The organism is Neisseria musculi, from assembly GCF_014297595.2.
Lineage (GTDB): Bacteria > Pseudomonadota > Gammaproteobacteria > Burkholderiales > Neisseriaceae > Neisseria > Neisseria musculi.
The window spans coordinates 115,344-172,018 of sequence record NZ_CP060414.2; the positions used below are offsets into that span (position 1 = coordinate 115,344).

Below are 56,675 nucleotides of genomic sequence, written 5' to 3' on the forward strand. Positions count from 1 at the left end.
ACGGCCGTGGACAGTATCGCCGGTTCGTTTAAACGATTGATGATGTTCTGTACCGCCGCCGTGGGCATACCGTACGCCAATGCCGATTCGGCTGCCGTCACGCCGGCTTCCCGTATTCGGCAATCAGTGCCGATAGTTCCGCCATGGCCCCGTCTGCGGATTTCTGTTTCATCAGGCGTTTTTGCAGCTCTTTGACGGCAGGAGGCAATATCCGTTGTTCGAACGGTTCCCCGTTTCTCAATGCGCCGGGTTTGCGTTTGAGCCGCGGCAAGTCATGCTGGGGCTGATAAGCAGTCTGTCCTTTACCGTGTAAGCTGAAGTGCAGGCACTTCCTGTCCGCCCGCTATCTGTATCCTGTCCAAGTAAACATGAAGGCGGCCTGCCGTCTGACTAAATGACAAGGGGTGCGCTAACGGCTGCCTTCAAAGTTCACCGGGCACTGACTGTTCACGGCAAGGCTTGAAACGCGCGGGAAAATGAAGCTGTGCACCGGGGCATCCCCAATGCGGAGCGGCGGTTGCACAACTTGCGGTGCGGGCATCAAGGCGGAAATATCGGCAGCCGGGAAAGGGCGGGCCTTCAAACACAGCGGAACCGTTCGGGCCGTCTGAAAGCCGGGCACAAGGCCGGCGGCAATCTTTCAGACGGCCTTATTCTTGCGGGAAAACTTCTGCAACCGTCTGCTGTTTGAAATGGGGATGTTTGCGTTTGGCCGAGTCACTGTTGCACCTTTCGGGCAGATAGCGGTTAAACCCTTCCATAGCAAAGAAAGCCAACATCTGCGGGATAGTGTTGTTTACTACGTTGGTATTTGGCCGGGGCAGGGTTTCGGTGCAGATGTATTGATTAACGGTTCAGCGGTTGATGTCGGACTGTTTGGCGATTTGTCGGACGGATACGCCCTGATGAAACAGACGGCGTGCTTTGGTAATGGTTTCCATGTTAATCATTGCCGGGAAACTCCATAAAAGTGGAGAGTTTATCAATCATCGGGGGTACTTTTAGATGCCTATTGACATGCTCGGCATTCCGCAGCTTCCAAAAACAGTCGTATGCGGATAGATTTGATCGGCGGTTGGGATGGAGACATACCGTTTTGAATCAGGATTGTAAAAATAAGGGGCTTAGGAAGCAAAATTAGCCCAAGGGTCGATTTCTCAGTATTTTAAGCAAGACTAATACAGATCATCATGCCTGTGATTGAAGCGAAATTAGGTTTCCTTTAAGTGTAAATAAAAAGTCTGTTTCGGTACACCGTTAAATTTAACCAAGCGGTTTTTGGCATAACCCCAAAACAATTCGATGCCGTTAATGTGTTGCGCACCCCGGGCGAACTCGTCTACACCATGATGTACCCTGAAGTGCTTTTCACAGCCCATATCAACCAAGCCGTGATAGCCGCTTCGGTATAGACTTTGTCGTCCCGTTTTAAGATGCCGAAAATAATGGTTTTGCCTCCCTCTCCCCCGCCCGCCCTCGGATGCGTTTGGAGCCGAAGTAGGATTCGTCCAGTTCGACCACACCGGCAGAGGGAGTTTGCCGTTCACATTCAGCAGCCATACGGCAACGCAGTTTGAGAAACAGATATTGGCACTTTGGGTACTGATGCCGGTGAGTCTGGCGGTATCGGAAGCGGTCAAATCAAGTGTGAAAAGGCGCAGGATTTGACGGAATTTTGATTCGGTAATTTTACTGAACTTTTGGTATTTGTTTTTAATAGGTATATCAGAAGCTTAACATCATTTTTGCTGATTTTGCTTCGTAAGCCCCTAAATAAATTACCGATACATCCCGAGGATCACGCCTAAAGATAAGCTTCCATGACTTGCCGTGCTCGGTCAAACCGATATAAGGGGAAAGCGTAAAATCGAAGTAATACAGGCCGTCCCATCTCACCCTTGTGTTTTGTATGGTTCGCTCCGCGTAAGGCATGAAATCCAGCATTAAAGTTTGTGAGTCTGCCGGAATAGCGGGTAGGCCTCGTCCGATATTTGCCGCCATACCGAAAATACCTTCTTTCCACTTTGTTTCCGGTGACATTTGTAAGGCGGAGTGAATTTTTTTGTGATAGACATTAATGATTTGCTGCAACAGCTAAGTTTCAAATTCACCGAAAGTCAGGCTGGCATTTTTTCGGAGTCGTAATTGTCTTTGTATTTGACATTGGAGAAGGTGGTACCGGCAATGGATGAGCTTCCTGCATGAATGTACCGATAAGCCGCTTAATGTGTCTGCCGTAATGCGTAGTTCTGACGGGACGAAATTCCAAGTTGATACCATATTCAGCACAGGCCTTTTTGAATGTATCCGAATGGAAGCCGGAACCGTTATCCACATGGATTTTGTTAGGCAGCCCTCATGCTTCTATTTGCCGCTGTTTGCCTCCAGCCAAGCTTCTTTCTGTAATATCGCATGGGAAACATACAAAACTACCGAAATTTCGGGAGGTGCATCGAGCGAGAGGTAGTAGCCACAAATCATGCAGCTGTAAATATCAATGGCTAATGTCAGCCACGGTCTGCCGATAGGTTAGCGGGTTACATCTTCCCTGTTGCCGCGTTTATGCAAAACTTCCTTCTCTGAAAGGTCGTTTATCCTTTTGCGAATAGAGTTATTGGTCGGAGCTTCAATTCCGTTTTGTAAGCAAATGATACAGACTTGCTTTATTATTTATTTTTGAAATAAGCGTTGCTTTGAAAGATGGTATTTGTTGATGGCTTCTCGAATGATATTATCCACTTGAAGATTAAGCATCAAAGAGCCTTTCCTCCAGCCTCGCTGTTTGGGAATCAAAACACTTAAAGTGTTACAGGCGGAAAATGCTTTACACTATCTATATAACGAGACATACCCGATACCTTTCTCTTTTGCATAGGCTTCAATTGAAGCTCTTCCCTGCACTTTCCCATTTATCAGGGGTTCTAATAATTCACGGCGGCGCATAGCTTTAGCCTAAAGCTCATCTGGCTAAATCTGAACAGTAAGGCGTAGTCTCAGGAGCGAGTACAGTCAAATCGGTAATGAGTAAAATTTGCTCATGCCTACCTTCTTCATCTTCACCTAAAATTTGGGTAAAGTCGATTTGTTTGGTGATACGGTATTTCTTCCCGCTGGGCATATGAAGAACATATTTGTTGACCGCTAAATCTAACGATCTTGATCTTTCAAGGCTTATAATTTTTGGATCAGATTGATTATTTTTCATTTTCAGCAGCCCATATAAAGGAATCAGACGTAATCAGCTGATTGATGTCTGTAATCAAAATACCGCTTGCCAACATTTTATAAATCAGCCTGTATCGTTCGTTTTCTTCAGCATGAGAAAATAAGGCCAAGCAATCTGAAATTTTGTTTATTTTTTGGCAAGAAATTGCTGAACAGTTTCAACATGATGTGAGTCAAAAGCTGTGTGCCTTAAATAAACAAACAATTGAATATTATGAAAAACTTGTCCACAAATACGGTTTTCATCGTAAATATGAAAAAGGAAATTATGATTTTGCGCCCAACGATAGGCAGCTTTCTATTTTGTCAGCCATTTGCGCTAATGCTGTCGACATCACGCTTCCGGCTTCGCCTCAACTAACATTCCTTCATAGTTACTATTTCGAAATAAGACTAAAAAATCAGGAGTATATTTGTACTTTCTGCATGATAAAATCACATTTTAATGAGGATTCATAAGGAATCGATTCATTTCCTCGAAAAGAATAGTGGCCCAATACGCTACGATGGGTGGGCTGATTTTCCGCATTTGTTGAAATATTTCGTAATCCTTTCAGTTTCCTATCTCAACCATAGTTGAAATACAGGACTGTTTGAATAATTTGTGATTCAATTTACCGTTTTTCACTTATTGCTGGTATTTTTGTTTCATCTATTTCTGAGTTAAGGAGAAAGAATTAGGGTTCTTGGGTTGGAATGTTTCAATTTATTCTGAATCTCACACCAGCCCATCAGCTATGGCAAGCAATACTTGGAGTGTGAACCCGACCGGCTGCGGGAGGAGGTAGTCGGTCGGTGAATTAAAGAGTAAGGAGACAAAAAAACATCAAAAACGTATCGGCTGTTTGCTCTGCCCACCTCAATTCCGAGGAGTTTTGCTGCATGATATGAACCACGACTTCGTTGGATGCGTCAATTATTCCGACAGAACTAAAAACCGCTATCTTGCATTGATTCGTTCCATCTTGAACATAGCTGCGCATGAGTGGCAATGGTTGGGAAACGTACCGAAAATCACGTTATACAGGAAAGCCAGACGGCACGTCCACAGGCTGATGCAGAACGAAGCACAGAAACTCATCGCAGCTTTACTCGGATACCTAGCCGATATGGCGATTTTCAAGTTTGGCTGCAGGATTCAGGAAACGAAATGTGCTGGATTTGAAGTGGGAGCAAATAAACCTGCAACAAAAGACAGCTTGGATTTATCCTGACAAAACCAAAGCGGGGCGGATCATAGGTATTACGCTGAATCAGACGATGGTCGGTGTATTGGAAAAACAGATGGGTAAGCACCCATCATTTGTTTTACCTATCCGAACGGCAATCAAGTTGTGTTGGCTGAAGTAGGGATTAATGATTTTAGATAGAATAACTTGCATCACACATGGGCAAGTTGGCCGGTTCAATCCGGTGTTTCCTGACTGCTTTGCCGGAAATGTCTGTTAGGAAAGCATCAGTATGCCCATCTCGTGCGTGCCGAAACACTTGTACGAACATGCTGCATTATTGGATGGTGCCGGTCTTTTTCAGCAAAAATTTAGCACTCCACCCAATAGGTTGGGCGGAGAAAAAAACCTAAATGATTGCTTAGGCTTTTAAAAAATTGGCTCCCCGACCTGGGCTCGAACCAGGGACCTGCGGATTAACAGTCCGTCGCTCTACCGACTGAGCTATCGGGGAAAATAGGCTTAATTATATCGAGGATTTGGAAAATGTCAATATTTTTTACGTTATTTTTTCGCCTTAAATACCAGTAAATTGAATCGAGAGTCTAAGAATCAAAATTCATTTTAAAGGATTCCTCTCAGCATCTTCAACAGCACTTATACAAATCATAATGCCTTATGCTTGAAACAAAATCCAGCTTCTTTCAAATACAGGTAAAACTTATGTCGGTACACGTTAAATCACGACAAGCAATGCTCGGTATAGCCCCAAAAACAGGCTTAATGAACCTTTAGGTTTGCTTTCTTCTTTTTTATCTCTTAATCACAAAATAATTTAGAAGCTTAAAAAGAAAAAACACTCAATATAGTGATACATTTCTGAAATTAAATTAAAAAACAAGGCTCTAGACTAGCAGCTTTATATAAATTTACTTTAAAAAGCCCCCAAAGTTGGTGACTCAGTTCATCAGAGTTTCGGTTCCATCGCCATTCGCATTCCCTCAGGTGCAAATCAAAGTTTTTGGTTACGCCATTGAATTTGGCGGGCCTTCGTTTGGTAAAACTCCGGAAGCTTTCAATACCATTGATGTGCCCGGTACCATCTGCAAACTCATTTTGTCCGTGATTAACGCGCAAATGTTTAGAGTAGCCCGCATCGACCAGGCCGCTGTAACCGCGCCGGCTATCAGAATAAACAACACTCCCCAGAGAGACCTTTCCCAATATAACAGCTTGAAGTGTTTGCTTTTTACAATCAGGAACGATTTCGGTATAAACCCTGCCGTCTCTTTCGAAAATACCAAAGACGGTTGTTTAAGCGTTCCTCTGCCACGCTTTGACTTGCCATGGAAACCGCGCTACAAATAGCTTTCATCAACCTCCATGCTGCCGTATAACAGGTCTTTTTGCTCGCTTTGGCAGCGGTATATTTCGTGTCTGAAAATGCGATACCGGTGGTTGATGGTATTGCGGTTGAAGCCTGTCGGCAAAGCGGTTTTGAGGCTTCTATACCGACACAAAAATGCTTGATAATTTTTTGAGCTGATGGTCACTTAACTTGGTGTTATATTTCATTTTTCTAGGCTAACAGAGCTATTCTGCTAGTCTAGAGCCTATGATTTTCAAATTTTAAAGCGGCTTTAACACATGATATTTATGCAAAAGCTACTGTTTCCTTTTGTTGCCAATTCGTGCAAAAGCTAACAATTTACCGTGCAAAAGCTGTCGCTGCTTTATAATGAAACCGGCAGGGCTGTATCGGTATGTTGGGAAACATCCGTATCAAACCTGTCTGTCATCACAGGTAATGCTTTGTATTGTTATGCCTTTTCTTCTTATTTTTTGAACTGCTGTAAGATATAGTGCATTGGTTTCATATTCGACTTCATCGACCGATAAGGCCTGATTGCTGGTGCCGTCATACGGAACCATGATGCCGAAGCTTCTACCCAAATAGGCGGTATCGATGAGACTGACCGGCATTCGGGACGGCAAACTGGTTTTTTGCGGCCGCTTTTTTTGCAGATGGCGACTGATGGCTTTGCAGTGATCGGCAAGTTGTTGCGCTGTCTGTTTGCCGTTGGTGCAGGGCTGCTATAATTGGCCGGAATCAAGGCGTCTGCCGCTATCTAAAGCGCTTTAGACAAATTGTGTATTGATAACGCTGCTTGCTGTTTCCGGTACCGTTACGTTTGATGCTTTTTGGGGAAGCAAAAGGGCATTTTTGTGTTCAAAACTTTTGGATCCTTGAAAGCCTTTCAGGATAAGGGTTTCAAGGATTTTTAGCACCCATTTTCCCTCACGCCACAATTTCAATGCACCAGAGAATTCTCCGGCACCGTATTATCCACACTCCACCTTGCGGGATATGCTCTGTGTTAATCTGCTATCTCGCAATTTCTGCCGATAAAAGCCGTGTATTCTGCCATAAAAAAACTGCACTTCCCGGGTTGGTTTGTGTGTTCGGTTTGGGAGGTGCAGTTTAGGCATGGGCGTTTTTGTTGAAGCGGGCTGCGGATACTGTTATTGGGCGAAATATTTGCTTTGGATTTTATCGTATTCGCCGTTTTCTCGAACCTTGGCCAATGCATCGTTCAGCATATTCAGCGTAGCGGTGTCGCCTTTGCGTACGGCCATACCGTAGTTTTCGGTTTCGAAATCGGGTACGGCAACCATGCTGAAGCCTTTGTCGCCGTTATTTTTTATGTAGTTGCCCACAACTGCGCTGTCGGAAATCACCGCATCGAGCCCGCCGTTTTCCAGTTCTTTAATCACCAGCGGCAGGCTTTCGAAACGGGCGATTTTCGGGCTGTTGTTACCTAGGATTTTAGAAGCGGCAAAGTCGCCGGTTTGGCCGGTTACCACCCCCACTTTCTGTGCTTTTTTCAGATCTTCTACCGATTGGATGTTTTTGCCCTTCTGCACCAAAATCACTTGCTTGATTTCAAAGTAGGGGTTGGTGAAGTCCATCGTTTGTTTGCGTTCATCGGTAATGGTGATGGCGGAGACCAGGATATCGACATCGCCGTTGGTTAAGGCGGGGAAAATGCTGTCCCACGGTTGGTGTCTGTATTCCACTTTGAAATTGCCCGCTTGGGACATGGCGTTGAGCAGATCGATGTCGAACCCCGAGATTTGATTGCTGGCGTTCATAAATTCAAACGGAGCAAATTCGGCATTGGTGGCAACGTGGTACACTTTTGCGGCATCCGCGCCGGTTTGGGCGGAACCGCTGCTTTGGCCGCCGCAGGCGCTTAAAGCCAAAGCAGAGCAGGCGATGGCGGAGGCAATCCATTTTTTCATGTTCATGTGGGTATTCCTGATAAAGTTTTTAAAGTGGCTATTCTAACACAAGTTCGCAAAAATACGCATTTCCAACATATTTTAAATGTTGGTTTTTGTTGGTGAAATCATATGCTTGAATATTTCTAGCGTTCTTTTTCTCGGAAGAAGGCGTAGGTAACATCGTGAAATAAATCCGTGTGCGGGCTGTCTTCATAATTAAGCTCGTCCAAGGCATCTTCAAAGGCAAGCTGCACCGATTCGATCGCGTCTTGTGCAATATTGGCGGGCAGGGCGCGTACCATGCCTTTGAAAGCTGTGGCCAGCACATGGTTCTGCATACGCAAAACATCGCAGGTTTCTTCGAGATATTCCAAGCGCTGCTCTATGCTGTTCATGATTTTTCTTTCGGGAATCTGTTAGAATGCAACATTATAGCGCAAACTCGGATTTAACTTTGTATAGCAGCACCGGGCAGGAAGCAGGCATTTTTCGGCATTGTAAAGCAGGATAAATGATTGGGAAACCTATATTTTCGAATGTCGGAGAGGGTTGCAGCCGTCTGAAACGCACGGCAGCACTGTCATAACGGCAAAACGGGCGGGTTTGCAGTAAAACGGCAGAAAGGCGCAGGCAATAAGGATAAACAAGATGACTAACCCCAACACGCCGGAGTCGTCCGGCAACAATAACGGCCAAGAAGAATTCGATTGGGAAAAAGGTTTGGAAAAGTTGCGTGAGCAGCGGCATTCGGGCCGCAGTGCGGCGGTCAGGCCGCAGGTGCAACGCCCGGCTCCGATTCCCCAAGCTGCCGCACGGCAGGTTAAACCTGTGCAGGAAGAGGTGCAATTGAATGCCAAAGCAGCCGAACGGATGCTGCGCGAGTATTTACAGCAATGGCAGCAGGAACACAACGATCCGCTTGCTGATACGATTACCGCCGAAACCGATACCACCGTGCTGTTGCAGGAAGACTGGCTGGCCGCGCAAACCGCGTTGCAGTCAGCGCGGATAGACGACAGTCAATTAGAAGGCAAACGCACGGTTTGGCTGAACCCTAAGCGGCAGAGTATTTCATTTGCCGAGCCTGCCGCCGGGCATGAGCGCGAAACAGGGCAGGCAGAAGACGGCAACGTGTTTGCAGAAACCGAAGAAACCTTAGAGGCCGGGGAATGGCTGCCGGTTACGGTGAAAGTTATTAATCCACATGTTGATCCGCGCAAGCCGGTGATGTGTTTGTCGGAGCAGGAGTTGTTGGAACGCTTAACCCGCCGGCTGCGTCCGCACCTCACCGATGCAGTGGCGGGCATGGTGCGGGTGGCGGTGCAGAAGCAAACTGCAGCTCTCACGTATCAGCTTCAGCAGATTTTGAGCGAGCAGGCGCCCGCCTTGGTGGAAGAAATTCTCGATTACAATCTTAAAGCCGCTATGTCGGAAATCAAATACAGCCTGAAATATAAACGCTGATACCTGCCGTATCATGAAGGCAGGCCGTCTGAAACCGGGTTTCGGTAAGCGGCTCGGGCGAAAAATATGTTTTGCGTAAGCGGTTTTGCAGAGGCTTTGGGATTTCAGACGGCCTTAACGGTTCGAGGGCTTTTGAAAAGGTTTGCAGCGTATATTGGATATTGAGCCGTTTGAAAAATCCGGCAAGTTTTGTGCCGGCAGGTTTTCAGACGGCCTGTAAAGGATTGAGCAGATTCTGAAAGGTTTCTGCACATATTGGGCCGTCTGAAAAATTCAAATAAACAGCGTTGCATGAACAGAAAAATGAAGAAAAACCTGATTTGGGCGGCGGTGGCTGCTGCCGTATGGTTCGGTTATCAGCATTGGCAGAATCAGCCGCAGCAACCGACACCGCAGGGGGTGCAGACAGAGGGACGGCAGAGGGTCGGGCAAATCCTTCAGACGGCCTATGAACAAAAGCAGAGCAATATCCAAGTGGAGGGTAGCGGCGTGGTGGTGAAAACCCTGCCGGACGACAACAAAGGATCGCGCCACCAGCGTTTTATTCTCAAGCTGGCCGGCGGGCAAACGCTGCTGGTGGCACACAACATCGATTTGGCTCAGAAAATCAAAGGGCTGAAAAAAGGCGATACGGTGGATTTTTACGGCGAATACGAATGGTCGCAACAAGGCGGCGTGATTCATTGGACGCACCACGACCCGAAAGGCCGCCATGCCGATGGCTGGTTGAAGCATAACGGGATCATGTATCAATAAACCGAAGCCGCTGATTCATTTACTTAAAAAACAACACCTTAAAAACTTAAAAAACAACCTAACGAAGCAAACTGCACCCCACAACTCGGACTCACTGCCCGATTGATGGGGTGCAGTTTTTTTATGGCGGCATCCATCATGGCGGCACCCATCGGCGGGGGAAAATGGGGTAATACCGCCTGCAAACGCCCGCTCCGGCCGAGTGTGCCGACGGGTGCCGTGTCGGCAATATGCAGAGAAAGGTCTGAAACCTAAATCCAAAAAATCCGATGAAGCAACAGTTTGAGCCGGTGCAAGCCGGCCGTCTGAAAATCAGCCGGGGCTGCTGAAAGGCGGGCTTGGCTTAAAGCAGGAGCGGCTGTGATAAAAAGCCGGCAGTTTGATCGGATTCGGATTGTCGGAAAAAGCAGGGTTGTTTACACTTTTTATGCCTAAGGGCTTTTATTATTGCTGCTGAAATAATGGTGTGGAGCAGGCCGGCGGTGCGCTGTGGTAAGCCTCCCTGCTTGCAAAGGGGGAGGGGCGCGGGTTTGTTGGAGGGCTGTCTGAATAGGATTAAGTTAGAATGAAAAGGGCTGAATCCTGTTTGATATAGGATTCAGCTCTTTGAAGTTAAAGCCGCTTGATTGATGGTTAAACTGTTTAAGTTGGGGCAGGCTGAAATCGGGCGGGTTGTTTTTATTTGGCGGAGGCGGTGAGATTCGAACTCACGGAGGGCGCAAACCCTCGACGGTTTTCAAGACCGCTGCATTAAACCGCTCTGCCACACCTCCGGTTTTGTGCTGGATTTCAAGATTGGCGGAAGCGGTGAGATTCGAACTCACGGAGGGCGCAAACCCTCGACGGTTTTCAAGACCGCTGCATTAAACCGCTCTGCCACGCTTCCGTTTCTTGAAGGCGGAAATGTTATCGCAAAATAGTGCGCCTGCCAAGCATTTTGCGCCGCCAGGGCATTAGTTTTTTGTTTTTATTTGTATTGTTCCTTCCTTAAAAATATCCATTCGTTTTCGCCGGACGCGGCAGCGTTAAACGCATAGCCTTCATAGTCGAAATTTTTCAATGCTTCCGGTTCGGTGATGCGGTGTTTGGCGGCATAGCGCACCATCAGGCCGCGGGCGCGCTTGGCATAAAAGCTGATGATTTTGTATTGCCCGTTTTTTTCGTCTTTAAACACGGGGGTAATCAGGCGGGCATTGAGTTTGGCAGTATCGACTGCTTTGAAGTATTCCTGCGAGGCCAGATTAACCAGTGTGTTGCCGCCGCTTTCCTCCAGCGTTTGGTTGAGCAGTCCGGTGATGCGCCCGCCCCAGAATTCGTAAAGGTTTTTGCCGCGTGAGTTGGCAAACGGCGTACCCATTTCCAAACGGTAGGGCTGCATCAGATCAAGCGGGCGCAGCAGGCCGTAGAGACCGGAGAGCAGGCGTACACGGCTTTGAAGATAGGCAACGGATTGGTTGTCAAGCGAGGATGCGTCCAGGCCTTCATACACATCGCCGTTAAACATATACACGGCCTGCTTGGCGTTTTGGGGGGTAAAGGGTGTGTGCCAAGCGGCGTTGCGCTCGGCGTTGAGCAGGGCGATTTTGTCGGAAACATGCATCAGTTCGGTGATTTGCTGCGGCGCAAGCAGGCACACTTCGGCCATCAGTTTCCCGGCTTCGGCAAGCAGTGCGGGCTGTGTGTATTCGGTAACCGGGGCGGGGTCTTTTTCGTTGAGGTTTTTGGCGGGTGAGAGAACGAAAAGCATATCGGTGGGCTTTGGTGGTGGTTCAGACGGCCTTAACTTTAGTGGCGGCGCGGCGGTTTGGCAAGTTTTGCGGTGTTGCGATATTTTATGGCTGTGATTGTTTGAATGGAGGGCAGGCCGTCTGAAAACGGTTTTCGGACGGCCTGTTTGGGTGATGGGGGTTACGGTGCCAATAGCGCAGGGGGTATACCGCATACGGGAATCGGATTGATTTTGTGCTGCATGGCCTGATGCAGGCGGGTGTAGGTTTCCAGCACTTCGCGTTGGCGGCCGGTAAAGTCTTCGGGGGTGTTCCAGCCATATACGCCCATTGCCCATTCCAGCTCGGGATAGGTGGCGCCGATCTGCTGTTCGTCAGTACGGTCGGTGTCCCACAAACCATCGGTGGGCGGGGCGGATTGGATGGATTGCGACACATCGAGTGCGGCGGCCAGTTGGTAAACCTGGCTTTTGAGCAGGCCGGCTATCGGACTGATGTCCACGCCGCCGTCACCGTATTTGGTGAAAAAGCCTACGCCGAAATCTTCTATTTTGTTGCCGGTGCCGGTAACCAGCAGGCCGTTGATTTGGCCATAGTAATAAAGCGTTACCATGCGCAGGCGCGATCGGGCATTGGCCAAGGCGAGCTGCTTGGCGGGGTAGTCGGCTTCATCGACATCAACGGTGGCGGCGAAAGTGTCGAAAGCGGGGGTGAGGTTGATGCTCATGCCCTGCACGTTGTCGGGAAAGCGTTTTTTCAAATCTTCGATATGGGCTTGGGCGCGTCCGGACTGGTCGGCTTTCTGGCGGATGGGCATTTCGAGCAGCAGGGTGGGCAGGCCGGTGCGGGCGGTTAAAACGGATACCACGGCGGAATCCACTCCGCCCGACACGCCGACAACAAAGCCTTTGGCTCGGGCGGTGGCGGCGTAATCTTTGAGCCAGCCGACAATATGGTCGATTACGGCTTGGGTTTGCATAGGGTATCCTTTCAGCAAGAAACAGGTTTAACGGCAATAAATGTAATGTATCGTTATTTTAATCTTTGTTAAAGTAAAAATTATAATGAGTTTATGGTGTGCGGCCGGTATGGAAATAAAGCCACAGTCTGCCAGTATATTGAGACAGACGGATATTGTATAAGTTTCAGACGGCATGGTTAATGTTTATTTTTGTTAAGGTAAAAATAGGCCGGAGGCCGTCTGAAAAAAGCATAGGGGCAACTTGTTTTTACGCCTTGTAAAAACCATGCCAGCCCCCCATGTTGGGCTGCATCCGAATCATTATTCAGAAGAGTTTGGAATCATGAATTTAGCAGACCATTTTTTGGTGGCCATGCCTTCGTTGGACGACCCGTTTTTCGAGGGCAGCGTGGTTTATTTGTGCCAACACGGAGAAGAGGGCGCGTTGGGCATTGTGATCAACAAACCTTCCCCCGTTACCATGGATTTGATTTTTGCCGCTGCCGACAGCGCCATTCCCGAGCGTTTTCAAAACGAGTGGGTGATGATGGGCGGCCCCGTCCAAATCGACCGCGGTTATGTGGTACACACGCCGGTGGGCAACTGGCAGAGCAGCTTGACGGTTAACGGCAAGGTGGCACTGACCACTTCGCGCGACATCATCGAAAACCTGTCACGGCCGGGTGCAGTTGAAAAAGCCGTGGTCAGCATCGGTTATTCGAGCTGGGAGGCAGGCCAGCTTGAGCGGGAACTTTCAGAAAACGCGTGGCTTACCGTGCCGGCCGATACGCATATTTTGTTTGATCTGCCCTATGAAGAGCGTTATGGGGCGGCATTTGCCAAAATCGGCGTAAACCCCGGCATGATGATGAGCGGAGCCGGCCATGCTTGAAGCACCGCACGGCACCACATTGGCGTTCGATTTCGGCGAGGTGCGCATAGGCGTGGCCGAGGGTGATGCAGAGGTGGGCACGACGCATCCGATTGCAACGGTAACGGGCATCGGCAACGAAGCCAAGTTTGCCGCTATCGATAAACTGGTGCGCGAATGGCAGCCGAAGCAGTTTGTGGTGGGGCTGCCGGTTCACGCCGATGGCAGCGGACACCGTTTGACCTGCTTGAGCCGCAAGTTTGGCCGCCGTCTGCACGGGCGTTTCAAACTGCCTGTATATTGGGTGGACGAGCGGATGTCGTCGCTGTATGCCGAAAGCCTGCTGGCCGAAGCCCGGGTGTTCGGCAGAAAGCAGAAAGCCCTGCTTGACCAAGTGGCGGCACAGGCGATTTTGCAGGGCTTTTTCGAGGGCGGCGCGGCGGAATTTTTCAACGGCAGGGAAGGTGGGCAGACGGGGCAAACCATACATCAGGCCGTCTGAAACGGTTTCAGACGGCCTGATGTATGGTTTGTTCTGCCGTGTGATAAGCAGCCGTTGTGGTGCTAGTGAACCCACTTATTTTGATATAAGGCAGACAGTGCAGAGTGCGGCAAGATGTGGCAGAGCTGCTATAACGAAAAATAAAGTGGGTTGGCTGTATATTTAAAGGGGCTGACGTAGATTAGCGGTCATGACAGGCTGCTAAAATGAAGATAACAAACTGTAAATTAAGCAAAAAAGCACAGAAGACTACTCAGATATTTTGTGCCGGAAGTTACCGCCGTTCGGCTGCCGATGTCTTGGGTATCCGGCCCAACACCGCCATACTCTTTTACCGCAAAATCCGCCTCGTCATCAGCCGTCATTCGGCCTTGGAGGCCGATCAGGTTTTTGAAGGTTCCGTAAAGTCAGATGAGCGCTGCTCCGGCGGTAAGCGCAAAGGAAAACGCGGCACAGGAGCCGCAGGCAAAGTGGTGGTTTTCGGTATCCTCAAACATGGCGGCAAGGTTTATACCGTGGTCGTGGATAACGCCAAAAAAGAGAGTTTGTTGCCTGTTATTGCGAAGAAAATCATGCCGGACAGTGTGGTGTATACCGACAGTTTAAGCAGCGATGATGTCCCGGATGTCGGCGGTTTTCACCACCATAGGATTAACCACGGCAAGACATTTGCTCAGAGGCAAAACCACATCAACGGCATCGGGAATTTTTGGAATCAGGCCAAGCGTGTGCTGCGCAAATACAACGGAATCGACCGAAAGTCTTTTCCCCTATTCTTGAAAGAATGCGGGTTTCGTTTTAACTTTGGCACACCAAGTGAGCAGTTGAAAATCTTGCGGGATTGGTGTGGTATTTAGGGCTAAGCTACTTCAACCCCTATTTAAAAGATATTTAAAAGGCCGTCTGAAATTTTTTCAGACGGCCTTTGGCTGCACGCGTATCTTCAATCAAGATCCGTAAACAGGATTTTTTTCGCACAAAGCAGTCGCCGCTTTGGCCACGCGGTTTAATGTGGCTTCGTCTTCCGGGTTTTCCAGCACATCGGCCACCAGATTGGCCAGCTCGCGGGCATCGGCTTCGGTAAAGCCGCGGGTGGTGATGGCGGCGGTGCCGACTCGGATGCCCGAGGTAACAAACGGTTTTTCAGGGTCGTTGGGAATGGCGTTTTTGTTGATGGTGATATGTGCTTTGCCCAAGGCTTCTTCGGCGGCTTTGCCGGTGATGTTTTTCGGCCGCAGATCCACCAGGAAAACGTGGCTTTCGGTGCGGCCGGAAATAATGCGCAGGCCGCGTTTTACCAGCTCTTCGGCCATTGCCGCCGCATTGGTTTTCACCTGTTTGGCGTAGTTTTTGAACCCGGGCTCCAGCGCTTCTTTGAATGCCACGGCTTTGGCAGCAATCACGTGCATCAGCGGACCGCCTTGCAGACTGGGGAAAATTGCCGAGTTGAGGGCTTTTTCGTGGGTGTTGTCGCGACAAAGAATCACGCCGCCGCGCGGGCCGCGCAGGGTTTTGTGGGTGGTGGTGGTTACGAAGTCGGCAAAAGGCACAGGGTTGGGGTATTCGCCGCCCGCCACCAAGCCGGCGTAGTGCGCCATATCGACAAACAGATATGCCCCTGCTTTATCGGCGATTTCGCGGAACTTCGCCCAATCGATTTTCAGCGCGTAGGCCGATGCGCCGGCCACAATCATTTTCGGTTTGTGTTCCATCGCCAAGCGTTCCACTTCGGCATAATCGAGCACTTCGTTTTCGTCCAAACCGTAAGTAACCGCGTGATACAGTTTGCCGGAAATATTGACGCTTGCGCCGTGGGTGAGGTGCCCGCCGTGCGCCAGGCTCATGCCCAAAATGGTGTCGCCGGGTTTTAAAACCGCTGCGTAAACCGCTTGGTTTGCCTGCGATCCGGAATGCGGCTGTACATTGGCGTATTCGGCACCAAACAGTTTTTTTACACGGTCGATAGCCAGCTGTTCGGCGATATCGACATATTCGCAGCCGCCGTAATAGCGCTTGGCTGGATAGCCTTCGGCGTATTTGTTGGTGAGCTGGCTGCCTTGCGCTTCCATTACAGCGCAGCTCACATAGTTTTCAGAGGCGATCAGTTCGATGTGGTCTTGCTGGCGCCGCACTTCTTGCGCGATGGCCGCAGCCAGCTCGGGATCGTATTTTTCAACGGTTATGCTTTTGGAAAACATGATGCAGAATCCTCGGGACAAGGTTGTGGAAGAGAGGAAAATTTCTAGTTATTGTAACCGAATTCATTTGGACAACGCATGAAAAATCCAACTTTATGGGGAAACCTTGTTTATGAAGCGATTATTAGTATTTTATTTAACCTTCTAAGCCCTTGTGTATTAATTGGTAACTATTTTCGCAACTTGTTGCTCTGTAGTTCTGCTTAAAGTAAGAAGTATAATAAAGATTGCTCTTTGAACTGCACACCAAAGTTAGACACTATCCTAACTTATTAGGTGTAGTTTTCTATGGCAAAATATTCAAACGAATTTAAATTAAAAGGGCTCTAGACTGGCAGCTTTATATAAATTTACTTTAAAAGCCCCCAAAGTTCGTGACTCAGTTCATCAGAGTTTCGGTTCCATCGCCATCCGCATTCCTTCAGGTGCAAATCAAAGTTTTTGGTTACGCCGTTGAATTTGGCGGGCCTTCGTTTGGTAAAACTCCGGAAGCTTTCAATACCATTGATGCGCCCGGTACCATCCGCAAACTCATTTTGTCCGTGATTAACGCGCAAATGTTTAGAGTAGCCCGCATCGACCAGGCCGCTGTAACCGCGCCGGCTATCAGAATAAACAACACCCTCCAGAGAGACCTTTCCCAATATAACAGCTTGAAGTGTTTGCTTTTTACAATCAGAAACGATTTCGGTATAAACCCTGCCGTCTCTTTCGAAAATACCAAAGACGGGTTGTTTAAGCGTTCCTCTGCCACGCTTTGACTTGCCATGGAAACCGCGCTACAAATAGCTTTCATCAACCTCCATGCTGCCGTAACAGGTCTTTTTGCCTGCTTTGGCAGCGGTATATTTCGTGCCTGAACATGCGATACCGGTGGTTGATGGTATTGCGGTTGAAGCCTGTCGGCAAAGCGGTTTTTGAGGCTTCTATACCGACACAAAAATGCTTGATAATTTTTTGAGCTGATGGTCACTTAACTTGGTGTTATATTTCATTTTTCCAGGCTAACAGAGCTATTCTGCTAGTCTAGAGCCTTAAAAGTAGTGAAATACTATTTGCAGGGACACGGCGAAAAACATACGGCCAAAGTCTTTTGTTTAGGCCATGCTGCCGGGCAGACACAGGCCGTCTGAAGGCGGTGTCGGGCCGGGGCGGCGGTACGGCGGTGCCAATGCCGTCCATCGTCCGTTCGAAAGAGGCCGGCAACGTTGCGCCGCTATCCTGCAACGCCGTTTCAAGGCGGAAAAGCCAAATGGGAAACGGGTAAGGGCTGCCACGGAGCTCAATAATGCGGGAGAAAAGTTGTATCTTTCTCCGCTGATGGATTGGTTCAACAAGGCAATCATCGGTTGCCGGATTCGATGCCGGTGGGGAAAAGCGCAACTGTTGCCGCTGACGGACTGGTTTAACGGAGAAATCATCGGTTGCTGAATCCTACAACCCGGCGTTGTCGATTCGGTCGGGAAAATATTGAAAGAAGCATTTAAGCAATCAAGATAGTGTGTGAAAGTGTCAATGCCGTTGATGTATTCTTTCGGCAACAACCAAGCCGTGCCCTGCTTTTGCGGGGCATTTTTCTGTTTGGTATTGTTAATTTATGCTGTTAATCCGTAACGGGTTTTGTCGTATTCCGTTTGGTTTTTCAAAATGTGGAAAGCGATAGTCAAGAGCTTTCTCATAATTGCAACAATGATGAGTTTCGGCGGTTTTTTCCCGGCTTTCAGACGGCCGATAAAGGCGGGAAAGGCGTTCATGCGGTAGGCGGCCAATGCGGGCATGTATAGGGCTGCCCTTAAGTCGGACTTGCCTACCTTTGAAATCCGTTCTTTGCCGTTTACGCTTGTTCCCGGCTGATGCCGTTTTGGACCCAAACCGAAATAGGCGGCCAGTTGGGCAGCGGTATCAAAGCGTGATGTTATGGTCGAGAGCAAAACGGCGGCGGTGTTTTCGCCTATGCCTGTGATGGTTTTCAGGCGTTGGCGGTTTTTGTCGTAATCGGGATTGGCTTTGTAAAAGCTCTGCAAGTCTTTTTTAAGCGTCTGCAAATAGCGGCTCAAGTAGTCTATCGTTGCCTTTATGTGCCGTTTCAAGTAATCGGGGGCTGTTTGATACTTGGTCAGTTCTGCCGCCCGTTGTTTTTTGATGCGAGCTATATAGCGGGTCAGTTCCTGAAGCTGTTTTTGTTCGGACGGCTGCGGCTGCCATGTTTCGGGGTTCATGGCCTTGCAGTAGCGGGCGATGAGTTTTGCGTCTTGTTTGTCGGTTTTGCTTCTTTGCAATACGGCGTTTGCGAAGCCTTTTATTTTTCTTGGGTTGTCCACGCTCATTTTGTAATGGCTGTTGAGATATTCGGCCGGCGGTCTATAGCAGGTTCCCGTTGCTTCGCAGCAGCAGTGCAGGCTTGGGTTGGCGTTATGGCCGTTTAGCATGCTTTCAGCTCGGCTTAACCTGTGGGGCTGTTTCCGAATCGGTGTTCGTAAAAAAAGCCGTCTGAAATCAGACGGCAGTCTATGGTTACTTTGCTCACGTCTATTCCCAAGTACATGGTGTTTTACCTTATCAATGCGGGCTTTGCGCCTTAGATAGTGTTCAAGCTTGATGATTGGGGTAAGCCCCCGCTTCAATCTTTGGGACATGTTTTGAACATCGGCCGTACTTGCGAAGTCGGGGGCTTTATGCCTTTATGGGGCGCTGCCCCAAACCCCGCAATTCCCGCAGTTTCTGCCGCTGATTGGGCGGCGGCTGAGGCAGATTTTCTCAATTCCACACCCAAATCGGATAAACTCAAACCGCTGCCGTTTTCAGACGGCAACGTACCGAGACCGCGCCCGATACCCTTGGCAACAGAAGAAATCGCACCACCCCCGGCAAATTATCCAATGTGGCTCCTGCCGTCATAACGGCATGATGCGCGGCACCCAAGTCATTACCTTGTTTAATCGAACTTCCCAATTGTTCAGAATAAATATCAACGGCCTTTGAAGCTGCACTGCCGACTGCACCCGCAATAATTGCGGCACAGGCCGTCTGAGTAATTTTTGACGGCACTTTTACCTGATTGCCGTATTTTGTCGGCACAACTTGGGTCATCACGGCGTTTGTTGCTTCTTCATGCGTTTGATGGCAGATTCGGCCTACCTGATAACCCATGACTGCACCTTAGCCTACAGAGTCTGCACCGCGTTTGCCGATGCGCACGAGCGCAAAGGCAATAGAGATGCCCACTACCACCGCGCCAATCGCCAAAACGCCTGCTTTCAAACCGCTGATTTCGGTTTTGATGGTTTCCAGCAGATTGGCATCATCGGCCAATGCAACGGCAGGCATGGCGGCCATTGTGGCAACGGCCAAGCCTTTGTACATTTTGTCTTTCAGGTTTTTCATGATTTTTTCCTTTCAAAGTTTAGTAAGTAAAAACAGGTTGGCAGTGTTTAAAGGGTCAATTCAAGGCACACCGCCCAGGCCCTGAATCTTTGTTCAGCTTTCGTCAGAGTAGTAAACGTGGTCTTTAAAAGCACACGGGAATACGCGCACGGTCAAGAGTTGGTTTTGCTGTAACTGCCGTCATCGTTTTTGCGCTCTCTCACCATCATGCGGTGGTCAAAGGCGGCGGTCATGTAAATGCCTTGAACGGGCGGCTGCGGGGTTGGGGTTTTGTTGCTCATGGCTTTTCCTTTCTTAAGGCCGCTTTCCGATAATTCCGCGGTTCAAAAATGCCCATTTGGGGCTGATGGTTTCACTTAAAACGATGTTGTAATTCTCTTCGGTTATATCGGGTATCACCAATCCCCTGACTTCAACGGCATATCTTTTGAGATACGGCCCAACGGCCACACCCCGGTTTTGCAGCTTGCGCCGCCATCGGGCCGAACCGGCAGAGCGGAACGAAAAGTTTGATGTGGCAATCTTCCAAAGGCTTTTTTTGTCAATGGTGGTGCGGATAAGCCTATAGCCCTTGTCTTCGGGAAAACGACTGTCAATATGCTTGGCAATGTACTTGGCGACATAATGCGACAAACCCTTGCTGTTGGTTTTGACCGGCAGCAGTTCGGCGCGGCCGAAACCGTATCTGCCCACGTTTTCGCGTATCCGCTTCCAAAGCCGGCGCAATGCGGGGTTGGCACTTTGGTAGCCACGGGCGGCGGCAAAGTTCAGCCCTCGCCGTATATCTTCACGGGTGTTTACGATTAGGTGGAAGTGAATACGGCCTTTCTTGGTGCGCCCATACACGCAGATGCAGTGTTTGAAATGTTTACTCAGAAAGTTTGTGCGCAGACTGTGAAAGCGGCGGCCGGCTTCTTTTACGTCCTGCACGTCATCGGCAAAGGTTAGAGTTAAAAAGCCGACATGGTTTAGGCCAAATGTTTGTATGAATTGGTGTACGTTTAATTCCAACGCGGTTGCAGATTTCTTGTGCGAAGTCGAAAACACATTCAGTTTTGCGCTCTCTTTTGCCGCTTCGCTTTCAAACCTTTCATGAAATTTTGGCAATTGCTTGTTTTTACTGCCTTTCATGCCTGCAGCATGATTCCCGATGCAGTTGTTACTATTAAGACAAGAAAGCGCGCCGCGCTTCGCGCTTTGCGCCGCTACGGCGCATACATCACAGACGCAGCCCAAAACGCCCGAAAAAGCGGACGTTTGGCGGTACTGGCGGCATTCGGGGCAGCAGCGGGTACTCATGGACACACCCCCCGCTTCAATCCAAGATTGGCCGCCTAATTTGCAGGCCGGCAAAGCCAAATCGTGATGGATTTGGCCGGCAAACCCAAAACCATGCGGGCATGGGTTTGCAGGTTCGTTTTTTGTGAGCATGATTTTTCCGGCTTCGATTAGCTGCAGATTCCAACCGCCGCCGAAACGGGCGGGGTCGGGTTTGGTTCCGTACGTTCTGCACGCCATCTCAAAACCCCTATACGGCCTATGTGTTTTAAGCTGAAACATCATCGTATAAATACGCTGCTCCTGCTTAACAGCATCTTTCAGGCTTTTGGCCGTTCTGGTCGGAAGTTCGCTATAAATTCCATCTTTTCCGGTTTTCCGAACCGCCAGCCTGCCTTTGTCATAGGTAGCAACTTCGCACAAAGTCGGACGGTCGGAGTTACCAATACGCACATAAATATTTCTCATCTCACGAATCCTTAAATAATCAATAAATTAATAAAATTATTATAATTAAAACCCCGCTTTTGCCATCATAACAGTCAATCAGTTTCTTAACGGCCATACGCCCGAATGTGTCGGCTCCGGACAGGGTTTTATTAGGCGGGACAGGGTTTCGTATAGGAAAATTGACGGTTTGCAGGCAAAGCAATCATGGTTCGACTCACGGAATACGCGGACGGTGCAGGATTTGGGAAAACGTTCGGGTTCGGGCGTGATGGTACGGCAGGCTGATGACATTTGAGACCCCTTTCAAAAGTCGGTTGTTCCGATTTGTAAAGGAGTAGAATGTAAAAATACACCCCTTTTGTTGGGGTGCAATATATAAGGCCGTCTGAAAAACCGATACTGCATTCTGACCAAGGTTGGCAGTATCAGATGGATTTTTATCAAAAGCAGTTAAAAGACAAAGGATTAGTGCAGAGCATGTCCCGTAAGGAAAACTGTCTGGACAATGCGGCCGTGGAAAGCTTCTCCGGCATGTTAAAGTCGGAATGTTTCCATACGCGCAAATACGCTTCCGCTGCCGAACCGGAAGCGGCTTTGCGCGAATCTATCCGTTACTGCAATCATAATGGGGTTAATTGGAATGAAAAGGATTGAGTTCTGTGCCATACAGGATTCAGGCTTTGGGAGTCGATTGATTAAGCTGTTCGGTTTTTTAGGGGGTGGTTCAGATTTTTTTATTTTAGTCTACTTAATAAATTACTTCGGTAATCGGGATTTTATTTGAGAGAGTAGTGTAAGTTTTGCAAAGGCTACAGGCCGTCTGAAATCCTAAAAGTTTTCAGACGGTTTTTTTACGTTTGCCAAACAGTAAGATTCGGCTAAATTTGCCTTTTATCAAAAGACGCTTATTAAATTTATTTACAATGTTGTTTAATAACATAACCGACTACCAACAAAAAAGGCAGGCAATATGGACATCATTCAAACCGATGTGGCAATTGTGGGTGCAGGTGGTGCGGGCTTGAGAGCGGCAATTGAAATCGCACGCGCCGCGCCCGATAAAACCGTACACTTGATTTCCAAGGTTTATCCTATGCGCAGCCACACCGTAGCAGCAGAAGGCGGTTCGGCCGGCGTGGTGCGTGACGATGATTCGCTCGAAAACCATTTCAACGACACCGTTTCGGGCGGCGACTGGTTGTGCGAGCAGGATGTGGTGCAGTATTTTGTGGAACACGCCACTGAAGAGATGGTTCAGATGGAACACTGGGGTTGCCCGTGGTCGCGCCTGCCTGACGGACGTGCCAATGTCCGCCGTTTTGGCGGCATGAAGATTCCGCGAACTTGGTTTGCCGCCGACAAAACCGGTTTCCATATGCTGCACACCTTGTTTCAAACCTCGATGCAGTATCCCAATATCAAACGTTTGGACGAACATTTTGCGCTTGATTTGCTCATTGATAACGGCGGGTTAGCCGGTGTGTTGTGTTACGGCCTGCAAGAAGGCGTGGTACGCGCGGTGCAGGCCAAAAGCGTGATTATTGCCACCGGCGGTGCCGGGCGCGTGTTTGCCTTCAACACCAACGGCGGTATTGTAACCGGTGACGGCATGGCGATGGCCTACCGCCACGGTGTGCCGCTGCGCGATATGGAATTTGTGCAATACCACCCTACAGGCCTGCCCGGCTCAGGCATTCTGATGACCGAAGGCTGCCGTGGCGAAGGCGGTATTTTGGTTAATAAAGACGGCTACCGCTATTTGCAGGATTATGGTTTGGGGCCGGAAACGCCCATCGGCGAGCCGAAAAACAAATATATGGAGCTGGGGCCGCGCGACCGTTTGTCGCAGGCGTTTTACCATGAATGGAAGGCCGGCCGCACCATCAGCACGCCGCGCGGTGATGCGGTGCATTTGGATTTGCGCCATTTGGGTGAAGACTTTATCAATGAACGGCTGCCGTTTATCCGCTCGCTGGCGCAGAAATTCGTTGGTGTCGATCCTGTGTACGAGCCGATTCCGGTGCGTCCGACCGCGCACTACACTATGGGCGGCATCGAAACCGACCAGCGTTGCGAAACCCGTATCAAAGGGTTGTTTGCGGTGGGTGAATGCTCTTCGGTCGGCCTGCACGGTGCCAACCGTTTGGGTTCCAACTCGTTGGCCGAGTTATGCGTATTTGGCAAAGTGGCGGGTGAAGAGGCGCTGAAACATGCTCAAGCCGCCGGCAGCGGCTTGGACTGTGAAGCGTTTGCCGCGTTGGCCGAGCAGGCTTACCGGCCGTTTGCCGAATTGAAAAATCGTACGGACGGTACCGAGAAACCAGCCGACATCCGCCGCGAATTGGGTGCGATGATGGAGGCGGAAGTGGGCATCTACCGCAGTGCGGAAAATGGTGCGCGTGCCAAAGAAGCAATAGGCCGTCTGAAAGCGCGCTATCGGAATGTGCGTGTAACCGACCATTCGGATACCTACAACACTGATTGGCTCACTACCATTGAATTGGGTTATCTGTTGGATGTGGCCGAAGCGATGATTTATTCTGCCGATGCGCGCACCGAGTCGCGCGGCGCGCATCAGCGGTTGGACTTTCCCGAGCGTGATGATGAAAATTTCCTCAAACACACCCTGAGTTTCTATCGGGGGGAGCAAGAACCGCCGCAGATTGAATACAGCAGCGTGTTGATTACCAAATCGCAGCCCGCCAAACGGGTTTACGGTGCAGAAGGGGAGAAAAAATCATGAGCCAAATCATTAAACTGGAAGTGATGCGCTACCGCCCCGGTATTGACGAGAAACCGTGGCCGCAAGTGTTTGAAATCGAATGGACGCAGGATATGTCGATTTTGGACGCGCTCGCCCTGATTAAAGACGATTTCGAGCCGGAACTGGCCTACCGCTGGTCGTGCCGCATGGAGGTGTGCGGCTCGTGTGGCATGGTGGTCAATGGCGAACCCAAACTTGCCTGCTCGACTTTTGTGCGCGAATATGCTTCGGCGGGCAAAATCACTGTTGGCGCGCTTGATCAGTTTCCCATCGAAAAAGACCTGATTGTGGATGCTGATCCGTTTATCGAAAAGCTCGAATCGGTCAAACCCTATATCATCAATAAAAACCCGCGCGCGCTGGCCGATAAGGAATACCGCCAAACACCTGCCGAGCTGGCCAAGTTCAAACAATACACTATGTGTATCAACTGTATGCTGTGTTATCAGGCCTGCCCGCAGGTGGGGTTGAACGCCGATTTTCTCGGCCCGGCCGCTACCGCGTTGGCACACCGCTACAATCTCGACAACCGAGATACCGGCAAAACCGCCCGTTTTAAAGTAATGAACGGTGAAAACGGCATTTGGCCGTGTACCTTTGTTGGCTACTGCTCGGAAGTGTGTCCAAAACACGTTGATCCGGCCGGTGCCATCCAGCAGGCCAAAGCCGCCGCCGTGCCGTTTTGGGCGTTATCCAACCTGAAGAAAGAGGAGGCATAACATGAGCCGCAAACCTTATACCGCCAAACAGCCGGCTAACTGGTATATGCACAACCGCTTTTTCAAACTCTATATGTTGCGTGAGCTGACCAGCGTGCCGGTGGCTTTGGCTGCATTAAACCTGTTCTGCGGCTTGGCTTCCCTAGCAGGCAGCTTTGATGCTTGGGCAGGCTGGGTGGAGATGCAGAAAAACCCGCTGATGGTGCTGTTGAACCTGTTTGCCGTGGCTGCGGCCTGCTTCAACAGCAAAACTTGGTTTGAAGCCGTGCCAAAAGCAATGCCGATACAGAAAGGCGAAAAATTTGTTCCGGCTGCCGTATTGATTAAAGCCAGTTGGAGCGCATTCGCCGCAGTTTTTGTGGTGTTGGTGTTACTGGTTGCCGTATTGGCCTGACAAGAGGGATAAAATAATGAGTAACAAACACATGAAGCCTTTGTATTGGGGCATCTTTTCAGCAGGCGGTACCGTTGCAGCTCTGATTCTAGCCCCTGTTCTAGTAGTGATGTGCCTGCTGCTGCCGTCCGGCATATTGGGCAGCCCGGCTGATTTTTACGACAGCGTACACGGCTTTGTCGGCAATAAATTGGTATATTTGGTGTTGTGTGCCGTAGTATTTACCATTCTTTGGCACGGTGTGCACCGTTTCTACTACATTCTGCACGATATGCACGTTCATGTAGGTAACCGCACACGCCTGGGTTTTTATGCCTTTGCTGTACTGGTGTTTGTGTTTGCCTTATTGAAGGGTTGGTTTTGAGGCGTTTTGTATCTTTGTACGAGCAACGTATATAGTGAAAAACACAAAACAAGTGGCCAAACACTAGCAGTACGGTGGTACGAAGCCGATACTATTACTACTACGGTCACTCACAAAACCATTTTTTAAGTAAGGCTGGATTTCTTATCTTTTGAGACTTTGCTGGATTAGTAGTTATCCCAAACTGTAGAAATGCAGATAACCCATTGTAACTAAAAAGAGCAGTTAAAGATAACCCCTTCGGTTTTTTGTATGTGAAGTTACAGACCATTCTGCTGCAGATTTATTAGGAATCTATCCTCATTTCGCAACGCTGTTTTACTGCAAAATCCGCCTCATTATCAGTCATCGTTTGACTCTTAAGGCAGGTCCAGATTTTTGATGCTTCGTAGAGTTGGATGAGGGCTGCTTCGGTAGTAAACACAAAGGCAGACGTGCTCAGGCGGAGGCAACAACAAACGTGACAGTATCCGGATTCTCAACGCGGTACAAAGGTTTATACAGTAGTTGTCGAGGATGCTAAAAGAGAAACACTACTGCTTGTTATTACAAGAAAAATCATGCCTGACAGTATTGTCCGTACTGACTGTTTGGGTAGCAGTGATATGTTGGATATAAGTGGTTTTACCCATCACCGTATCCATCACGGCAGGTTGTTTTCAGACAAATAAAACCATATCAATAGTATCGAGAATTTCTAGAGTCCGGCAAAAGCGTGTTCTGAGAAAATACAATGGAATCAACCGTCAACCTTTTTCGTTATTCTTACAAAGAATACGGGTTTCGGTTTAACTTTGGTGTGCCATCCAAGCAGCTTAAAGTGTAGCACAGGTGACGTGAAATTTAGGGCTTAGTTAGTATAGTTCCTATCTTTTTTATTTGACGGTATGTTTCGACCAATTGCTCTCCCCAATGCAGCTTTTGGCGAAGGGTTTTGTAATATTGGTAATCTGTGGGGTGTAATACGCGCAAGGGGTGGCGGTAGCGGTGGATTTTGATGCGGTCAAAAGTATGGATGTCTATAAACGACTGCCCATCGAAATGGGTGCGCGCATCACCGCCTTTGGTTACTAGAATTTCAATTTCGCAAGTGTCGGCAACGGCAATCGGGCGGTTGGTCATGGATTGGGGGCAAATGGGCACTAAAGTAAATGCACGCAGACTGGCCTGCATAATCGGACCGCCGGCGGCAAGAGCATAGGCAGTGGAACCTGTGGGGGTGGAAACAATCAGGCCGTCTGAACGTTGTGTGTAAACAAATTCTTTATTGATAAACACTTCGAATTCAATCATTTGTCCGGCACCGCCGCGCGATAAAACTACGTCGTTTAGAGCCAGTGAAGCGGTAACGGTGCCACCTTCGCGTATCAGGGTGGTTTCGAGCAGAATGCGCTCTTCGGGTAGATATTTTCCCGAGAGCATACCGTTGAGTATCAGGGTCATATTTTCGCGCGGTACTTGTGTGAGAAACCCCAAATGCCCTTGATTGACGCCGATAACCGGTACCCGGAAAGGGGCAATAATGCGACCTACCGACAGAAATGTGCCATCGCCGCCCAGTACAATGACCAAATCACATTTTTTGCCGAAGTTGCCTTTGTCAAGAATATGGCAGCGTTTTGCATCTACGGCACAGACAGAACCATCGTGCAGAGCGGCCTCATCGAGATAAATGTCAAGTTTTTTTTCGTGTAGAAACTCCACCAGTGTATGCAGGGTTTCTTGAATTCGCGGCGTTTGAGGACGGGCAACAATGCCTATTTGTTTAAATTGGCTGATCATGGCACGATGTGGGATGAGTAAGAGTTTCAGAATTATAGCGGTTTTTATAGAGGTGCTGAAAGTGAGTGTAATTTCAGATGACCTTTTCTGAGTAAAGATTGTTATGATCTATATAACCGGTTCAAAGCGAATGATACCGTATCCTAACAGCCAAGCCTGCAAAGCAAACGAAGCAAATGAAAAGCCTATAAGATAAGCTCCATTCTCGGCCGATTCAATACATCAACATCTTTATCCGCCATCAACATGGCGCCCAAGCAGTTGCACAAACATCATCAAATCAAGCCTCGCCACAGCACTGTCTGGCACTACTAGTACCAACAGCAGCACACCATGGTAACGTCTCGGCAGCAGCCGGAAGCCTTATTGAGCAGTATGGAAGCACATGAGCCAGAGGAACACTCGAGCTTCTCGCGATTGTTGCACAAAACTCCGCAACGGTGGTTGGTGATCCGACACCATTGTCGGCAATGAGCGATGTAGAAAATCCTAATGTTGTTTACACTTTTTGTTTTTTTGCCTAAAGGCCCGTTTTGGGATTGTTGAGAGTTGTCAAAATACCCAAAAGCACAAGCTATATCGCTCTCTAAGAATGCACAGAAATCACGAAACTATCGTTTTAGCAAAAAACAAAAGCTGTTTCATATAAAAAGTGTGAACAACCCGGCTTTTTTCAACAGATAGGAAAGGAGCATTACCGACCTCGGCCGAACGGGTTGCTAGCAATACCGTTAGCGGCAAACTGAAGAGCTTCAAAGCTAAAGAGTCGCCCGCGCCTCATCATCGGAGACAGATAAAACCAGTGTGCCGTAGCTATGTATAACAGCAAAGAATTTTACTGTGCACCCAAACCGCCGAAGCATTGGTGGCGGAAGCCTATTTTACCGCCTCGGCTATTTGGGGGAGAAAAGGATCAATGAAGATGCCGGCGGATTTATCTGTCAATATTTCCCCAGACAAACGGTTTCGCACAATATCAACTACTGGGAGATACGCGGGGGTTCGGATGTGCTGGTTCACAGGAAAAGAAAAACAATTGGCTGTGAAACACCAAATGTTTTATTCTTAAACCGGCTCTAATCTATACTATCTGAGTATTAAAATTGAAATGAAAATCAGATATCCTTCAGATGCTTTGCAAAGCAGTTTTGTAATGATTTTGAATTTTGCCAAAGCTGCTGCTCTGTTTTACTTCGCGCAGCGGAATCCTAGGTTGTTGAGTACAAATTTAGCCTGCAGGCTGGTGCGTATGCCGTAGCGCATAAAGGCGGCGTAGTCGCTGGGGTCGGCGGAGCCTGCTGATGCGCCGCTGCAAAACATATTGCTGCCGGCAGCAGAAGCTGAGGTGAGCAGGCTGCTGTTGAAGTCTTCAGTCCACTCCCAAATCAGGCCGTGCATATCGTGAATGCCCCAGTAATTGGGTTTGTTTTGCCCGACATTGCGCAGGCCTTTGCGGTTGCCTTCGGCATACCAGTCGAGAATAGTGCGGTTGTAGCCCGGTTCGGCGGTGCCGTTGATGCGGGTTTGGGAGGCTTGGCCGGCAAACTCCCATTCATCGATGGTGGGCAGGCGTTTGCCTTGTGCGGCGCAGTAGGCGTGGGCAGCAAACCATGAAACATTGGTAACGGGTTTGTTTAAATCGTTTTCGGGCGGAGCGTGGCCGTTATTGTTTTTTACCCAGTGGCGCAGATAACCGGACTCGGCCTGTTTGCTGCTGGTTTTGTCGCGCTGCCATTGCGGGTGTTTTTGTATGAATGCGGCGAATTGGGCATTGGTAACGGGCAGGGTGTCGATTTGAAATGCTTTTACGCTGATCATGGGCGTTTCTTTTTTCAGATAGAGCGGTCGGTATCGGCCGCCGCTCACTTTGGCCATTTCGGCGGCGGCAGTGCCTGCGCTCAGCAGCAGAACAGCGGCAAACAGTGGTGCGGTATTCATGGCGGTTTGCTCCGTGATGTTTTTTCAGACGGCCTGGGGATAACAAGGCCGTCTGAAAGTATGGGATGAAACGTTATGGTTTCTTGCGGCAAAGGCCGTCTGAAGTTTTTCAGACGGCCTTTGATTTATTTGCCGCGCTCTTTGGCTACATCGGCTGCGTGAATCTGGCCGCCGCCGTTGTTGAAGCTGTTGAGTATGTAGGTCAGTACATTGGCGGTGTCTTCATCGTTTAGCGCAACAGCGGGCATTACGCTGTTGTATTCTTTGCCGTTAACGGTGATTTTTCCACTCAGGCCTTTGAGTATGGCGTGAATGCCGCGTTTGGGATCGGCTTTCAGATAGTCGGAGTTGGCAAGCGGGGGGAACGCGCCCTCCACGCCTTTGCCTTCTGCGCCGTGGCAGGCCATGCAGTTGGCGTTATACACGGCTTTGCCGAGCTTGATCTGATCTTCTTTGTTTGATGCCTTGCTGGGGCCTGCCTTCACTTTGGCTTCTTCTTCGGCAGTGAGCGGCACGGTTTGAATAGCACCGCCCTCTGACTGATAGATGGCGTCACTGAGTTTTCCTGAATAAATTTCTTTGTTTTCAGGTCCTTCTGCTTTCAATTGGCCGAGCGCGCCTTTGTTGAAGGCACGGAAGATGGAGTGGTCCACCAGTGTGTAGCTGCCGGGTACATCGAGTTTGAAATCGACAATTGCTGCCCCGCCCGCAGGTACGATTGTGGTTTGGATATTTTCGTTAATCAGCTTGCCGCCTTCCACATATACTTTATCGAAAATTTCACCGATAACGTGGAATGAGGATACCAAGTTGGGGCCGCCGTTGCCCACATAAATGCGCACACTTTCGCCTACTTTTGCTTTTAAGGCGTTGTCGCCGGCAATCGCGCCGACGTGGCCGTTGAATACTACATAATCCGGTTGCTCTTTAATGGCTTTTTCCATATCGAAAGGCTGCAGGCCGGCTTCGCCGTATTTGCCTTTGGTGTAGAAATCGCCCTGTACCACATAAAACTCTTTATCCACTTTGGGCAGGCCTTCTTTGGGTTCGACCAAAATCAAACCGTACATACCGTTGGCAATATGCATACCTACCGGCGCCGTGGCGCAGTGATAGATATACAGGCCGGGTTGCAGGGCTTTGAAACTAAAGGTAGAAGTATGCCCGGGAGCGGTAAAGGTGGCTTCTGCACCGCCGCCGGGGCCGGTTGCCGCGTGGAAATCAACATTGTGGGGTACTGTGGATGTGGGGTGGTTGGAAAACTGTACTTCAACCGTGTCCCCCTCGCGAACACGGATGAATTGTCCGGGCACATCACCGCCGAATGTCCAATATTTATAATCGACACCATCGGCCATCTGCATCACTTTTTCAATCACTTCCATTTTGACGACTACCTTGGCAGGATAATCCCGATCAACCGGCGGCGGCACGTTGGGTGCGGAAGTCAATACTGCCTCAATTACCGGCAGCTCGCCCTGAGAAGCTTGGGTTTCAGCTTTGGGCGAAGAAGCAGCTGAAGTTTCGGCAGGCTTTTCAGCCGGCGGCTGTCCGCAGGAGGCGAGAGCGAATAAAGGCGCTATCAGAGCAGCTAAGGTGTGGCGTTTCATGGTTAAGTTCCTTTTTGGAAAATGTCCGCTTTATGAAGCGGTTTTATGGATAAAAAATCATATGTGAAGCTTGCGGGATGGGTATTGATTTACATCAATTGATTCATTATTTAAGAATATTAAAAGCATGGTTATAGTGTGTGACTGGTGTGACTGGTGTTTTTAAAATAGTTTTCATCGTGCCAATAGCTGTTGTTGTGTCGGATGGCGAGTACAGATTTTGATATATATCTATATTTATCTTTTATTTAGTAAAAATTTCTGTTTTTTATCGGCGATAGAACGTTATTTTTATCAATTTGTGCTACAATTTCAACATTCATATTTTATGAATATTTAGAAACCACTTCCAACTAGAAGAAGGAGCACAAAATGGGACAGTATAAAAAGCTCTGGTATTCGCTGATTGCGGTACTGGCGGTTACTTTCTCTATCCTCGGTTACTTGGGTGTCGAGGTTTACAGGCAGGTGCCCCCGATTCCTCAGGCTTATGTGAGCGAATCCGGGCAAACCGTTCTCACTAAAGAAGATGTGTTGGCAGGCCAGTCGGCTTGGCAGAGCACGGGCGGCATGGAGTTGGGTTCGATACTCGGCCACGGCGCCTACCAGGCACCCGATTGGACGGCCGATTGGCTGCACCGCGAAGCGGAAGCCTGGCTCGACATCACTGCAGAAAAAGAAACCGGTAAAAAATATGCCGATTTAGATAAAGCGGTCCAAGCCAATATTCAGGCGCGTTTGGCCGAAGAATACCGCAACGGCGGGCGCGTCAATGAAAACGGACAGGTGGTGCTTTCTGCCACCCGCATCGAAGCGGTTAAACGTGTTGCGCCTTACTACATCATGCTCTACGGTGATGACCCCTCCATGATTAAAACCCGTGAAGCGTTTGCCATGAAAAACGGCACGCTGCCGAGTGAAGAGGCGCGCCAAAAATTAACCGACTTCTTCTTTTGGACGGCTTGGGCATCTTCCACCAACCGCCCCGGGCATGATGCCACCTATACCAACAACTGGCCGCACGAGCCTTTGGTCAATAACGTGCCGACCACCGAAAACTATATGTGGTCGTTTGCCAGTATCGTGTTTTTGCTGCTGGGCATCGGCCTGCTGGTTTGGGGTTTCTCGTTTTTAAAGAAACACGATGACGAACCTGCCGCGCCGTCTGAAGACCCGCTCTCTAAAGTGGTGCTGACCCCATCGCAAAAAGCCCTGGGCAAATATGTGTTTTTAACCGTGGCCTTGTTTGTGGCCCAGGTGTTGCTGGGCGGCCTGACCGCGCACTACACTGTGGAAGGCCAGCAGTTTTACGGCATCGACATCTCGCAATGGTTTCCCTATGCACTGGTGCGCACCTGGCATATTCAGTCGGCGATTTTCTGGATTGCCACCGGCTTTCTCACCGCCGGTCTGTTTTTGGCACCGATTATCAACGGCGGCAAAGATCCCAAATTCCAACGCGCGGGCGTGAATTTTCTGTATATCGCGCTGTTTATTGTGGTGCTGGGATCATACGGCGGCAACTTTTTAGCGTTGAGCCATGCCATTCCGCTGCATTTGAATTTCTGGTTCGGCCATCAGGGTTATGAATATTTGGATTTGGGGCGTTTTTGGCAGATTCTGCTGATGGTCGGCCTGCTGTTGTGGTTGTGGCTGATGCTGCGCTGCACCGTCAACGCCTTCCGGCAGAAAACCGATAAAAACATGCTGGCAGTTTTTGTTGCCTCTATGGCAGGGGTGGGGTTGTTTTACGCGCCCGGGCTGTTTTACGGCGAACACACCAGCCTCACCATTATGGAATACTGGCGTTGGTGGGTTGTCCACCTTTGGGTGGAAGGGTTTTTCGAAGTATTTGCCACCGCCGCGCTGGCTTTCATTTTCTACAACATGGGCTTGGTATCGCAACGCACCGCAACCATCACCTCATTGATTGCCGCCAGCCTGTTTCTGGTGGGCGGCGTGCCGGGCACGTTCCACCATCTGTATTTTTCCGGCACCACCACGCCGGTGATGGCCGTGGGCGCATCATTTTCCGCCTTAGAGGTTGTACCCTTGATTCTGCTTGGTCGTGAAGCTTACGAACATTGGTCCTACCAGCACGCAGCCCCGTGGGCGAAACGGCTGCGCTGGCCGCTTATGTGTTTCGTTGCCGTAGCGTTTTGGAACATGGTGGGCGCAGGTGTGTTCGGCTTTTTAATCAACCCGCCGATTTCACTCTATTACCTGCAAGGCTTGAACACCACCGCCGTGCACGCGCACGCCGCCCTGTTCGGCGTATACGGCTTTTTGGCGTTGGGCTTTGTGTTGCTGGTGGCTTCCTATATCAAACCGGATGCAGAATTTAATGAAAGCCTGATGACTTGGGGCTTCTGGCTGCTCAACAGCGGGTTGGTGCTGATGATTGTTATCAGCCTCCTGCCGGTCGGCGTGATTCAGGCCTATGCCAGCATCACACAAGGTTTGTGGTATGCCCGCAGCGAAGGCTTCATGCAGCAGGAGCTGCTCGATACCTTGCGCTGGGTGCGCACCGTTGCCGACCTAATCTTTATCGGCGGCGCATGCTGCGTATCATGGCAGGCAGCGAAAATGGTTTTTGCACGCAGTAAATAACAAATGAAACGATCAACGGTTTAAAGCCGTAGCGGCCGTCTGAAACATTCAGGCGGCTTTTTTCAGACGGCCTTAAGTTTGATTCTCAGAGCGCCTTAGCTTTATAAGTTGATTTTCAGAGGGCACGGTTTACAGCGTTGCCTAAATGCCCGAGCCGTCTGAAAAATTCAGACGGCCTTTTTTAAACGGCCTTTATTACCAACGCGGCGGTATTTATTTAAAGATACAGGCGGACTGGACGGCAAGGCCGTCTGAAAAAAGGCAGCAGCCTTTCTTGCCTGCCGGGCCGGCTGCGGCAAAGGGCTTGTGCGCTGCGTCAAACCCAAGCCCGGCAAAATTCAGGCCGTCTGAAACCATATCTCGGTTTTCAGACGGCCTTAAGTTTGATTTTCAGAGCGCCTTAGCTTTATAAGTTGATTTTCAGGGGAGCACGGTTTACAGCGTTACATAAATGCCCGGGCCGTCTGAAAACCGGCCTGGGGCTATGTTGCGGGTGTTCGGGCGGCCTTTTTACAAAGTATCCGGCAGTTGTTGTCGATGCGGGGCGGGCTGAGGCGGAAACCGGTTTGTAGTCCGTCTGAAAATTTATCCGCCGATGAGGGCTTTCAGACGGCCTTTGCAATTGCCTCTGCTTGTTTGCAATTGACGCTTCATTCTGTTGCAAGGGTTGCGTTTTGGCTCAAAGATAACGGTGCTCTCGGCCGCCGATGCGGTAACGGAATCGGTTCTGTTCCGTTCCGTTCCGTTCGGTGTTGTCTGTAATGCATGCGGCTTGCCCGGTATCGAAAATAAAATGGCTTCGCTATTGCTGATACGCAAAAACGAATGGTGAGGCGGCGAGCCGCAGAGAATATAATCCGTGCAGCAAAGGGCGGCGCAGCCATGGTTGGCAATGGGTTACAGTAAAGCAAAAAATGACGGAACAACCCAACACGGTTTATTGGAGTTTTTCAGGCATCGTTGTTTTCATCCCGACAGCTTTGCAAAGGCTCGACCGGGGCGGGTTTGCAGCCATTTTTAGATAGCTGTTTTCCATAGGGGACGGGCTTACCAATGCGGCTGTTTTCCGTTACAATCCATTCAATATCATGCGTTTATGCTAAAGGAGGAAATTATGCCGCAACAGCCTGTGCTGCCCGTACCCGATCTTGCCGAAACCTGTGCCCGCTATCTCAAGCAGGTGAAACCGCTGCTTAACGATGAAGACTATGCCGCAACTGCGGCCGCCGTGCGGCAGTTTCAAACCCGCAGTGCGCCCGGTTTGCAGGCCGGCCTGCAGGCGTTTGCTGCCGAAACCGACCGAAGCTGGCTGATTGACGCATGGTTGGAAAGCTATTTGAAAATACGCACACCGTTGCCGCTGGCAAGCAATGTCGGCTTCCATATCCGCACGCTCGGCAGGGATTTGGGCGGATGGGCTGCCGCATTGGCCGGCGTATGCGCCGATTATCACCACGGCCGCATCAGCGCGCCCCAAACGCCGCAGGGTGCGCCCGTGTGCATGGCGCAATGGCAGATTTTACGCGGCGCGGCGCGGGTGCCGCAAACCGGCTGTGATACTTTCCGCATTGCCGAAACGCCGAGCCGGCATATCGGTGTGCTGCACAACGGTTTTTATTACCGCATTGCCGCGCTTGATGAGAATGATGAAGCTTACCACCCCGATACCTTCCGGCAGGCTGTTGCCCAAATTTTGGCCGACTCTGCCGAAAACCCGTTTCCCGTGGTCGTGCCGTGTTACCCCGGCGGCAACCAAACCGCCCGCGTTTATAAAGCCCTGCGCAGCAAAGAAGAAAATGCCGAGTTGGCCGATTATCTCGAAACCGACCTGTTCCACATCAGCATTTACCGTGAAGAAAGCCTGAATGCCGATGAAGATTTGGCCTATGCCACATTTGCAAAGCAGCAAAATATCTGGTGCTACAAACCGACTACCTTCTGCTACAACACCGCCACCGAGCGTTTGTTTCTGCATTGCGAACACACCTGGGAAGACGGCGGCACATTGAAAGGCATTGTTGCGCTGGCGGCGGAAAAAAATGGCGGCAAGGGCAGGAAGGCCGCTCCCGCCATCAGCCGTCATGCCTGGCATTTGACACCCGCCCAAAAGAAAAGCTGGCCGCAATGGCAGCAGAATTACGCCGCCCAAGCCCGCAAAATGCGCGTAAAAAGCGTTGTTATCCCATTTGACGGCGGCAGCATACCCAAAGGTACGAGCCATGACGCGCTGATGCAGTTTCTGCTGCAATATGCCCAATTAACCACTTACGGCGATATACGCAACACCTACGAAGCGGTGGATGTGAGCCATTTCGCCTACGGCCGCACCGAATGCGTGCGTCCCGTATCGGAAGAGTCACTCGCATTCGTGGCTTCACTGTTGCAGGAAAAGCCCGCTCAATCCCTGCTCGATGCTGCGCTGGCCGAACACAAGGCCCGGATAAAGGCCGCCAAAACGGGGCAGGGTGCCAACCGCCACCTGCTCGGCCTGCAATTGGCGGCCAAACGCAAAAACAGCCATGTGCCCGCCTTTTTTAAAAGCACGGGTTATCAAACTTTCAGCACCGACTTTCTTTCCACCTCAACTTTGGGCGATGATGCCGTAATCATCAATTTCGCCTTCGCCCCCACATCGCCGGACGGTTTGGGCATCAACTACACATTGGCGCAGGAAGGCTGGCTGTTTACTGTGAGCTACCCCGAAACACAGGAGCGTGAAGTGGCGATTTTCATTGAAGCGCTGAAACAGGGCGGCAGCCGCCTGCTGGTGTTTTTCAACCCGCTGCCGAAAGAACATTGACGGGCGGCGGGTGTCGGCAACCCATCGGCGTATGGCGGCGAAGCGAATGAAATAAGGGGGCGGCCGCAGACCACACAGGTAGTGTGCAACCGGCTTGGTTGCCGCGTCGGCAGCCCGTCGGAATGTTTGCTTTAAACCCCGTGCGGAGCAGCGCAGTATGGTATTGCTATATGTTTCAGGCCGTCTGAAAGGCTTCAGGCCGTACAGAAACTGTTTGCAACAAAGGTTTCAGACGGCCTGAAGTTTGATACCTGAAGTTTGATAAAAGCATACCGACTTGTTTGTGAAAACGGTTACGGTTGCTTCCACAAAAAAAACTATAGCCGCAGGCCGGGTTTTACCCCGGCTTTTTTGCAGGAAAGCTCTTGGCGGTCAAACCGCAACAACGTTTTTTATACAGTGAGATTTTACACAGTAAAATATTCGTTTTGATTCGTTTGCGGGCTGAGAAAGAAAACAAACCGGCAATTATCAAGCTGTATGTTTCTATAAAGAACAAAACCGGCCTGAATAATGCGCGGAAGTGTTGCAGACGCGTTTGCGTCAATTTGCCAGCGGCACAGTTTGCTGATAGGATTTTGTATTAAGCAATGGATATTGCAGCGCAGCCCGAATTGCCGCCAAAAGGCGGGCGGTCGGCCGCTAAAGTTTCATATTGATGCTTTAGGCCGGCGGCGCGCAGGCGTTGCAGACTGCCCGTGTGTTTGCGCTGCAGGGCAAACATACAAGGTTTTCATAAACGAAAGCAGAAAGGCCGTCTGAAAAGGCTGATTCTGACACTTAACAGAAGGGATGAATATGTCGAACCAAATTCAAGATGCAGACCCGATTGAAACCCAGGAATGGCTCGATGCGTTAAGCTCGGTACTGGAAAGCGAGGGGGAAGAGCGTGCGCACTTCTTGCTGGAGCAGCTGGTGAAATATACCCGCCGGCGCGGCGTGCATATGCCGTTTGACGCCACCACCGCTTATTTGAACACCATTCCCGTGGGTAAAGAGCAGAAGTCGCCGGGTAATCACGAACTGGAACACCGCATCCGCGCCGCCATCCGCTGGAACGCCGCTGCCATGGTGCTGCGTGCCGGCAAAAAAGATTTGGAGCTGGGCGGGCACATTGCTTCTTTCCAGTCTGCCGCCACTCTGTATGATGTCGGTTTCAACCATTTCTGGAAAGCCAAAGGCGATGGTGAAGAAGGCGATATGGTGTTTGTTCAGGGGCACGTTGCGCCGGGCATTTATGCCCGCGCCTTTGTGGAAGGCCGTCTGACAGAAGAACAGCTTGACAATTTCCGTCAAGAGGTGGACGGCAAGGGCTTGTCCTCCTATCCCCACCCCCACTTGATGCCCGATTTTTGGCAGTTTCCCACTGTGTCTATGGGCTTGGGGCCGCTGATGGCGATTTACCAGGCGCGTTTTCTGAAGTATCTCGAATCGCGCGGCCTGACCAAAACCAAAGGCCGCAAAGTATGGTGTTTCTGCGGCGACGGCGAGATGGACGAGCCAGAAAGCCAGGGCGCGATTTCTTTGGCCGCCCGCGAAGGTTTGGACAATCTGATTTTTGTGATTAACTGCAACCTGCAACGTTTGGACGGCCCCGTGCGCGGCAACGGCAAAATCATTCAAGAGCTGGAAGGCAATTTCCGCGGCGCGGGCTGGAACGTGTTGAAAGTGATCTGGGGGCGCCGTTGGGACAATCTTCTGGCTGCCGACACCAGCAACGCGCTTAAGCAGCGCATGAACGAATGTTTGGACGGCGACTACCAAACCTATAAATCGAAAGACGGTGCCTATGTGCGCGAGCATTTCTTCAATACGCCCGAATTAAAGGCGATGGTTGCCGGTATGTCTGACGAAGAAATTTGGGCTTTGAACCGCGGCGGCCATGATCCGCACAAAGTGTATGCCGCTTATTACGAAGCGGTAAACCATGCAGGCGGGCGGCCCACCGTGATTTTGGCCAAAACCATCAAAGGCTACGGCATGGGCGCTTCGGGCGAAGGCCAAAACGTAGCACACCAGGCCAAAAAAATGGATGTGGAATCGCTGAAAAAATTCCGCACCCGTTTCGGCATTCCCGTAACCGATGAGCAGATCGACAGTGGCAACCTGCCTTACCACCGCTTTTCCGAAGACAGCGAAGAAATGCGCTATCTGCGCGAGCGCCGCAATGCTTTAGGCGGCTATCTGCCGCAGCGCAATCCCAATACCGAGGCCATTCCCGTGCCGGCTTTGGAAGCATTTGACGCACAGCTTCAATCAAGCGGCGATCGCGAATTTTCCACTACCATGGCATTTGTGCGCATTCTTTCCACTTTGTTGAAAGACAAGCAGATCGGCAAGCGCATCGTTCCCATTGTGCCCGATGAAAGCCGCACCTTCGGCATGGAAGGTATGTTCCGCCAATACGGCATTTGGAATCCGAAAGGCCAGCAATACACGCCGCAGGATAAAGACCAGCTGATGTTCTACAAAGAATCGGTGGACGGTCAGATTCTTCAGGAAGGCATCAATGAGCCGGGCGCGATGGCCGACTGGATTGCCGCCGCCACCAGCTATGCCAACAGCCGCTACGCCATGATTCCGTTCTATATTTACTACTCGATGTTCGGTTTCCAGCGGGTAGGCGATTTGGCTTGGGCGGCGGGCGATATGCACGCACGCGGCTTTTTGGTGGGCGGCACAGCCGGACGCACCACGCTTAACGGCGAAGGTTTGCAGCACGAAGACGGCCACAGCCAGATTCAGGCCGATTTAATCCCCAACTGCCTCTCTTACGATCCGACTTACCAATACGAGCTGGCGGTGATTATTGCAGACGGCCTGCGCCGTATGTATGTGGATCAGGAAGACGTGTTCTACTATCTCACCGTGATGAACGAAAACTATGCCCACCCGGGGATGCCGCAGCGCAAAGGCATTGAAGAAGAAATCATCAAAGGCATGTATCTGTTGCGCGAAGGCGGCGAAAGCGGCAAGAAAGTGCAGCTGATGGGGTCGGGCGTGATTCTGAACGAAGTGGTTAAAGCCGCCGATATGCTCAAAGCCGATTTCGGCGTAGAAGCCGATATTTGGTCCTGCCCGTCGTTCAACCTGCTGCACCGCGATGCCATCGAAGTGGAGCGCTACAACCGCCTGCACCCGCTGGAAGAAAACAAACTGCCTTTCGTTACCCGGCAGCTGCAGGGTCGTGAAGGCCCGGTGATTGCTTCCACCGACTATATCCGCAGCTTTGCCGACCGCATCAGAGCCTATGTTCCCAATGATTACCATGTTTTGGGCACCGATGGTTTCGGACGCAGCGACAGCCGTGCCAACCTGCGTGATTTCTTCGAGGTAGACAGCCGCCATGTTGCCGTAGCCGCCCTGAGCGCGCTGGCCGACCAAGGCAAGGTTGAAAAAGCCGTGGTGCAGCAGGCCATCGAAAAATACGGCATCAAAACCGATACCGCACCAAGCTGGAAACGCTGATGCTTTTTTTCAGACGGCTTTTCAGACGGCCTGTTGTCCGGGCCGTCTGAAAAAGTTGGCAGACATTTGAAACATTCAAGCCGCAGTATGCAAACTGTGGTTGATAAAGGAATATCACGATGAGTCAGATCGTAGAAATCAAAGTACCCGATATCGGCGGCCACAGCGATGTGGACGTGATCGCGGTTGAAGTGAAGGCGGGCGACACCATTGCCGTTGATGACACGCTGATCACGCTGGAAACCGACAAAGCCACCATGGACGTGCCGGCCGATGCCGCAGGTGTGGTGAAAGAAGTGAAGGTGCAGGTGGGCAGCAAAGTATCCGAAGGCAGCGTGATTGTGCTGGTGGAAGCCGGTGCCGCCGCATCTGCCCCTGCAGAACAACCCCTCGAGGCCGCTCCCGCCCCAGCCCAAGCAGCCGCCCCCGCCGCACAGGCAGGCGGTGCAACCGTTAAAGTAGAAGTACCCGATATCGGCGGCCACAACGGAGTGGATGTGATTGCCGTTGAAGTGAAAGCAGGCGACAGCGTGGCCGTTGACGATACGCTGATTACACTGGAAACCGATAAAGCCACAATGGATGTGCCCAGCACCGCCGCCGGTGTGGTGAAGGCCGTGTATGTGAAAGTGGGCGACAAAGTTTCGCAAGGCACGCAGATTATCGAAGTGGAAACCGCAGGCGGTGCAGCTTCCGCCCCTTCAGCAGAGGTGCCGCAAGCCGCCGCGCCGCAAACTCCTGCAGCTGTATCACAACCGGCAGCCGCCCCCGCAAGACCCGCCGCAGCCCCCGTTGCCGCATTCGGCAACACACCGGTTAATGAGGCCGCGTTTGCCAAAGCCCATGCCGGCCCCTCCGCCCGCAAACTGGCACGCGAATTGGGCGTGGATTTGGGTTTGGTGAAAGGCAGCGGAGCCAAAGGGCGCATTGTCGGCGACGACATCAAGGCCTTTGTGAAAGCCGCCATGCAGGGCGGCGCAGGCTCTGCCGCAGCCGGTGCACCATCGCTCGGCGGCGGCCTTGACCTGCTGCCGTGGCCGAAAGTCGATTTCAGCAAATTCGGTGAGATTGAAACCCGGCCGCTGTCGCGCATCAAGAAAATTTCCGGCCAAAACCTGTCGCGCAACTGGGTTATGATTCCCCACGTTACCGTGAACGATGAAGCCGATATGACCGATTTGGAAACTTTCCGCCAGCAGCTTAACAAAGAGTGGGAGCGCGAAGGTTTGAAGCTCTCGCCGCTGGCGTTTGTTATCAAGGCGTCGGTAGCCGCGTTGCAGGCATTCCCCGAGTTTAATTCTTCATTGGACGGCGACAACCTGATTCTGAAAAAATACTACAACATCGGTTTTGCCGCCGACACGCCCAACGGCTTGGTGGTGCCGGTGATTAAAGATGCCGACAAAAAAGGCTTGAAAGAAATTTCACGCGAGCTGGCCGAGTTGAGCAAAAAGGCCCGCGAAGGCAAGCTCAAGCCCAATGAAATGCAGGGCGCGGGCTTTACCATTTCGAGCTTGGGCGGCATCGGCGGCACGGGCTTCACCCCGATTGTAAACGCCCCCGAAGTGGCCATTTTGGGTGTTTGCAAATCGCAGATGAAACCCGTTTGGAACGGCAAAGAATTTCAGCCGCGCTTAATGTGCCCGCTGAGCCTGTCGTTCGACCACCGCGTCATCGACGGCGCGGCCGGTATGCGCTTTACCGTGTATCTCGCAAACCTGCTGAAAGATTTCCGCCGAGTAATGCTGTAACCGTTTTTCAGGCGGCCTCTTGATAGTGCAGGCCGCCTGAAAGCCGTTTTCCGAAGCAGTAAATCGTTTTTTTAATAATCTGCCTTCAATAAGGTAAAATCTGAGTATTTAGTATTTCAGGTCAGAATCAATTCAATTATTCAAGGAGCAGGGTGTGAAACTGAACAATATTTTGAGTATTGCTTTTTTGGGAATGGCAGTAAGTACAATGGCACAAGCCCATGTAACCGTGCGTAATTTTGCCAATGGCGTGGACAGCATGTCGGGAAAGTCGGATCACTTCCGTTTGAACGTACCCACTAATCGCAATAAGGCGGTTACACAAGTCAAATTTGTGATACCCGAAGAAGTAAAGCTGTTGTTCATTCATCCGGTACTGGGTTGGAAATACAAGGTAGAAAAAAACAGCGAAGGCAATATTTCAACCGTAGTTTACAAAGGCAGAATGGAAGCGGGAGAATATACGGCCTTCCCGTTTATTGCCCGTAATCCGGCAAAATCCGATACGGCAGTGAAATATAAAGCTTACGTTACTTATGAAGATAAAGTGGTTGTGCCTTTCGATGGTTCTCCGGAAGCCAAAGGTTACCAGCCGACAATCTTATTGAAATAAATATAGGCAGGCCGTCTGAAAAACCATCAAATGCAAATGGTTTTCAGACAGCCTGCAAAAGTAGAAGGAGCTTCTGTTGATCTTTAAAATGAAAGGTTAAAAATGAGTTTAATCGAATTGAAAGTACCCGACATCGGCGGCCATGAAAATGTGGATATTATTGCCGTCGAAATCAAAGCAGGCGATACGGTTGCAGTGGAAGATACGTTGGTTACTTTGGAAACAGACAAAGCTACTATGGATGTACCTACTGAAGTTGCAGGGGTGGTGAAAGAAGTCAAAGTCAAAGTAGGTGACAAAATTTCCGAAGGTGGTGTGATTGCCGTGATTGAAACCGCCGCAGCGGCAGAAGCGCCCAAAGCAGAGCCTAAGGCCGAGGCAGCGCAAGCCGTTCCCGCAGCGGCGGCCGCACCGCAGGCCGCACCATTCAGCGGCAAGGCCGATGCCGAATACGATGTGGTGGTGCTGGGAGGCGGCCCCGGCGGGTATTCTGCCGCGTTTGCCGCAGCAGACGAGGGCTTGAAGGTTGCCATTGTCGAGCGTTATGCCACTTTGGGCGGTGTGTGCCTGAACGTGGGCTGTATCCCCTCCAAAGCCCTGCTGCACAACGCCAACGTAATCGATGAAGTGCGCCACTTGGCCGCCAACGGAATCAAATATCCCGAGCCGGAGTTGGATATCGACATGTTGCGCGGTTACAAAGAAAAGGTGATTGGCAAGCTGACCACCGGTTTGGCCGGTATGGCTAAGGCGCGCAAAGTGGATATTATCCGCGGTAACGGCCAGTTTATCGACCCGCACCACATGGAAGTAGCATTAACGTCAGGCGAAGGCAAGGACGAAACCGGCGAGAAGAAAACCATTGTTTTCAAAAACGCCATCATCGCCGCCGGCAGCCGCGTGGTAAACCTGCCGTTTATCCCCGAAGACCCGCGCATCATCGATTCGACCGGCGCACTCGCGCTCCAATCGGTGCCCGGTAAAATGCTGATTATCGGCGGCGGCATCATCGGCTTGGAAATGGGTACAGTGTACAGTACGCTGGGCACCCGTCTTGACGTGGTCGAAATGATGGACGGTCTGATGCAGGGTGCCGACCGCGATTTAGTGAAAGCATGGCAGAAGCAGAACGAATACCGCTTCGACAACATCATGGTCAATACCAAAACCGTGGCGGTAGAGCCGAAAGAAGACGGCGTTTATGTTACCTTTGAGGGTGCCGCCGCGCCTAAAGAGCCGCAACGCTATGATGTAGTGTTGGTGGCTGCAGGCCGTGCACCCAACGGCAAACTCATCGGTGCCGAGAATGCCGGTGTGGCCGTTACCGAGCGCGGTTTTATCAATGTAGATAAACAAATGCGCACCAACGTGCCCCATATTTACGCTATCGGCGACATTGTCGGCCAGCCCATGCTGGCGCATAAAGCCGTGCACGAAGGCCACGTTGCCGCCGAAAATTGCGCCGGCCACAAAGCCTATTTCGATGCAAGGGTGATACCCGGCGTGGCCTACACCGCTCCCGAAGTAGCCTGGGTGGGCGTAACCGAAACCTCTGCCAAAGAGCAGGGCATCAAAATCACCAAAGCCAACTTCCCGTGGGCAGCATCAGGTCGCGCCATCGCCAACGGTTGCGATCACGGCTTTACCAAGCTGATTTTCGATGCCGAAAGCGGCCGCATCATCGGCGGCGGCATTGTCGGCCCCAACGGCGGCGACATGATAGGCGAGATCTGCCTGGCCATCGAAATGGGCTGCGATGCAGCCGATATCGGCAAAACCATCCACCCGCACCCGACTTTGGGCGAAACCATCGGCCTTGCCGCAGAAGTGGCGCTGGGCGTATGCACCGATTTACCGCCGCAGCGTAAAAAATAAAGCGGTTTACCGTTATCGTGTTAACAGGCCGTCTGAAACATTTTCAGACGGCCTTGTATATCGTACCCCATGAAAAAAGGAGGGTATTTTACATTTCGTTTGTTTTTGATTCACTATAAAAAACCGGTAATGCTCAGCTGTATTTCACTGAATCGTTACCGCTGTTTTTTTGGATAAATTCGATTTTATAGCCATCAGGGTCTTCCACAAAAGCAATCACGGTGGTGCCGTGTTTCATCGGTCCGGCTTCGCGGGTAACCTTGCCGCCTTTGACGCGCACGGCATCGCAGGCAGCATAGGCATCGTCCACTTCGATGGCGGTATGGCCGTAGGCGGTGCCCAAATCGTATTGTTCAATGTCCCAGTTGTGGGTGAGTTCCAAAACGGCGTGTTCGGCTTCGTTGCCGTAACCTACGAATGCCAGTGTGAAACGGCCTTCGGGGTAATCATGTTTGCGCAGGAGTTTCATGCCCAAAACGTCTTGATAAAATGCTAATGATTTTTCGAGGTTGCCGACACGCAGCATGGTGTGGAGTATTCTCATGGTTATCCTTTCTGAAACGGTATGCCGGGCGGCTGCGGCTTATTTTAACACGGCCTGCCGTGTGTGGTTTGGTTGCTGTCCGGTTTCAGGCGGCAGCCAATCCCACCCGTCAAAAAGCCTCCCGAATCGACATTGCCGAACGCGCCCGGGCAGGCCGAAAGCGGCCGGCAAATCCACCGGAAACCGCACGATGCCCGATGGCGAACAGGCCGGTACGGATTGGGAATCCGATAACGGTAAGGACAAAACCCGCCACGCCGGTCCGCACGGATCATTTAAGTATGTATGCGCATCTATGGCGTTTAACGGTATGTTCGGTTTCGGCATCGATGAAAGGGTTGAGAGAACGGACTGGACTACCCCAAAAAAACGAACAGTTTAACCAATCAACCCCCAAGGCCTAAACCTTGTATTGCACAGACCCAGTCCTTTTAATTTCAATTTAATCCCATTATGGTTGTATCTTAGCCGGCTTGGCTTCTTCACAGATTTCCCGCCTTTCAATTTGCCCCAAACCGTCAAGGCGGCACTGCAAGCAGATGCAGGCCGTCTGAAGATCTTTTGCCTTCAGGCAACTGTTTTCAGACGGCCTTGCCTGCGATATCGGGCGGTTGTCGGGTGTGTATAGAGTCTGTCGGCAGATTCAACTGGCCATGTCTCTTTTGGGGGCAGACTCTTAAATTTATGATCATTCTAATGACGTCAGACTGAAAATCCAAAGGATAAATGGTGATGTCTGACCGCCGGCCGATGCTGCCCTCCTCGTGGAGAATATAACGCAATGCCCGTTTGCGCACGGCAGCGCGGTTTAGAGAAAAAACGTTGGCCGTATGTTTTTTTAGCACTCCCCTGCAGATGGTATTTCATAACTTCCACTCAATCCGTTTGAATACTTTGCCGTAAAAAACTGTAACTCATACATTGGGTGATGGTGTCTGGCTTGGGACGCAGGTCGAATAACTGCACACTTGGCCGTTTTTCAGGAGTGGATAGTGCCTGACTTTTTTTGGAGGGCGGTTAATTTCTGGGCAGGTTTCAGATATTTTATTGGGTGGGGCGGGTTTGCCGCCGGGCATGGAAAAACTGTTGCAGCAGCGCTCCGCACTCATCGGCCAGCACCCCGCCGGCAATTGCTGTGCGGCGGTTCAGGCGGATATTGCCGAACAAATCCACCACGCTGCCGGCAGCGCCCGTTTTCGGCTCTCGGGCGCCGTAAACCACGCGGGCAACCCGCGCTTGGATGAGTGCGCCCGCACACATACTGCAAGGCTCCAGCGTGATATAGATGTCGCAGCCATCGAGCCGGTAGTTTTGCAGTGTGCGGCCGGCGGCTTCCAATACGCTGATTTCGGCATGGCGGCCGATGTTGCAGCTGCTGATGCAGGTGTTGTGTGCCGCCGCAATAATTTCCCCGTTTTTCACCGCCACCGCACCCACCGGTATTTCGCCCGCTGCGGCAGACTGCTTAGCCTGCGCCAGAGCCTGCCGCATAAAAAATTCCATTTCTGAGGCAGGCGGAAACACTGCTACCGGCGGGTGCAGGCGCACTGCTTCGAGCAGGGCGTTTTTTTCAGACGGCTCCAGGTCGTGCGCCCCGGCATTGCGCATGGCGGCGGCAAGCTGCCACAGGGTGCTGCGGGTAACGGTCAGCCCGGCCGCTTTCAGCAGCAGAAACGTGCCGGTCGCCCCGCGCGAGCGTATATCTGCCTGCGTGCGGATGCCGAGCGATTGCAGCGTCTGCAAAACTTTGGGGGCAAAAGGCGGGTGGGTGAGTTGCGTCATGGTTGCCGTGGCCGTCTGAAAACAACGGCGATTGTACAACAGATAACGGCGGCGGGCGGCGCGGTGTTTTTTCAGACGGCCGGCACGGCATTTTTCAGACGGCCTGCTGTATAACTTTAACGCTGTAAAAACTCATAACAATAGAAGCAAGCGTTCTTTGTATCGGCAGGGTGATTACCGTACAATGCGCGTTTTATCCGTTTTTCAGGAAACACCATGTTCAAAAAAATCGTGTTGGGCAGCGTGGCTGCATTGGTTTTGGCAGCCTGCGGCGGCGAAGACGCAGGCACTCAGGCTTCCGGCGCACCGGCTCCGCAAACTGCGGCCGGTTCGCTGCTGGAGCGCATCAACAACAAAGGCACGGTAACCGTGGGCACCGAAGGCACTTATGCGCCGTTTACCTATCATGACGAAAGCGGCAAATTAACCGGTTATGATGTGGAAGTTACCCGTGCCGTGGCCGAAAAGCTGGGCATTCAAATCAAGTTTGAAGAAACCCAGTGGGATGCGATGCTGGCCGGTTTGAAAGCGGGGCGTTTCGATATGGTGGTCAACCAGGTGAGCCTGACCACGCCGGAGCGCCGCGCCACTTTCGACAAATCGGCCGATTACAGTTATTCCGGCCCGATGGCGGTAAGCCGCCAAAACGACACCCGCATCAAGCAGTTGGCCGATGTTAAAGGCCTGTCGGCCGCGCAAACCCTGAGCAGCAATTATGGTGAAATGGCGCAGAAAGCCGGTGCAGAGATTGTTCCCGTGGACGGTATGGCGCAGGCGCTGGCGCTGGTGCGGCAGAAACGTGCCGATTTCACCTTCAACGATTCGCTGGCCCTGCTAGATTATCTGAAGAAAAACCCTGATTCCGGCCTGAAAACGGCTTGGACGGCGCCTGCCGGAGAAAAACTGGGGGCGGGTTTTATCGTGAATAAAAACAATGATGAAGCCTTGGCAAAAATCAGCGGCGCGGTGGAAGCGCTGCGCAAGGACGGCACGCTGAAAAAGCTGGGCGAGCAATTCTTTGGTGAAGATGTAAGTGTTAAGTGATTTCTTAAGCGCGCTGCCTTTTATGACCGAAGCCCGCGCGGCTTTGGTCATAAACGCATTTTGGCCGATGGTGAAGGCAGGGTTTCTGTATTCGGTTCCGCTGGCTGCGGTTTCTTTTGTGTGCGGCATACTGATTGCCCTGGGCGTGGCGCTGGTGAGAGTGGTGCCTGCTGCCGGCCTGTTCCACCGTTTGCTTTCGGGCATGGTACGGTTTTACGTTTCGGCCATACGCGGCACCCCCATGCTGGTGCAGCTGATGGTGGTGTTTTACGGCCTGCCCGCCATCGGTATCACGCTCGACCCGCTGCCCACCGCCATCATCGGCTTTTCGCTCAATATCGGTGCCTATGCTTCCGAAACCATACGCGCAGCAATATTGTCGGTGCCCAAAGGCCAGTGGGAAGCCGGTTTTTCCATCGGCATGACCTATATGCAGACTTTCCGCCGCATCATTATGCCGCAGGCCTTGCGCGTGTCTGTGCCGCCCTTGAGCAACACCTTTATCGGCCTGTTTAAAGATACTTCGCTGGCTTCGGTGGTAACCATCACCGAGCTCTTTCGCGCAGCGCAGCAGATTGCCAACGCCAGCTATGATTTTCTTCCCGTTTATATCGAGGCCGGCCTGATTTACTGGGTGTTTTGCTTTTTGCTCTTTATCGTTCAGGCCAAACTCGAAAAACAGCTCGACCGTTATATTGCCAAGTGAGGCAAGCCATGATTGAAATCCGCAATATCCACAAATCATTCGGGAATAACGCCGTTTTGCGCGGCATCGACTTAGATGTGGCCAAAGGCAGCGTGGTGGTGATACTGGGCCCATCCGGTTCAGGCAAAACCACTTTCCTGCGCTGCCTGAACGCCCTGGAAATACCTCAGGCAGGCACCATAGCCTTTAACGGGGGCGGAGCATTGAAAATCGATTTTGCCGCCGGGGTGTCGAAAAAAGACATGCTCGCCCTGCGCCGCAAATCGGGCATGGTGTTTCAGCAATACAACCTGTTTCCGCACAAAACCGCTTTGGAAAATGTGATGGAAGGCCCTGTGGCCGTGCAGGGGAAATCTGCCGCACAAGCCAAACAGGCCGCTATGGTGCTGTTGGAAAAAGTGGGGCTGGGCGGCAAAGCCGATCTCTATCCCCACCAGCTTTCCGGCGGGCAGCAGCAGCGTGTCGGCATTGCCCGCGCACTTGCCATCCAGCCCGAGCTGGTGTTGTTTGACGAGCCGACATCTGCTCTCGATCCCGAGCTGGTGCAGGACGTGTTGGATACCATGAGGGCATTGTCGAAAGAAGGCTGGACCATGATGGTGGTAACCCACGAAATCAAATTCGCAATGGAAGCAGCCGATACCGTGGTAGTCATGGATAACGGCGTGATAGTGGAGCAAGGCTCGCCCGAATCCCTGTTCCGCCACCCGCAGCACGAGCGCACCAAGCGGTTTTTACAGCAGATTCGGGTGGCGGCCGGATAGGCGCTTATTTTGATGAAAGGCCGCAGCCTTGACAAAAAAAATCTTCATGCCGTCTGAAAGGTTTCCATGCCGTTATCTCCGTGCAGGAAAATCGAGCAGGCGAAAGCCGGATAAAAGCATTGGAGTATGGATTAAACTATAAAGCCCGCCAACTGCTGCTGATATTAATATTATCCGCATCTGCACATTCAGACGGCCTTCGGGCAATATTGCTACAATAGCGCGTGTTTTTTTCCCAAACAACGGTCATGAACGGCAACGTTACCTTATTCACTTTATTTCTGCTCGGCTTTTTCGGCGGCGGCCACTGTGTGGGCATGTGCGGCGGATTAAGCAGTGCGTTTGCGCTGCAACTGCCGCCGCACATCAACCGCTTTTGGCTGATTACGCTGTTGAATGCCGGGCGCGTTTCCAGTTATGTGTTCATCGGTGTGCTGCTGGGGCTGCTCGGCCAAATCGGTATTTCGCTCGACCAAACCCGCTGGCTGCAAAACGGCCTGTTTGCGGCGGCCAATATCCTGCTGCTGCTGCTGGGGCTTTATCTGGCCGGTTTGTCTGCGTGGGCGGTGAGGGTCGAATCATTGGGAAGGCCGGTGTGGAAGCGGCTCAATCCGCTGTTGAATAAATTGCTGCCGATACGCAGCGTGCCGGCCTGTTTCGGCGTGGGAATGCTGTGGGGCTGGCTGCCGTGCGGCCTGGTGTACAGCGCATCGCTCTATGCCTTGGGCAGCGGCAGTGCGGTGCAGGGCGGTCTGTATATGCTGGCCTTTGCATCGGGCACGCTGCCCAACCTGTTGGCGGCGGGCTGGTTTGCTGCGCAGTTAAAAAGCGTATTGCAGCAAAAACCGCTGCGCTTGGCGGCGGGTTTGGTGGTGGCCGCTTGGGCGGTTTGGCAGCTGGCGGTGTTTTTTCCGGCCGTTTTTGCTTGAATTATGCGGCGGCAACGGCGGCTTTGAAAAGGTGTGCCGTTTTAAGATTCGATTTATAATGCGGGCTTTTCCCGCGCGTATGCAACCATGAAAACCGTAGAAAAAAATATGCTGGTGCTGCACAGTGCCGGGCAGATGTTCGATTTGGTCGACAGGGCGGAAGATTATCCGCAGTTTCTGCCGTGGTACAGCAAAACCGAAATCATCGAGCGCAGCGGCAACGAGCTGAAAGCGCGGCTGTTTATGGACTATATGGGCGTAAAGCAGTCGTTTGCCACCCACAACCACAATGTTCCCGGCCGCGAAATCCGCATCGATCTGCTCGAAGGGCCGTTCAAAGCGCTGCACGGCACATGGAAATTTATTCCGCTGGGCGATGATTGCTGCAAAATCGAGTTCAAACTGCAATACGATTTTTCAAGTGCGCTGCTCTCCACTTTGATTTCGCCTGTGTTCGGCCATCTGTCGGGCACGCTGGTGGACGCATTTGTGAAAGAGGCAAACCGCCGCTATGGTTGAAATCGAAATCGCCTACGGCACGGCGCAAAAGCAATTGCTGCAAACCCTGCGCGTGCCGGCCGGCACAACCGCCCGCGAAGCCGTGCTGCAAAGCCGTATTGCACAAGAATTTCCCGGTGCCGATGTGCAGGATGCGCCGCTGGGCATTTTCGGAAAAGCGGTCAAAGACCACACCGTGCTGCGCGATAACGACCGCGTAGAAGTTTACCGCCCCCTGCTTGCCGACCCCAAAGAAGCCCGCCGAAAACGGGCTGCGGCGGGAAAAGACAACTGATTTTTATATAGGAAACAAAGGCCGTCTGAAAATATTTTTTAAAATGTTTCTTTTCAGACGGCCTTAACCATACGATATGCCGCAAATCAAACTAATCGCAGGGCTGGGCAACCCCGGCGCCGAATACGCCCAAACCCGCCACAACGCGGGCTTTTGGTTTATCGATGAATTGGCCCGTGCTTGGAAAACCACGCTGAAAGAAGAAAAAAAATTTTTCGGCGAAACCGCCAAAGCGGCAGCCCCCGGAGGCGATGTGTGGCTGCTCAAGCCCAAAACCTTTATGAACCGATCCGGCCGGGCGGTGGCCGCACTGGCCTCGTTTTACAAAATCAAGCCCGAAGAAATTTTAGTGGTTCACGATGAACTCGATATTCCCAGCGGGCGCACCCGTTTCAAGCTCGGCGGCGGCAACGGCGGCCACAACGGTTTGAAAGACATACAGGCCGCGCTGGGCACGCCGGATTTTTACCGCCTGCGTTTGGGCATCGGCCATCCTGGAGACCGCAATCTGGTGCTGGGTTATGTGCTCAACAAACCCGATGCGCAAAGCAGGCAGGCAATCGAAGAGGCCGTTGCCAAATCCCTGCAAGGGTTGCCGTTGGTTTTGTCGGGCGCTTGGGAAGAAGCGGTGCGGTTTTTCCACAGCAAGTGAGGGTTGGGTGGGAACGGTGGGCCAGTGCCTGTAAGATTTGCCGCAGCCGTCTGAATATTTCAATGCCGCTGTGGCGAACCCGCATTGTTTTTTCGGAACACGCAAGCCGCAGGCAATACGGAACCGGTTATACCGCTTGGGCGGCTTGCCAAACCGTTTTCTTGGGGCTGAGGCTGAGTAAGGCGGTAACGGGAAATAAACCGGATTGCCTATCGCTGCCTGCCCGGAGCAGATGAAGCAGCGGGCATCAGGTTTTTAAGGGAGCAGCCGCTGCTTTAAAATCACGGCAGCACCGGCCGGATATCGCTTGCGGCACCCAGCCCGGTGTTTGTTTGGGCGGAACCGTAATCTCAGGCCGTCTGAAAACAGATAACGCGGTTTATCGGCGTTGAAAGTTTTCAGACGGCCTTTGCTGCCGGGCTCGGGCATGGCTGCCGGCAATTCGGGCTTTACCGGTGCGGTTTGTTATTGCGCCCACGCCGCATCGTAATCGGCTTGGGCGTTGTCGGGCAGTTGCGGCCCTTCGCCCGCAAACCACACGGGTCGGTGTGCCTGCGGGGCAGCTTGGGCGGGCTGTGCCGAAAAATCTTTCAGCAGGCGTTTGTATTCGTTTGACTGCTGCAACAGCGCGCGGGCGGCAGATTTCAAATCGTTGATGTGGTAGTGGGGCAGGTAAAATGTGGTGGGGATGTTCAACACGTTTTTACGCAGCTGCGATTCGGGCAGGTCGCGCAGATTAAGGCTCACGAAATACATACCGCGCTTTGAGCCGCCGGGCTGTTTGGCGGCATTCTCGTTCCATTGGTCGGCAAAAATGCGGAACTGCCGCAGCGATTCCTGCGAATATTTGTCGATGGGGATATCGACAATGGCCGACAACACATCGGTAAGGCCGGGTATGGCCGGAGATTGGTCGATATTGCGGGCAATCTGGTTTTGCGCATTTACGTTGATGATAACGATGCGGCCGATATTTTCTGCGGCTGCCTGCTTCTGCACGGCTTCGCCGGAGCGCATATCCACGATGTCCAGTATGCCGCGCAGACCGAGATTGTCGGTGAGGCCGCCATCGAGCAGATGGATATACGGGCGTTTGGTGTGGTCGTTATAGAGGCTGTGGTAACTATTCGCCAGCTCCCGTTTGGTTTGCTGCTGCAATTTTCCCGTATTGCCGTTTTCCGGCGCGTATTTCAAACGCTCGGGCAGGGCGTAGCCGCAGTTGCCGCCGTTGTTGTTGAGCGTAATCGGGCTGAAAATCAGCGGCACCGCGCTGGAAGCAGCCACGGCGCGGGCGATGCGCAGGCCGGAGAGGTTCAGACACATGGCATCGAAGTGTTCCTGCGTAAAATCCAAACGGCTGCCGGCCGCCATATCGGTGGCGGAAATCACGGCAAACGGGCCTTTGCGGCGTTTGTCGAGATCGTCAAACGTGGCACCCCGAAACAAGGTGTTTTCAAACTGTTCCTGCAGCAGATCGCCCCGGCCGTATTCCGGCGAAGTGAGGCGGGGCAGGTTGGCAAACGAAAACACCTGTTTGGCAAACTGGCGTTGGAAATTCTGCTTTAAAAACCGCCGCTCGAATGAAGGAACGGTTTCTTTGCCGTGCAGCGCAAAATAAGCCGCCAACACCGAGCCGCCGGAAACACCGTAAACCAAATCAACGCTCTCGAGCAGGCTCTGCTCTTTGCTGCCGAAGTTGATTTTCTGGCGGTTTAACTCTTCGACCACACCATAGCCCAGGGCTGCCGCCCGCGTGCCGCCGCCGGAAAATACCAGCACCACGAAAGTATCATCGGCTTTGGCGCGGGCGAAGTTTTTTTCGAGACGGTAGCCTGTTTCGGTATTGACGGTTTGTATGGTTGCCAGCGGCTGGTATTGGACCAGTGCGCATGACGACATCAAAAGAGCAGCCGATGCGGCCAAACCTTTCTTCAGGCCGTCTGAAAAACGCAGTTGCTTGGTTTTCATTTTATTTTGTATCCGTTAAATTCCATCAAATGCAAAAAAGCAGCCCGGGCTGCTTTTTATTTGTTTTTATTCGGTTTTCCTATCAGATTGCTGCTTTGCGGTTTTCTCGCCGATTTTACTTTCTTTCCCGCGCAAGAGATTGCCGATATTGCTTTTATGCCGGTAAAGCACCAAAAGGGCGATGGCCGCCGTAGCCCATACCCACGAAGGGTAGGGCATAAAGAAACAGGCAGCCAGCGGGCTGATAAGGGTGGCCGCCAATGCCGCCAACGAAGATACCTTGAAACCGAAAGCCATCACCAGCCAAACCGCCGCACACACCAAAGCGGTCGGCCACGACAATGCCAATAACACCCCCAAAGCAGTAGCCACGCCTTTACCGCCTTTGAAGCCGAAAAATACCGGCCACATATGGCCGGCCAGCGCGGCCACGGCAACCAGGGCGATGGTTGCCGGATCCAAGCCGAGCGGTTCTTGCAGCCATTTTGCCAGCAATACGGCCACCAAACCTTTGAGCGCATCGCCCAACAGGGTGAGTGCGGCCGCTTTTTTCCTGCCGCTGCGCAAAACATTGGTGGCACCGGGGTTTCCCGAACCGTAGGTGCGCGGGTCGGCCATGCCGTAGAATTTCGACACAATCACCGCAAAAGAAAGCGAACCGATCACATAACCGGCAGTTACAACCAAGAAATTAAACATTACAGCAACTTTTGTTTTAGAATCGAAACCGATTTTAACGTGAAAACGGCACAACTGAAAATGGATAAAATTTTTTTACACGGCATGAAAGCCGAAACCTTAATCGGCGTTTATGACTGGGAACGCGGGCAGCCGCAAACCCTGCTGCTGGATTTGGTGGTCGGCGTGCCTGAAAAGTCGGGTGCCGGCGATGACATCAACGGTACCATCCACTATGCCGATGCATGCGCAGCCGTGCGCGCCAGCTTGAAAAACCAGCGGTTTTTACTGCTTGAAGCATTGGCGGAACACATTGCCGATTTGATGTTTTCCGATTTCGGAGCACAGTGGGTGCGGGTGAAGATTGTGAAGCCCGGCATTCTGCCCGATGTGCGCGAAGTAGGCGTGGAAATCGAACGCAGCATAAACTGAAAACAAATCAAACCGTTGTTCAGACGGCCTGATATTGCCCTCAGGAAAGGGGGCATTTTGACATTCCTCCTCAACAAACCCGATTCATTACAAACCGTTACCCGCCACACTCTTGCATGCCTCACCGTGTCCGCCGCCCACCCTTGCCCGCCTCCGGCCAAACACCCGCCGCCGCATCAGTGCGGTAAGCTCCGGCCTGCTTTTCCCGCAACCTTTGGCCGTCTGAACGCAGCGGCTCGGGCAGACCGCCCGGCAAAAAGCCTGAAAGAGGCTGTTAAGCCGGTACAGCCCGTTTAGTTTGGCGTTGAAGTATCCGTTTGTGAAAGTAAGTTGAACGGTCATCAGCCTGCCGCATCGCCACGCCTGAACCCGAGCGCTTTCCCAAATCCTGCACCGCCTGCGTATTCCGTGAATCAAGCCATGATTGCCTCTGCCTGCAAACCGTCAATTATCCTGCCCGAACCCCTGTTGTGCAGGATAAAACCTTATCCGAAGCGGAGCATCCGGCCGTTTGGCCGAGCGTGAAATGATGGATAGGGAACCCGAACCTGCCAAACGCCGTGCCGGCACAGGCAAAGCAGGCGGGCGGCGGCGTTTTGGGGAGCGGCAGCATGGAAACACCGCCGTGTGTGCGTATCGCGCCCCTTATCCGGCAGGGGGCAGAAACGTGCATCTCATATATATGCTGTGCTGGCGCGCGGGCGTATCGTTCATCCAACAGGGTAAAAACACCGTCTGAAAGCTGCCCGGCCGTCTGAAAGCGTATCGTCCCCTTTATCCAAACAGGGGGGCAAAAACTGAAGCTGCTGCACACTTTCTACACCGCCCCGTTTCGTTCCCCTTATCCAAACAGGAGGGCAAAACCGGGTTGCGCCGAGAAAGGAACTGCCGAAGCGTATCATTCCCCTTATCCGGCAGGGGGCAGAAACGTGCATCTCATATATATGCTGTGCTGGCGCGCGGGCGTATCGTTCATCCAACAGGGTAAAAACACCGTCTGAAAGCTGCCCGGCCGTCTGAAAGCGTATCGTCCCCTTTATCCAAACAGGGGGGGCAAAAACTGAAGCTGCTGCACACTTTCTACACCGCCCCGTTTCGTTCCCCTTATCCAAACAGGAGGGCAAAACCGGGTTGTGCCGAGAAAGGAACTGCCGAAGCGTATCGCCTCCTTGCCCGACAGACGGGCAGAAACGGTAGCGGCCGTAAGCACCGAGCAGAAGGCGTTTGAAATATGCTCCCGCCTTAACCGGCCCAACCGGTTTTCCGGCTCATGGAACACTTTCTTTGCCCGCAGTCATCCGCCGGTTGCAGACGGTGGGCGTGCGTTGGAAAATGCCGGGCTGCTCACACTTTTGATGCCGGGAAGCTTGTGTTGTCTGCCGAAGCAACGGCTGCGTGATTTTCGGGCGTTGGCGAAAAAGCCGAGCGCACGGGCGGGCGGTTTTTATCACGCCGCCGGCCGGCAACCGGGAACTTGGGAGTCGTTATGCGGGCGTTTGCTGCCGTTTTATCACTACTCCGGTCGGCAGGAACCGATAACTCGGTTGCAGCGATACGCTGTGGATGAAAAGTTTTATCACGCCGCCCGCCGGCGGAAACCGATAATGCTGTGGCAGATATTTGAAAGGAACTCGGTTTTATCACTCGGCCGGCCGTCTGAAGCGGCCATGCCCGATACCGGCGCGTCCGTTTCAGACGGCCGTCAATCCCGCCTTTGCCGGATTCCCTGCCCGGTTCGGGGCAAGGCGGCACCGCCCGTCAATATGCCGGCGTCCGATGCCTCCCCGCTTTGCCGGCGGGGGCGGCCGAAAGAAAAAACGCCCGCTTTTATCAACCGCTTTCCCGGGCCGGCCATCGGTCAGCAGGCGTTTGCAGACGGCCGAATCGCAAACCGGCCCTGCACGACTTTCTGCCCTGCGCCCCGCCGGTTGCCCAAACGGAGCGCAAAGGCTGCCTGAAAATGTTTTCAGACGGCCAATGCCGCAATTATTGCGGGGTGCGGTTGGCAGTGCAGCTTCAAAGGCCGTTGATACTTATTCTGAACAGTTGGCAGGTGCAGTTAAACAAGGTAATGATTCGGGTGCTCATGACGGCAGGAGCGGCATTGGATAATTTGCCGGGTGGGGGGGGGGCGGTTTCTTCTGTTGCCAAGGGTGTCGGGCGCGGTCTCGGTATGTTGCTGTCTGAAAACAGCAGCGGTTTGGGTTTCAGTGATGCCGTTTCCGGTGTGTATGCGCTTGGTTGGGCGGTATCATTATTGGGCAAGCTGTGAATAACGCCTTTTCCCGTTTTTCTGATAACAGACCGCCTGAAAATGCGCAAGGGGGTGTCGCCTCCATCGGGCGGAAAGTGCCCGAATGCCCGGAAAAACGGCACACCGCTATCACGGCTTTGATGGGGTTGCTCCGTCTGCAGGCCCGCGTAG

At 51.6% G+C, this 56,675-nt stretch carries 53 protein-coding genes, 3 tRNA genes and 7 pseudogenes (1 of these 63 only partly in view); 34 read left to right on the forward strand and 29 right to left on the reverse strand.

Annotated features, from left to right (window positions below):
* Window positions 1-195: the 3' portion of an ATP-binding protein gene (locus tag H7A79_RS00480; RefSeq protein ID WP_246408107.1), read on the forward strand. 519 nt of this gene lie to the left of the window's left edge; only the last 195 of its 714 coding nucleotides appear in the window; the start codon falls outside the window, past its left edge; its stop codon occupies window positions 193-195.
* Between the two features lie 659 nt (window positions 196-854).
* Here the strand turns inward: H7A79_RS00480 and H7A79_RS00485 are convergent.
* The 6 genes and pseudogenes from H7A79_RS00485 to H7A79_RS00500 form a co-directional block, all read right to left on the reverse strand.
* Window positions 855-950, reverse strand: coding sequence for a helix-turn-helix domain-containing protein (locus tag H7A79_RS00485; protein ID WP_245231734.1), 96 nt, complete (start codon window positions 948-950; stop codon window positions 855-857).
* A gap of 187 nt (window positions 951-1,137) precedes the next feature.
* Window positions 1,138-1,724: pseudogene (locus tag H7A79_RS00490) on the reverse strand (IS1595 family transposase).
* Between the two features lies 1 nt (window position 1,725).
* On the reverse strand, window positions 1,726-2,091 hold the full coding sequence (locus H7A79_RS00495) for a Mu transposase C-terminal domain-containing protein (protein WP_187000735.1): 366 nt from the start codon (window positions 2,089-2,091) through the stop codon (window positions 1,726-1,728).
* A gap of 16 nt (window positions 2,092-2,107) precedes the next feature.
* Complete coding sequence (locus H7A79_RS15280; protein ID WP_492011885.1) at window positions 2,108-2,335, reverse strand: hypothetical protein; 228 nt, start codon at window positions 2,333-2,335, stop codon at window positions 2,108-2,110.
* Between the two features lie 29 nt (window positions 2,336-2,364).
* Entirely contained in the window at window positions 2,365-2,481 is a 117-nt protein-coding gene (locus H7A79_RS15285; RefSeq protein ID WP_492011886.1) for a hypothetical protein, read from the reverse strand.
* A 478-nt stretch (window positions 2,482-2,959) separates the two neighbouring features.
* A complete protein-coding gene (locus H7A79_RS00500; protein ID WP_187000736.1) occupies window positions 2,960-3,205 on the reverse strand; it encodes a hypothetical protein in 246 nt (81 codons plus the stop codon).
* A gap of 143 nt (window positions 3,206-3,348) precedes the next feature.
* On the opposite strand from H7A79_RS00500, the gene H7A79_RS00505 reads away from it, so the two are divergent.
* From H7A79_RS00505 to H7A79_RS00515, 3 genes are all read left to right on the forward strand, one after another.
* Window positions 3,349-3,684 (forward strand): hypothetical protein, encoded by a 336-nt coding sequence (locus tag H7A79_RS00505; RefSeq protein ID WP_353663626.1) that lies wholly within the window; start codon window positions 3,349-3,351, stop codon window positions 3,682-3,684.
* Between the two features lie 428 nt (window positions 3,685-4,112).
* The gene (locus tag H7A79_RS00510; RefSeq protein ID WP_187001757.1) at window positions 4,113-4,439 is read left to right on the forward strand and encodes a site-specific integrase; all 327 of its coding nucleotides are present in this window, start codon (window positions 4,113-4,115) and stop codon (window positions 4,437-4,439) included.
* Window positions 4,378-4,575 (forward strand): site-specific integrase, encoded by a 198-nt coding sequence (locus tag H7A79_RS00515; protein WP_167743168.1) that lies wholly within the window; start codon window positions 4,378-4,380, stop codon window positions 4,573-4,575. The genes H7A79_RS00510 and H7A79_RS00515 overlap by 62 nt, the downstream gene beginning before the upstream one ends.
* Before the next feature lie 257 nt (window positions 4,576-4,832).
* On the opposite strand, the gene H7A79_RS00520 is transcribed toward H7A79_RS00515, so the two are convergent.
* The 4 genes and pseudogenes from H7A79_RS00520 to H7A79_RS00535 all read right to left on the reverse strand — a co-directional run bounded on the left by H7A79_RS00520 (window position 4,833) and on the right by H7A79_RS00535 (window position 8,074).
* A tRNA-Asn gene (locus H7A79_RS00520) sits at window positions 4,833-4,908 on the reverse strand.
* A gap of 371 nt (window positions 4,909-5,279) precedes the next feature.
* A pseudogene (locus H7A79_RS00525) lies at window positions 5,280-5,969 on the reverse strand (IS1595 family transposase).
* A 948-nt stretch (window positions 5,970-6,917) separates the two neighbouring features.
* Window positions 6,918-7,703, reverse strand: coding sequence for a basic amino acid ABC transporter substrate-binding protein (locus tag H7A79_RS00530; protein ID WP_187000737.1), 786 nt, complete (start codon window positions 7,701-7,703; stop codon window positions 6,918-6,920).
* Between the two features lie 119 nt (window positions 7,704-7,822).
* Window positions 7,823-8,074, reverse strand: coding sequence for an NGO1151 family protein (locus H7A79_RS00535; protein ID WP_187000738.1), 252 nt, complete (start codon window positions 8,072-8,074; stop codon window positions 7,823-7,825).
* Between the two features lie 253 nt (window positions 8,075-8,327).
* Here H7A79_RS00535 and H7A79_RS00540 point away from each other — a divergent pair, with 253 nt between their 5' ends.
* Both H7A79_RS00540 and H7A79_RS00545 read left to right on the forward strand, forming a co-directional pair.
* Window positions 8,328-9,143: a hypothetical protein gene (locus H7A79_RS00540; protein WP_187000739.1), complete on the forward strand. Its 816-nt coding sequence runs from the start codon at window positions 8,328-8,330 to the stop codon at window positions 9,141-9,143.
* A 291-nt stretch (window positions 9,144-9,434) separates the two neighbouring features.
* Window positions 9,435-9,899, forward strand: a complete 465-nt coding sequence (locus H7A79_RS00545) for a DUF3465 domain-containing protein (protein WP_353663627.1) — start codon at window positions 9,435-9,437, stop codon at window positions 9,897-9,899.
* A gap of 683 nt (window positions 9,900-10,582) precedes the next feature.
* On the opposite strand, the gene H7A79_RS00550 is transcribed toward H7A79_RS00545, so the two are convergent.
* The 4 genes from H7A79_RS00550 to nadE form a co-directional block, all read right to left on the reverse strand.
* Window positions 10,583-10,672: transfer RNA gene (locus H7A79_RS00550), tRNA-Ser, on the reverse strand.
* A gap of 23 nt (window positions 10,673-10,695) precedes the next feature.
* Window positions 10,696-10,785, reverse strand: a tRNA-Ser gene (locus tag H7A79_RS00555).
* An 81-nt stretch (window positions 10,786-10,866) separates the two neighbouring features.
* Window positions 10,867-11,646: a peroxide stress protein YaaA gene (gene yaaA, locus H7A79_RS00560; protein ID WP_187001579.1), complete on the reverse strand. Its 780-nt coding sequence runs from the start codon at window positions 11,644-11,646 to the stop codon at window positions 10,867-10,869.
* A gap of 161 nt (window positions 11,647-11,807) precedes the next feature.
* Entirely contained in the window at window positions 11,808-12,605 is a 798-nt protein-coding gene (nadE, locus tag H7A79_RS00565) for an NAD(+) synthase (RefSeq protein WP_187000740.1), read from the reverse strand.
* A 325-nt stretch (window positions 12,606-12,930) separates the two neighbouring features.
* On the opposite strand from nadE, the gene H7A79_RS00570 reads away from it, so the two are divergent.
* The 3 genes from H7A79_RS00570 (at window position 12,931) to H7A79_RS00580 (ending at window position 14,817) form a co-directional block, all read left to right on the forward strand.
* The gene (locus tag H7A79_RS00570) at window positions 12,931-13,479 is read left to right on the forward strand and encodes a YqgE/AlgH family protein (RefSeq protein ID WP_135037050.1); all 549 of its coding nucleotides are present in this window, start codon (window positions 12,931-12,933) and stop codon (window positions 13,477-13,479) included.
* Window positions 13,472-13,960, forward strand: coding sequence for a Holliday junction resolvase RuvX (gene ruvX, locus H7A79_RS00575; RefSeq protein ID WP_135037053.1), 489 nt, complete (start codon window positions 13,472-13,474; stop codon window positions 13,958-13,960). The genes H7A79_RS00570 and ruvX overlap by 8 nt, the downstream gene beginning before the upstream one ends.
* 206 nt (window positions 13,961-14,166) lie before the next feature.
* Window positions 14,167-14,817: an IS1595 family transposase gene (locus H7A79_RS00580; protein ID WP_187000741.1), complete on the forward strand. Its 651-nt coding sequence runs from the start codon at window positions 14,167-14,169 to the stop codon at window positions 14,815-14,817.
* A 90-nt stretch (window positions 14,818-14,907) separates the two neighbouring features.
* Here H7A79_RS00580 and glyA read toward each other — a convergent pair whose 3' ends face one another.
* The 7 genes and pseudogenes from glyA to H7A79_RS00615 all read right to left on the reverse strand — a co-directional run bounded on the left by glyA (window position 14,908) and on the right by H7A79_RS00615 (window position 20,778).
* Window positions 14,908-16,158, reverse strand: a complete 1,251-nt coding sequence (gene glyA, locus H7A79_RS00585) for a serine hydroxymethyltransferase (RefSeq protein WP_187000742.1) — start codon at window positions 16,156-16,158, stop codon at window positions 14,908-14,910.
* A 350-nt stretch (window positions 16,159-16,508) separates the two neighbouring features.
* Window positions 16,509-17,153, reverse strand: a pseudogene (locus tag H7A79_RS00590) (IS1595 family transposase).
* A 600-nt stretch (window positions 17,154-17,753) separates the two neighbouring features.
* A pseudogene (locus tag H7A79_RS00595) lies at window positions 17,754-18,703 on the reverse strand (IS110 family RNA-guided transposase).
* Window positions 18,704-18,942: 239 nt separating this feature from the next.
* Window positions 18,943-19,308, reverse strand: a complete 366-nt coding sequence (locus tag H7A79_RS00600) for a hypothetical protein (RefSeq protein ID WP_187001756.1) — start codon at window positions 19,306-19,308, stop codon at window positions 18,943-18,945.
* 9 nt (window positions 19,309-19,317) lie between these two features.
* Complete coding sequence (locus tag H7A79_RS00605; RefSeq protein ID WP_187000500.1) at window positions 19,318-19,542, reverse strand: hypothetical protein; 225 nt, start codon at window positions 19,540-19,542, stop codon at window positions 19,318-19,320.
* Between the two features lie 152 nt (window positions 19,543-19,694).
* The gene (locus H7A79_RS00610) at window positions 19,695-19,823 is read right to left on the reverse strand and encodes a hypothetical protein (protein WP_281384923.1); all 129 of its coding nucleotides are present in this window, start codon (window positions 19,821-19,823) and stop codon (window positions 19,695-19,697) included.
* 13 nt (window positions 19,824-19,836) lie between these two features.
* Window positions 19,837-20,778, reverse strand: a complete 942-nt coding sequence (locus H7A79_RS00615; RefSeq protein ID WP_187001580.1) for a rolling circle replication-associated protein — start codon at window positions 20,776-20,778, stop codon at window positions 19,837-19,839.
* An 879-nt stretch (window positions 20,779-21,657) separates the two neighbouring features.
* On the opposite strand from H7A79_RS00615, the pseudogene H7A79_RS15130 reads away from it, so the two are divergent.
* The 7 genes and pseudogenes from H7A79_RS15130 to H7A79_RS00645 form a co-directional block, all read left to right on the forward strand.
* Window positions 21,658-21,826: pseudogene (locus H7A79_RS15130) on the forward strand (IS3 family transposase); the annotation flags it as partial.
* Complete coding sequence (locus H7A79_RS15135) at window positions 21,802-21,924, forward strand: hypothetical protein (RefSeq protein WP_434968549.1); 123 nt, start codon at window positions 21,802-21,804, stop codon at window positions 21,922-21,924. The pseudogene H7A79_RS15130 and the gene H7A79_RS15135, both read left to right, overlap by 25 nt.
* 316 nt (window positions 21,925-22,240) lie before the next feature.
* Complete coding sequence (gene frdA / locus H7A79_RS00625; protein ID WP_135037087.1) at window positions 22,241-24,013, forward strand: fumarate reductase (quinol) flavoprotein subunit; 1,773 nt, start codon at window positions 22,241-22,243, stop codon at window positions 24,011-24,013.
* Window positions 24,010-24,753, forward strand: a complete 744-nt coding sequence (locus tag H7A79_RS00630; RefSeq protein ID WP_135037090.1) for a succinate dehydrogenase/fumarate reductase iron-sulfur subunit — start codon at window positions 24,010-24,012, stop codon at window positions 24,751-24,753. Before frdA ends, H7A79_RS00630 begins: the two co-directional genes overlap by 4 nt.
* A 1-nt stretch (window position 24,754) precedes the next feature.
* Complete coding sequence (locus H7A79_RS00635) at window positions 24,755-25,147, forward strand: fumarate reductase subunit C (RefSeq protein ID WP_135037093.1); 393 nt, start codon at window positions 24,755-24,757, stop codon at window positions 25,145-25,147.
* A gap of 16 nt (window positions 25,148-25,163) precedes the next feature.
* Window positions 25,164-25,511, forward strand: coding sequence for a fumarate reductase subunit FrdD (gene frdD, locus H7A79_RS00640; RefSeq protein ID WP_187000743.1), 348 nt, complete (start codon window positions 25,164-25,166; stop codon window positions 25,509-25,511).
* Window positions 25,512-25,703: 192 nt separating this feature from the next.
* Window positions 25,704-26,337: pseudogene (locus tag H7A79_RS00645) on the forward strand (IS1595 family transposase).
* A gap of 17 nt (window positions 26,338-26,354) precedes the next feature.
* Here H7A79_RS00645 and H7A79_RS00650 read toward each other — a convergent pair.
* The 4 genes and pseudogenes from H7A79_RS00650 to nirK form a co-directional block, all read right to left on the reverse strand.
* Window positions 26,355-27,293 carry an NAD(+) kinase gene (locus H7A79_RS00650; protein WP_135037099.1) on the reverse strand — a complete coding sequence of 313 codons (939 nt, stop codon included), beginning with the start codon at window positions 27,291-27,293 and terminating at the stop codon, window positions 26,355-26,357.
* 1,188 nt (window positions 27,294-28,481) lie between these two features.
* Window positions 28,482-29,231: a formylglycine-generating enzyme family protein gene (locus H7A79_RS00655; RefSeq protein ID WP_187000744.1), complete on the reverse strand. Its 750-nt coding sequence runs from the start codon at window positions 29,229-29,231 to the stop codon at window positions 28,482-28,484.
* 125 nt (window positions 29,232-29,356) lie between these two features.
* Complete coding sequence (locus tag H7A79_RS00660; RefSeq protein ID WP_228068240.1) at window positions 29,357-29,638, reverse strand: c-type cytochrome; 282 nt, start codon at window positions 29,636-29,638, stop codon at window positions 29,357-29,359.
* A 117-nt stretch (window positions 29,639-29,755) separates the two neighbouring features.
* Window positions 29,756-30,841, reverse strand: a pseudogene (gene nirK, locus H7A79_RS00665) (copper-containing nitrite reductase); the annotation flags it as partial.
* A 372-nt stretch (window positions 30,842-31,213) separates the two neighbouring features.
* On the opposite strand from nirK, the gene H7A79_RS00670 reads away from it, so the two are divergent.
* The 7 genes from H7A79_RS00670 to lpdA all read left to right on the forward strand — a co-directional run bounded on the left by H7A79_RS00670 (window position 31,214) and on the right by lpdA (window position 43,958).
* The gene (locus tag H7A79_RS00670) at window positions 31,214-33,451 is read left to right on the forward strand and encodes a nitric-oxide reductase large subunit (RefSeq protein WP_187000746.1); all 2,238 of its coding nucleotides are present in this window, start codon (window positions 31,214-31,216) and stop codon (window positions 33,449-33,451) included.
* A gap of 145 nt (window positions 33,452-33,596) precedes the next feature.
* A complete protein-coding gene (locus H7A79_RS00675) occupies window positions 33,597-33,863 on the forward strand; it encodes a hypothetical protein (RefSeq protein ID WP_187000747.1) in 267 nt (88 codons plus the stop codon).
* 702 nt (window positions 33,864-34,565) lie between these two features.
* Window positions 34,566-36,251: a choline/carnitine O-acyltransferase gene (locus H7A79_RS00680; RefSeq protein WP_187000748.1), complete on the forward strand. Its 1,686-nt coding sequence runs from the start codon at window positions 34,566-34,568 to the stop codon at window positions 36,249-36,251.
* 798 nt (window positions 36,252-37,049) lie between these two features.
* Window positions 37,050-39,719, forward strand: coding sequence for a pyruvate dehydrogenase (acetyl-transferring), homodimeric type (aceE, locus tag H7A79_RS00685; RefSeq protein ID WP_187000749.1), 2,670 nt, complete (start codon window positions 37,050-37,052; stop codon window positions 39,717-39,719).
* A 119-nt stretch (window positions 39,720-39,838) separates the two neighbouring features.
* Window positions 39,839-41,470, forward strand: coding sequence for a dihydrolipoyllysine-residue acetyltransferase (gene aceF / locus H7A79_RS00690; protein WP_187000750.1), 1,632 nt, complete (start codon window positions 39,839-39,841; stop codon window positions 41,468-41,470).
* A gap of 154 nt (window positions 41,471-41,624) precedes the next feature.
* Window positions 41,625-42,083: a DUF1775 domain-containing protein gene (locus H7A79_RS00695; protein ID WP_214646393.1), complete on the forward strand. Its 459-nt coding sequence runs from the start codon at window positions 41,625-41,627 to the stop codon at window positions 42,081-42,083.
* Between the two features lie 102 nt (window positions 42,084-42,185).
* Window positions 42,186-43,958, forward strand: a complete 1,773-nt coding sequence (gene lpdA / locus H7A79_RS00700) for a dihydrolipoyl dehydrogenase (protein WP_187000751.1) — start codon at window positions 42,186-42,188, stop codon at window positions 43,956-43,958.
* Between the two features lie 133 nt (window positions 43,959-44,091).
* Here lpdA and gloA read toward each other — a convergent pair whose 3' ends face one another.
* On the reverse strand, window positions 44,092-44,502 hold the full coding sequence (gloA, locus tag H7A79_RS00705) for a lactoylglutathione lyase (protein WP_135036948.1): 411 nt from the start codon (window positions 44,500-44,502) through the stop codon (window positions 44,092-44,094).
* 1,044 nt (window positions 44,503-45,546) lie between these two features.
* A complete protein-coding gene (gene tadA, locus H7A79_RS00710) occupies window positions 45,547-46,284 on the reverse strand; it encodes a tRNA adenosine(34) deaminase TadA (protein ID WP_187000752.1) in 738 nt (245 codons plus the stop codon).
* A gap of 216 nt (window positions 46,285-46,500) precedes the next feature.
* Here tadA and H7A79_RS00715 point away from each other — a divergent pair, with 216 nt between their 5' ends.
* From H7A79_RS00715 to pth, 7 genes are all read left to right on the forward strand, one after another.
* Entirely contained in the window at window positions 46,501-47,328 is an 828-nt protein-coding gene (locus H7A79_RS00715; RefSeq protein WP_187000753.1) for an amino acid ABC transporter substrate-binding protein, read from the forward strand.
* A gap of 22 nt (window positions 47,329-47,350) precedes the next feature.
* Window positions 47,351-48,034 (forward strand): amino acid ABC transporter permease, encoded by a 684-nt coding sequence (locus tag H7A79_RS00720; protein WP_377058003.1) that lies wholly within the window; start codon window positions 47,351-47,353, stop codon window positions 48,032-48,034.
* 8 nt (window positions 48,035-48,042) lie between these two features.
* Complete coding sequence (locus H7A79_RS00725; RefSeq protein ID WP_135036933.1) at window positions 48,043-48,798, forward strand: amino acid ABC transporter ATP-binding protein; 756 nt, start codon at window positions 48,043-48,045, stop codon at window positions 48,796-48,798.
* Between the two features lie 248 nt (window positions 48,799-49,046).
* The gene (locus H7A79_RS00730) at window positions 49,047-49,727 is read left to right on the forward strand and encodes a sulfite exporter TauE/SafE family protein (RefSeq protein ID WP_135036927.1); all 681 of its coding nucleotides are present in this window, start codon (window positions 49,047-49,049) and stop codon (window positions 49,725-49,727) included.
* 87 nt (window positions 49,728-49,814) lie between these two features.
* Window positions 49,815-50,246, forward strand: coding sequence for a type II toxin-antitoxin system RatA family toxin (locus H7A79_RS00735; protein WP_187000755.1), 432 nt, complete (start codon window positions 49,815-49,817; stop codon window positions 50,244-50,246).
* The gene (locus tag H7A79_RS00740; protein ID WP_187000756.1) at window positions 50,239-50,520 is read left to right on the forward strand and encodes an RnfH family protein; all 282 of its coding nucleotides are present in this window, start codon (window positions 50,239-50,241) and stop codon (window positions 50,518-50,520) included. The genes H7A79_RS00735 and H7A79_RS00740 overlap by 8 nt, the downstream gene beginning before the upstream one ends.
* 76 nt (window positions 50,521-50,596) lie before the next feature.
* Window positions 50,597-51,172, forward strand: coding sequence for an aminoacyl-tRNA hydrolase (gene pth, locus H7A79_RS00745; RefSeq protein ID WP_135036919.1), 576 nt, complete (start codon window positions 50,597-50,599; stop codon window positions 51,170-51,172).
* Between the two features lie 465 nt (window positions 51,173-51,637).
* Here pth and H7A79_RS00750 read toward each other — a convergent pair whose 3' ends face one another.
* Together H7A79_RS00750 and plsY are read right to left on the reverse strand one after the other, a co-directional pair.
* Window positions 51,638-53,140 carry a patatin-like phospholipase family protein gene (locus H7A79_RS00750; protein WP_187000757.1) on the reverse strand — a complete coding sequence of 501 codons (1,503 nt, stop codon included), beginning with the start codon at window positions 53,138-53,140 and terminating at the stop codon, window positions 51,638-51,640.
* 66 nt (window positions 53,141-53,206) lie between these two features.
* Window positions 53,207-53,839 (reverse strand): glycerol-3-phosphate 1-O-acyltransferase PlsY, encoded by a 633-nt coding sequence (gene plsY, locus H7A79_RS00755; protein ID WP_135036913.1) that lies wholly within the window; start codon window positions 53,837-53,839, stop codon window positions 53,207-53,209.
* Window positions 53,840-53,899: 60 nt separating this feature from the next.
* Here plsY and folB point away from each other — a divergent pair, with 60 nt between their 5' ends.
* The 4 genes from folB (at window position 53,900) to H7A79_RS00775 (ending at window position 56,522) form a co-directional block, all read left to right on the forward strand.
* On the forward strand, window positions 53,900-54,250 hold the full coding sequence (gene folB, locus H7A79_RS00760; RefSeq protein ID WP_135036910.1) for a dihydroneopterin aldolase: 351 nt from the start codon (window positions 53,900-53,902) through the stop codon (window positions 54,248-54,250).
* Window positions 54,251-54,761: 511 nt separating this feature from the next.
* Complete coding sequence (locus tag H7A79_RS00765; RefSeq protein ID WP_135036191.1) at window positions 54,762-54,989, forward strand: hypothetical protein; 228 nt, start codon at window positions 54,762-54,764, stop codon at window positions 54,987-54,989.
* Between the two features lie 394 nt (window positions 54,990-55,383).
* Window positions 55,384-56,208 (forward strand): hypothetical protein, encoded by an 825-nt coding sequence (locus tag H7A79_RS00770; protein ID WP_187000758.1) that lies wholly within the window; start codon window positions 55,384-55,386, stop codon window positions 56,206-56,208.
* Between the two features lie 2 nt (window positions 56,209-56,210).
* Window positions 56,211-56,522: a hypothetical protein gene (locus H7A79_RS00775; protein ID WP_187000759.1), complete on the forward strand. Its 312-nt coding sequence runs from the start codon at window positions 56,211-56,213 to the stop codon at window positions 56,520-56,522.
* Window positions 56,523-56,675 lie beyond the last annotated feature (153 nt).

Bases quoted from the DNA above. Each gene is read 5' to 3' on its own strand.
- H7A79_RS00485 (WP_245231734.1), bottom strand. From the start codon at position 950: ATGATTAACATGGAAACCATTACCAAAGCACGCCGTCTGTTTCATCAG.
- H7A79_RS15285 (WP_492011886.1), bottom strand. From the start codon at position 2,481: ATGATTTGTGGCTACTACCTCTCGCTCGATGCACCTCCCGAAATTTCG.
- H7A79_RS00500 (WP_187000736.1), bottom strand. From the start codon at position 3,205: ATGAAAAATAATCAATCTGATCCAAAAATTATAAGCCTTGAAAGATCA.
- H7A79_RS00510 (WP_187001757.1), top strand. From the start codon at position 4,113: ATGAACCACGACTTCGTTGGATGCGTCAATTATTCCGACAGAACTAAA.
- H7A79_RS00530 (WP_187000737.1), bottom strand. From the start codon at position 7,703: ATGAACATGAAAAAATGGATTGCCTCCGCCATCGCCTGCTCTGCTTTG.
- H7A79_RS00535 (WP_187000738.1), bottom strand. From the start codon at position 8,074: ATGAACAGCATAGAGCAGCGCTTGGAATATCTCGAAGAAACCTGCGAT.
- H7A79_RS00540 (WP_187000739.1), top strand. From the start codon at position 8,328: ATGACTAACCCCAACACGCCGGAGTCGTCCGGCAACAATAACGGCCAA.
- H7A79_RS00545 (WP_353663627.1), top strand. From the start codon at position 9,435: ATGAACAGAAAAATGAAGAAAAACCTGATTTGGGCGGCGGTGGCTGCT.
- yaaA (WP_187001579.1), bottom strand. From the start codon at position 11,646: ATGCTTTTCGTTCTCTCACCCGCCAAAAACCTCAACGAAAAAGACCCC.
- nadE (WP_187000740.1), bottom strand. From the start codon at position 12,605: ATGCAAACCCAAGCCGTAATCGACCATATTGTCGGCTGGCTCAAAGAT.
- H7A79_RS00570 (WP_135037050.1), top strand. From the start codon at position 12,931: ATGAATTTAGCAGACCATTTTTTGGTGGCCATGCCTTCGTTGGACGAC.
- ruvX (WP_135037053.1), top strand. From the start codon at position 13,472: ATGCTTGAAGCACCGCACGGCACCACATTGGCGTTCGATTTCGGCGAG.
- H7A79_RS00580 (WP_187000741.1), top strand. From the start codon at position 14,167: ATGAAGATAACAAACTGTAAATTAAGCAAAAAAGCACAGAAGACTACT.
- glyA (WP_187000742.1), bottom strand. From the start codon at position 16,158: ATGTTTTCCAAAAGCATAACCGTTGAAAAATACGATCCCGAGCTGGCT.
- H7A79_RS00600 (WP_187001756.1), bottom strand. From the start codon at position 19,308: ATGGGTTATCAGGTAGGCCGAATCTGCCATCAAACGCATGAAGAAGCA.
- H7A79_RS00605 (WP_187000500.1), bottom strand. From the start codon at position 19,542: ATGAAAAACCTGAAAGACAAAATGTACAAAGGCTTGGCCGTTGCCACA.
- H7A79_RS00610 (WP_281384923.1), bottom strand. From the start codon at position 19,823: ATGAGCAACAAAACCCCAACCCCGCAGCCGCCCGTTCAAGGCATTTAC.
- H7A79_RS15135 (WP_434968549.1), top strand. From the start codon at position 21,802: ATGTTAAAGTCGGAATGTTTCCATACGCGCAAATACGCTTCCGCTGCC.
- frdA (WP_135037087.1), top strand. From the start codon at position 22,241: ATGGACATCATTCAAACCGATGTGGCAATTGTGGGTGCAGGTGGTGCG.
- H7A79_RS00630 (WP_135037090.1), top strand. From the start codon at position 24,010: ATGAGCCAAATCATTAAACTGGAAGTGATGCGCTACCGCCCCGGTATT.
- H7A79_RS00635 (WP_135037093.1), top strand. From the start codon at position 24,755: ATGAGCCGCAAACCTTATACCGCCAAACAGCCGGCTAACTGGTATATG.
- frdD (WP_187000743.1), top strand. From the start codon at position 25,164: ATGAGTAACAAACACATGAAGCCTTTGTATTGGGGCATCTTTTCAGCA.
- H7A79_RS00650 (WP_135037099.1), bottom strand. From the start codon at position 27,293: ATGATCAGCCAATTTAAACAAATAGGCATTGTTGCCCGTCCTCAAACG.
- H7A79_RS00655 (WP_187000744.1), bottom strand. From the start codon at position 29,231: ATGAATACCGCACCACTGTTTGCCGCTGTTCTGCTGCTGAGCGCAGGC.
- H7A79_RS00660 (WP_228068240.1), bottom strand. From the start codon at position 29,638: ATGGCCTGCCACGGCGCAGAAGGCAAAGGCGTGGAGGGCGCGTTCCCC.
- H7A79_RS00670 (WP_187000746.1), top strand. From the start codon at position 31,214: ATGGGACAGTATAAAAAGCTCTGGTATTCGCTGATTGCGGTACTGGCG.
- H7A79_RS00675 (WP_187000747.1), top strand. From the start codon at position 33,597: ATGCCCGAGCCGTCTGAAAAATTCAGACGGCCTTTTTTAAACGGCCTT.
- H7A79_RS00680 (WP_187000748.1), top strand. From the start codon at position 34,566: ATGCCGCAACAGCCTGTGCTGCCCGTACCCGATCTTGCCGAAACCTGT.
- aceE (WP_187000749.1), top strand. From the start codon at position 37,050: ATGTCGAACCAAATTCAAGATGCAGACCCGATTGAAACCCAGGAATGG.
- aceF (WP_187000750.1), top strand. From the start codon at position 39,839: ATGAGTCAGATCGTAGAAATCAAAGTACCCGATATCGGCGGCCACAGC.
- lpdA (WP_187000751.1), top strand. From the start codon at position 42,186: ATGAGTTTAATCGAATTGAAAGTACCCGACATCGGCGGCCATGAAAAT.
- gloA (WP_135036948.1), bottom strand. From the start codon at position 44,502: ATGAGAATACTCCACACCATGCTGCGTGTCGGCAACCTCGAAAAATCA.
- tadA (WP_187000752.1), bottom strand. From the start codon at position 46,284: ATGACGCAACTCACCCACCCGCCTTTTGCCCCCAAAGTTTTGCAGACG.
- H7A79_RS00715 (WP_187000753.1), top strand. From the start codon at position 46,501: ATGTTCAAAAAAATCGTGTTGGGCAGCGTGGCTGCATTGGTTTTGGCA.
- H7A79_RS00720 (WP_377058003.1), top strand. From the start codon at position 47,351: ATGACCGAAGCCCGCGCGGCTTTGGTCATAAACGCATTTTGGCCGATG.
- H7A79_RS00725 (WP_135036933.1), top strand. From the start codon at position 48,043: ATGATTGAAATCCGCAATATCCACAAATCATTCGGGAATAACGCCGTT.
- H7A79_RS00730 (WP_135036927.1), top strand. From the start codon at position 49,047: ATGAACGGCAACGTTACCTTATTCACTTTATTTCTGCTCGGCTTTTTC.
- H7A79_RS00735 (WP_187000755.1), top strand. From the start codon at position 49,815: ATGAAAACCGTAGAAAAAAATATGCTGGTGCTGCACAGTGCCGGGCAG.
- H7A79_RS00740 (WP_187000756.1), top strand. From the start codon at position 50,239: ATGGTTGAAATCGAAATCGCCTACGGCACGGCGCAAAAGCAATTGCTG.
- pth (WP_135036919.1), top strand. From the start codon at position 50,597: ATGCCGCAAATCAAACTAATCGCAGGGCTGGGCAACCCCGGCGCCGAA.
- H7A79_RS00750 (WP_187000757.1), bottom strand. From the start codon at position 53,140: ATGAAAACCAAGCAACTGCGTTTTTCAGACGGCCTGAAGAAAGGTTTG.
- plsY (WP_135036913.1), bottom strand. From the start codon at position 53,839: ATGTTTAATTTCTTGGTTGTAACTGCCGGTTATGTGATCGGTTCGCTT.
- folB (WP_135036910.1), top strand. From the start codon at position 53,900: ATGGATAAAATTTTTTTACACGGCATGAAAGCCGAAACCTTAATCGGC.
- H7A79_RS00775 (WP_187000759.1), top strand. From the start codon at position 56,211: ATGTTTTCAGACGGCCAATGCCGCAATTATTGCGGGGTGCGGTTGGCA.